Raw genomic sequence first — 57,280 nt, 5'->3', positions numbered from 1 at the left:
GAGTTCTTGTTCGGTCAGGGCGATGATGGCCGGGTCGAGGAGTTCGCGTAGTTCGACGCGACCGAGCAGTTCGGCGAGCAGACTCGAGTCGAGCGCCAGTGCGGCGGCGCGGCGTTCGGCCAGTGGGCTGTCGCCGTCGTAGAGGAACTGGCCGATGTAGGAGAACAGCAAGGCGCCGGCGAAGGGCGACGGGCTCGCGGTCTCGACTTCGATCAGCCGGATCTCACGGCGGGCGACCTTGGTGAGCAGTTCGCGCAGGGCAGGCAGGTCGTATACGTCGCGCAGGCATTCGCGGACGGTTTCCAGCAGGATCGGGAACTGCGGGAACTTGCGTGCCACATCGAGCAATTGGGCAGAGCGCTGCCGCTGCTGCCACAGGGGTGCGCGCTTGCCGGGGTCGCGGCGGGGCAGCAGCAGCGCCCTGGCGGCGCACTCGCGGAAGCGGGAGGCGAAAAGAGCTGAGCCGCCGACCTGTTCGGTGACGATGTCGTCGATCTCGTCGGGTTCGAAGGCGAACAGTTCGGCGCCGGGTGGCTGGTCGGTGGTGTCGGGCAGGCGCACCACGATGCCGTCGTCGGAGGCGGTCGGGGCGGCGTCGATGCCGAACTGTTCCTGCAGACGCGCGCCCACCGCCAGCGCCCACGGTGCGTGCACCGGGGTGCCGTACGGGGAGTGCAGGACCAGTCGCCAGTCGCCCAGTTCGTCGCGGAAACGCTCCACGACCAGCGTGCGGTCGGTCGGCAATTGACCTGTGGCACCGCGCTGTTCCTCGAGCAGGCCGACCAGATTGGCGGTCGCGTTCTGATCGAGTCCGGCCGTGCGGACCAGATGCTCGAGCCGTACGGCGGGTTTGCCCTGCTCGGCAGGCGAGTGCTCGGCCTGCGCCGACTTCTCCGGCGCGGCGGCCGACGCCATGTTCGCCACGATCCGCGTCAACTCGTTCGCCGGTACCTGACCGGCCGTGCGAACGAATTCACCCAGTGCGGCGCCCAATTCGGCCGGGCGCCCCAACCCGTCGCCATGCCAGAACGGCAACCGGCCCGGCAGCCCGAACGCCGGTGACACCAGCACCCGGTCGAAGGTGATCTCCTCGATCCGCCAACTGGTCGCACCGAGCGCGAACACATCACCGACGCGCGATTCGTAGACCATCTCCTCATCGAGTTCGCCCACTCGAGAAGCCTTCTCGCCAACCATGAACACCGCGAACATGCCACGGTCGGGGATCGCGCCACCGGAGGTCACCGCCAGGCGTTGCGCGCCGGGACGCCCGGTGAGGGTGCCGGCGTCGCGGTCCCACACCACCCGCGGCCGCAGTTCGGCGAACTCGTCGGACGGATAGCGCCCGGCCAGCAGGTCGAGCACCGATTCGTACGCCGAGCGGGGCAGCTGCGCGTAGCTGCCGGTGGAGCGGACGATATCGAACCAGGCGTCGACGTCGACGGGTTCGAGCGCGCACGCCGCCACGGTCTGCTGGGCGAGGATGTCGAGCGGGTGCGCGGGGATCTGGATCTTCTCGATCTGCCCCGCGAGCATGCGCTGGGCGGCGACCGTGCAGTGGATGACGTCGGTGCGGTGCTTGGGGAACAGCACGCCGCGCGAGACCTCACCGACCTGGTGCCCGGCGCGGCCGACCCGCTGCAAGCCACTGGCCACCGATGGCGGCGACTCCACCTGCACCACCAGATCCACCGCGCCCATGTCGATGCCGAGTTCGAGGCTGCTGGTGGCCACCACACACCGCAGGCGACCGGTCTTGAGGTCGTCCTCGATGAGGGCGCGCTGTTCCTTGCTGACCGACCCGTGATGGGCACGCGCCAACAGGTGCTCGGCGCCGTGGATCACCTCGGTGGACGGGCCGAGCTGGGCGGGCGGCTTGTGCTCGGTCTCCACCGGCTCGCCGAGGCGGGCGGCGTAGGTCTCGTTGAGTCGCGCGGTCAGCCGCTCGGCGAGTCGCCGTGAGTTCGCGAACACGATCGAGGACCGATGCTCGAGCACCAGGTCGACGATGGCCTCGTCGACATGCGGCCAGATCGACCCCGGCTGATCGGAGTCACTCCCGGGGTCGGTCATATCGGCCACCGGCACCCGTACCGACAGGTCGAAGGTCTTCGGCGCGGGTGGGCGCACGATGGTGATCGGCGCGTTGCCCACCAGGAACCGCCCGACCTCCTCCGGCGGGCGCACCGTCGCCGACAAGCCGATCCGCTGCGCGGGCCGCTCGGTGAGCTGATCCAGCCGCGCCAGCGACAACGCCAGGTGCGCGCCGCGCTTGGACCCGGCGATGGCGTGTACTTCGTCGACGATCACCGTGTTCACCTGGGCCAGCGTTTCGCGAGCCGCGGAGGTCAACAGCAGGAACAACGACTCCGGCGTGGTGATGAGGATGTCCGGCGGCGTGCGCAGCATCGCCCGTCGCTGGGCCGGGGGAGTGTCGCCGGAGCGCACTCCCACCGAGATGTCCGGCGGGTCGAGCCCCAACCTTTTCGCCGTTTGCGTCACCCCTACCAGCGGCGCCCGGAGATTGCGCTCCACATCCACAGCCAGCGCCTTCAACGGCGACACGTACAGCACCGACGTGCCCCTGGACGCGCCCGGTTCCGGTGGCTCACGCTGCGCCAGCTGGTCGATGGCCCACAGGAACGCCGACAAGGTCTTGCCCGATCCGGTCGGCGCGATCACCAGTGTGTTGTCTCCGGCGGCGATCGCGTCCCACGCGCCGAGCTGGGCCGACGTCGCGCCGGGGAAGGCGCCGTCGAACCACTGTGCCGTTGCGGGGGAGAACCGATCCATAGCACCAAGTGTGCACCGACCCACCGACAACCTCGCCGACATCATGCGCCCCGACCTGCGTGAACCCGCCGATGACCGGGACGGCATATCACCCGGGGTGTGGCGTGGATCGCACTCGTGGCTACCCTCGACTCTCGTGCAAACGGTGCTGAGAGTCGACCTTGTCGGCCATGGCCTTACCGAGGCGGTACGTAAGGCGCGTTTCCCTGTCGATGAACCCCTTGACGAGTCGGGGCGTGCCGCCGTGCGCGCCTGCGTGCCGCTCGATGACGCGCTGGTGCGGACGGGGCCCGAGCGCCGCGTCCGGGAGACGGCGGAGGAGTTGGGCCTGCTCGGCGAGCAGGACGTGCGATTACGGGATCTCGATGCCGGGTCGTGGCGAGGTAGTGAGATGAGCACCCTCGCTCAGGACCAACTGTTCGCCTGGCTCACCGATCCCGAATTCCGCGGGCACGGTGGGGAATCCGTCACCGACCTGGTCGATCGGGTGCGGTTCTGGTTGGCGGAGATCGCTTCGTCGGGGCGCGACACCGTGGCAGTGACACATCCGGCCGTGGTGCGAGCGGCGCTGCTGGTGGTGCTCGACGCACCCGCGAAGTCGTTCTGGCGCATAGATGTTCCACCCGCGAGCATCACCCGGTTGCACTACCGGGGCAACTGGACCTTGCGACTCGGCAACGGATAACGAAGAAGGCCCCAGAGTCGAAACTCTGGGGCCTTCTTCGTAGTAGCGGGAACAGGATTTGAACCTGCGACCTCTGGGTTATGAGCCCAGCGAGCTACCGAGCTGCTCCATCCCGCGTTGCAAATACCACTTTACACGGGGTGGGTCAGAAGACGAAATCGCCTGATGGGCGCGGTCGCGCGGCGCGCGCGGACGCGGCGGTTACGTCTGGCTCATCAGCCGAAATGGATGCCCTGCGCGAGCGGGAGTTCGGTGGAGTAGTTGACGGTGTTGGTGGCCCGGCGCATATAGGCCTTCCACGAGTCGGAGCCCGACTCCCGGCCGCCGCCGGTGTTCTTCTCCCCGCCGAACGCGCCGCCGATCTCCGCGCCCGAGGTGCCGATGTTGACATTGGCGATGCCGCAGTCGGACCCGGCCAGGAACTGTTCGGCCTCGCGCTGGTCGAGAGTGAAGATCGACGAGGAAAGGCCCTGCGTCACACCGTTGTTGAGGGCGATAGCGTCGTCGATTTCGTCGTAGGTGAGCACATACAGGATCGGCGCGAATGTTTCCTCGCGCACGAGTTCGGTCTGCGCCGGCATGCGAACGAGAGCGGGCCGCACGTAGTAGGCGTCGGGACCGAGCGTTTCGACTCGTTCACCGCCACAGATGATGTCGCCGCCCTCGGTGACCGCGCCGACCAGTGCCTTTTGCATCGCTGCGAAGGCACGCTCGTTGATCAGCGGCCCGACCAACACCGCATCGTCGAGCGGATTGCCCACGGGCAGTTGGCTGTACGCCGCCGCGAGCCGTTCGAGGAGTTGATCGGCGATCGAACGATGCGCGATCAACCGCCGCAGGCTCGTACACCGCTGGCCTGCCGTACCCGCCGCGGAGAAGACGATGGCGCGCACCGCCAGCTCCAGATCGGCACTCGGCGCCACGATCGCGGCGTTGTTGCCACCCAACTCGAGCAGGCAGCGCCCGAACCGCCCCGCCACCCGCGGGGCGACGGTGGCGCCCATGCGCACCGAACCGGTCGCGCTCACCAGGGCGACCCGGTGATCGTCCACCAACGCCGAGCCGACGGCGGCGTCACCTTGAATCAGTTGGTGCACTTCGGGATCCGCTCCTACATCGACCGCCGCGCGCCGCAGCAGCGTGTGACACGCCAACGCCGTCAACGGCGTGGTCTCCGACGGCTTCCACACCACGGTGTCGCCACACACCAGCGCGATCGCGGTATTCCACGCCCACACCGCGACAGGGAAATTGAACGCCGAGATCACCCCGACCACCCCGAGGGGATGCCACGTCTCCATGAGTCGGTGGCCGGGCCGCTCCGAAGGCATGGTGGCGCCGTAGAGTTGGCGTGAGAGCCCGATCGCGAACTCACAGACGTCGATCATCTCCTGCACTTCGCCCAGCGCCTCGGGGCCGATCTTGCCCGCCTCCAGCGTCACCAGCTCGGCGAGCTCGTCCTGGTGGGCCACCAGCAACTGGGCCAGCCTGCGCACCAGCGCCGCTCGCACCGGTGCGGGGACGGTGCGCCAGGTGTCGAAGGCGCTCGCGGCGCGGCCGATCGCGGCGTCCACGTCGGCGGGAGTATCGGTGGTCAGCGGCAACAGGACACCGCCGGAGATCGGCGTCCGCGCGAGCAGCGGGCCGGGTTGCGGCACAGCGGCGCCGAGGCCCTGCAGTAGCGCCCTGGCTCGCAGTGCGAGCTGCTCGGAGAAGTTCACGGTCTGCGTCATCGGTACTCTGCTCACCTTCTGCTGTTTGGTAGGACTCACGGAAAAGTTCGGGAGAATTCGGAGGGGAACGGAAAGAAGTTTTCCCCGCGCGAGCCTCGCGCTGAGTTAGCCTTCGCTGATGGCGGACACACCGGCTCGACCCCAGCTCGACGACATCGATCGACTATTGATCAAAGAACTGATGGCCGATGGACGCGCCACTTTGTCGAATCTGGCGGAGAAGGCCAGCCTCTCGGTCTCCGCGGTGCAATCGCGGGTGCGCAGGCTCGAAGCGCGCGGTGTGATCCGCGGGTACGCGGCGCAGGTGGACCCCGAGGCGCTCGGGCACTTGTTGTCGGCGTTCGTCGCGATCACTCCTCTCGATCCCTCCCAGCCCGATGACGCGCCCGCCCTGTTGCAACACATCCCCGGGATCGAGGGGTGTCACTCGGTAGCGGGTGAGGAGAGCTACGTGTTGCTGGTGCGGGTGGCCTCGCCTCGGCATCTGGAACATCTGCTGCAGGAGATCAGGGCCACGGCCAACGTGCACACCCGCAGCACCATCATCCTGCAGACATTCTATGACAGGTAGCGATCTGTCGTAATTTGATTCGCGATTCCGTAGAACTTCCGTAAATATTTGCGTATCGTCGGCTTCGTGACCATCGAACTGGAGCGCCCCGGCGCGGCGGTCATCCCCGCCAACCGGGTCCACGAAATCCTGTCCTCGCACATCCTCGCGGACGGCTTCGAACTCGTTCTCGACCTACACCGATCGCACGGCCGCACGCTCGTCGACGAACGCGACGGCACCGGCTATCTGGACATGTTCGGCTTCTTCGCCTCCAACGCCCTCGGGATGAATCATCCCGCGCTGGCCGGCGACGAACGTTTCCGCGCCGAACTGGCCACCGCCGCGCTGAACAAGCCGAGCAACTCCGACATCTACACCATAGAAATGGCCCGCTTCGTCGACACCTTCGCGCGGGTACTCGGCGATCCGCGCTTACCGCACCTGTTCTTTGTCGACGGTGGTGCGCTCGCGGTGGAGAACGCGTTGAAAGTTGCTTTCGACTGGAAGAGTCGGCACAACGAATCACACGGCCGCCCAGCGGAACTCGGCACCAAGGTATTGCACCTGACCGGCGCCTTCCACGGGCGAAGCGGCTACACGATGTCGCTCACCAATACCGACCCGGTCAAGACCGCGCGATTCCCGAAGTTCGACTGGCCCCGAATCGACACACCGCACACGTTCGCCGGTCCCGACATCGCCGCGCTCGAAGCGCGCGCCATGGCCCAGGCCGAGCGGGCCTTCGCCGACCATCCGCACGACATCGCCTGCTTCATCGCCGAGCCGATCCAGGGCGAAGGCGGTGACCGCCACCTGCGACCGGAATTCCTCGCCGCCGTGGCGCGGCTGTGCCATGCCAACGACGCGCTGTTCGTCCTCGACGAGGTGCAGACCGGCGTCGGCCTGACCGGAACCACCTGGGCCTTCCAACAATTGGGTGTCGAGCCCGATGTGGTGGCCTTCGGCAAGAAGACCCAGGTCTGCGGGATCATGGCAGGCGGGCGGGTCGACGAGGTGGTCGACAATGTCTTCCGGGTGAGTTCGCGACTCAACTCCACCTGGGGCGGCAACCTCACCGACATGGTCAGAGCTCGACGCATTCTCGAAGTGCTGGAACAGGATCGACTGATCGAGGGCGTGGCAGCGCTCGGTGCGTTCCTGCTCGACCAGCTCGGTCGGCTCACCGTCGCACACCCGAATCTGGTCAGCGAGGCGCGTGGGCGTGGGTTGATGTGTGCGATCACGCTGGCGACGCCGGAGCTGCGCGATCGGGTGGTGACCCAGCTGCGCGAACGTGAGCATGTGTTGCTGTTGGGCACGGGGGAGCGCGGTATTCGGTTCCGTCCGGCGTTGACGGTGACCGAGGACGAACTGCGTCAGGCCGTCGGTGCTCTCGACGCGGTACTCACGCGCGAACGCGGGTAACGCACCGGGCGATCACGCCGGCGAGACGGTCAATCCGAGTGCGCCCGCGACGAAGCGGTGGACCGAGGCGAGACCGGCGGCCAGTGCCTCGTCCTCGCCGGGGCGAGCCCACCCCGTGACAGTGGCGGTGTCGTCGGGCGCCGGCGTCACGCCGATCTCGGCGACCATCTCGGCGGTCGTCGGAACGCAGACCGCCCAGGAGAAATGGGATTCCTCGGCCCACTGGGCCGAGCGGGTGGCCACGTAGTCGGGGTCGGTGATGCCGCCGTCGGCCAGCGCGGGCCGATCGTCGATGCGCTCGTCGGCACGAAGGGCGCGCAGGTACCAGGACCCTGCGTTGATCTCGATCGGTTCCACACGAGCAGCCTAGTCGTGGGGGACAAGATCGATGCCCGCCGAGGGCGCCTGCGGGGAACCACGGCGCGCACGGTGGTGAGCTCCGACTGCGAACCGAGAGTCAGGCTGTGCGGAGTGCGCCGCCGAGGAGGGAGTGGACCGCCGTGCGGCCGATGTCGAGGGCACGGGTGAGCAGGTCGGTGTCGCGGGCAGCGCTGTCGATGGCGGGCGAACCGGCGGGCGGGTGGACCTGCAGGACCTGATCGCCCAGGCCATCGAGGTAGGTGTCCTCGATGGCCTGCTGACCGGGCCGCTTGCTCCACGCCCGGAAAGCGCCGGGCGCGACGGCCCGCATATAGCCGCCGCCGATCACCCGGTGCAGCAACGGCGCGGGCGGGCGGAGTTCATCGGTGCGGCGGGTGCGCAGGACCAAGGCGTGGGTGGTGCCCGCGGCCACGGCGGTGCGGATCGGGACGGTTTCGGTGAGCCCGCCGTCGAAGTAGCTGCCACCCGCGAGGGTGACCGGCGGCCCCGCCAGCAGCGGAAGGCCCGCCGAGGCCCGCAGCGCCGTCAGGAGGGTCTGTTTGTCGGTGATGTAGGGCCCGAGGTCCACCGACTGCCCGGTGCGGATATCGGTCGCGATCGGATGGAAGGTGGTGGGATTGGCCAGGATCGCGGGGAAATCCATCGGCTCGATGCCGTCGTACACCCGATGCACGAGGTAGCGCAGATCGAAGACGGGACGACCGCGCAAGATCCGCACCGGATCGACCACGCGACGCATGATCGCCGGATCGGTCCACGACCGCATCCCGGTCGCCGCGCGCCCGCACAGCAGCCACGCGCCGTTGATCGCTCCGGCCGACGTGCCGTAGACGGCGTCGAACACCGTCGACAGACCCAGCTCCTCGAGCGCTTGCACCATGCCGCTGGAGTACACACCGCGGCTGCCACCGCCCTCGATGACCAGGGCGAGCCGGTTGCCGTCGGCCCGAAGACCACTCTGTCGGCGAGTTCGGATGACCTCGGCCACCGTGGCCGGTCCCGGCGTCGAGAGCGGGCCCGGATCGGTGTGCGCAGTACTGGTCACCCGATCCACGATACGACAGAAGACAGGCACCCCTGCCGCGGAGACAGGTGATCTTCGTCCTGCGTTCACCCCGGCGAACGACAACGGGCGCCGGTCCAGAAGACCGGCGCCCGTGCGATGAACGTTCTGCTTACTTGATCTCCGCCAGGACCGTGCCCTGGGTGATCGCCGCGCCCGCCGCGACGGCCAGCCCGGTGACGACACCGGCCTTGTGCGCGTTGACGGGGTTCTCCATCTTCATGGCCTCGAGCACCACGATCAGGTCGCCGACCTCGACGGTCTGGCCCTCTTCGACCGCGACCTTCACGACGGTGCCCTGCATCGGCGCGGTCACCGCGTCACCCGAGGCGGCGCCGCCACCGGCGCCACCACGCTTGCGCGCCTTCGGCTTCTTGCGGATCACGCCGTTGCCGGCCGAACCGGCCGCACCGCCACCGAGGGTGAACTGACCGGGCAGCGACACCTCGACGCGACGCCCACCGACCTCGACGACAACCTTCTGCCGGGGCAGATCGTCGTCGTCATCGTCGGCCGCACCACCGGCGGTGTACGGCTCGACGGTGTTCTTCCACTCGTTTTCGATCCACTTGGTGTAGACGTCGAACTTCTGGCCGTCGCCGATGAACGCCGGATCCTCGATGACCGCGCGGTGGAACGGGATGACCGTCGCCAAGCCGTCGACCTCGAACTCGGCCAGCGCGCGGCGCGCACGCTGCAGCGCCTGCTCACGGTTCTCACCGGTGACGATCAGCTTGGCCAGCATCGAGTCGAACTGGCCACCGATGACGCTGCCCTGGACCACGCCGGAGTCGACGCGCACACCGGGGCCCGAGGGCTCGCGGTAGACGTTCACCGGGCCGGGAGCGGGCAGGAAGCCGCGACCGGCGTCCTCACCGTTGATCCGGAACTCGAACGAGTGCCCACGCGGGGTGGGGTCTTCGGTGATCGACAGTTCCTCGCCGTTGGCGATGCGGAACTGCTGGCGCACCAGGTCGATGCCCGCGGTCTCCTCGGTGACCGGGTGCTCCACCTGCAGACGGGTGTTCACCTCGAGGAACGACACGGTCTCGCCCTGCACCAGGTACTCCACGGTGCCCGCGCCGTAGTAGCCGGCCTCGCGGCAGATGCGCTTGGCCGACTCGTGGATGGCGGCGCGAACCTCGTCGGACAGGAACGGCGCGGGCGCCTCCTCGACGAGCTTCTGGAAGCGGCGCTGCAGCGAGCAGTCGCGGGTACCGGCGACGACCACGTTGCCGTGCTGGTCGGCGATGACCTGGGCTTCGACGTGGCGGGCCTTGTCGAGGTACTGCTCGACGAAGCACTCGCCGCGACCGAAGGCGGCGATGGCCTCACGGGTCGCCGACTCGAACAGCTCGGGGATCTCCTCGATGGTGTGGGCGACCTTCATGCCGCGGCCACCGCCACCGAAGGCGGCCTTGATGGCCACCGGGACGCCGTATTCCTTGGCGAACGCGACGACCTCGTCGGCGTTCTTGACCGGATCCTTGGTGCCGGCGGCCATCGGCGCCTTCGCCTTCTCGGCGATGTGGCGCGCGGTGACCTTGTCGCCGAGGTCGCGGATGGACTGCGGCGACGGGCCGATCCAGATCAGCCCGGCGTCGATCACGGCCTGGGCGAAATCGGCGTTCTCGGAGAGGAAACCGTAGCCGGGGTGGATCGCGTCGGCGCCGGCCTTGGCCGCGGCGTCGAGGATCTTGTCGAACACGAGGTACGACTCGGCAGAGGTCTGACCGCCGAGGGCGAACGCCTCGTCGGCGAGCTTCACGAAGGGAGCGTCGGCATCGGGCTCGGCGTACACCGCGACGCTGGTGATTCCCGCGTCCTTGGCAGCCCGGATCACGCGAACCGCGATCTCGCCGCGGTTAGCTACGAGTACCTTCGTGATCCGTGCGCTGGCATGGCTGGGCACTGAGCCTCCTGTGTGCAATCTTTGGTCGCGTCGGGGAACGGGTCGCCGGTTAGGCCCCGTGCCCGGTATCGACAACTTTCTTCTCGGGCGAGTGTAGGCAGTGTGCCAACCCTGCTCGAACTCGGCTAGCCCTACTGTCGAGTAGGTCGCAGGTCACACTACGCGGCGTCCAGTGATGTGAACATGTTTCAAATGATCTGATTCGCGACACCCGGTTCACTGCCGGTGGCGATCGGTACGCGCACCGAGTTGCCCCATTCGATCCACGATCCGTCGTAATTACGCACGGACCTGCGGCCGAGTAGGAATGTCAGGACGAACCAGGTGTGGCTGGATCGCTCGCCCACCCGGCTGTACACGACCAGGTCCTCGCTGGGCAGCGCGCCGTAGACCTCGTCGAGTTCGGCGCGCGAACGAAAACGCCCGTCGATCGCGGCGGCGTCGGTCCACGGGATGTTCACCGCGGTCGGCACATGTCCGCCGCGCTGTGTCGACGTCGGCGACCCGGAGGAGGCGGCGGAGCGCAGCCAGGCGGGCCCTCGCGTAGTCGCCGACACGTCCGCGGGGGACTCCTGGTCGAGCGGCTTGTCCTCGAGTTCGCCCGAGTACTCCTGCGCCGAGCGCACATCGACCAGGGGCTTGCCCAGCCTGGCGAGCACTTCCTCGCGGAACGCGCGCGCGGTCGAGTCGTCGCGCACCACCTCGGGGTAGTCGCTGGGTGCGGGGTAGGGCTGGTCGAAAGTGGTGTCGCGTTCCTCGGAGATCCAGGCGTCGCGGCCGCCGTCGAGCAGGCGCACGTCCTCGTGGCCGAACAGGGTGAAGATCCAGGCGGTGTGCGCGGCCTGGGCATTGCCGCGATCGCCGTAGATCACGATGGTGTCGTCGCGCTCGATACCCTTGGCTCGCATCAGTTCGGTGAAGCGCTTGCCGTCGACGTAATCGCGGGTCAGCGGGTCGCTCAGGTCGCCGCGCCAGTCGATTTTGACCGCGCCCGGGACATGGCCGATGTCGTAGAGCAGGATGTCATCGTTGGACTCGATGATTCGTAAACCACGCACGCCGATGTTTGCGGACAGCCATTCTGTGGTTACCAATCGTTGCGGGACTGCGTAGGAACCGAAGGCGGGGTGCGGATCCGGGGCAACGGGCACGGTGTGGTCCTTCACGCGAGTTGGGTGGGTGCGGCAGTGTGCGGGTCGCAGCCGATGGTAAGTGTGTGGTGGCACATCACGAATCGACACAATGGGCGAATAAAGCGCACGGATGTCCGATAAAGTCTCTGGAGAGGAGGGGTGAGCTATGTCCGATTCTTGGCCGCGACGGCGACTGCTCGCGATCCTACGTGGCGCCACCGAGCCCCTCGATGCCCAGGAACTGGCCCGGATCACCGGACAGCACGTCACCACCGTCCGTTTCCACCTCGACGTCCTCACCCGCGAATCCCTGGTACGCCAGTTCCAGCAGCCGCCACGCGGTCGCGGACGCCCGCGCATCGGCTATCGCGCGGTGCAGCGCTCGGTGGGATATCAGGAGCTCGCACAGGTGTTGGCCGACCATCTCGGCCCCGATCCGGTCACCCGATCCGCCGCCGCGATGGCCGCGGGGCGGGCGTGGGGTGCGCGGATGGACATCGGCGCCCAGCCGGTGGAAACCCTCGCCGATGCCAGGGACATCACGATGTCGCTGATGTCGGAGCTCGGGTTCGCGCCCGAGAAGGAGCCCGCAGGCGAGACGCCGGAGCACGTCCAGATCAACCTCACGGCCTGCCCGCTGCGCGAACTGGCCCGCTCGCACGCCGAAGTGGTGTGCGGGGTGCACATGGGGCTCATGCGGGAGGTGCTCGAACGCAACGGCGCCCGTGGCCGCGTGGACGTGCAGTTGCACCCCTTCGTCGAGCCAGAGCTCTGTACGGCCCGGCTCGACCTGACGATGACCGCGCCCGACCGCACCCCGGCCAAGGAGCCGGGGGATCAGCACGTGGTCGCGCCGTCAGCCCCGCGGATCCCGCCACAGCTGCGTGACACCGACACCGACGTCTTCGAGCAGCCTGCGCAACAGCGGTAATCCGATCCCGATCACGCTGGACGGGTCACCTTCGATCCGGTCGACGAACCAGCCGCCGAGCCCGTCCAAGGTGAACGCGCCGGCGACCTTCAGTGGTTCACCCGTCGCGATGTAGGTATCGAGCTCATCGGGCGTCGGCTTCGCGAAATGCACCGTGGTACTGCTGCATTCCGCCGACTCGGCGACGATCTCGCCGTCGCGCATCCGCAGCACGCAGTGCCCGGTGATCAGGTCGGCGCTGCGGCCCGCCATCGTGGCCCAGCGCTCGCGCGCCACCTCGGGGGTGTGCGGTTTGCCCTGTAGCTGCCCGTCGACGAGCAGCATCGAATCACAGCCGACCACGACGCAGTCGGCGCCGAGTTCGGGAATCGAGGCGGCGACGTCGGCCGCCTTGGCGCGAGCCAGGGCGACGACGACATCGTGGGAAGAGGTACCGGCGGGCAGTGCCGCCGATACCGCGTCCTCGTCCACGCCCGAGACCCGCACCACGGGATCGATGCCCGCGGTGCGCAGGATCCCGAGCCGAGCAGGCGACGCCGACGCGAGAACCAGCCTGGTCACCGTCAGCGCAGGTGCGAGAGCATCGGGTACACGTACGGCGAGAACGGGTTCGTGCCCCGATGCATCATCGTCGATGTGCCCCACGCGTCGGCCGGCTCGTTCGTGCCACCCGCGGGCGCCTGGGCCGCTGCCGCGCTCAGGACGGCGACCAAGGCCGCGATGTCCTGATCGGTGGGCGAACCCTTGAGAATGCGGAACATCGGCTTGCCCTCGGCATCCACGGGAGCCTGCGCCACCGTGTCCACCGACAGTTCGGCCTCTTCGACGAGTGGTTCGACGACGAGCTCGAGCTCGGCGACTGTCAACACGTCTTCTTCTGCCACAGTTGTCACAGTGCCAGATCCTTCCTGCACTTACTTCGCTTCACAGCGCGGTTGCCGCGATCATTCCCGGTGTGGCCGCGCCGATCAATAGTTGTCTTCCACAACAAGTGTGCGCGGCCTATCCGAGATATCGCGTTTTCAGAGCGGAATGTTGCCGTGTTTCTTCGGCGGCAAGGTCACCATTTTGCGCTCGAGCAGCCGCAGCGCCGACACGATCTGGCCACGGGTGTGCGACGGCGGGATGACCGCGTCGACGTAACCGCGCTCGGCGGCGACGTACGGGTTCACCAGAGTGTCCTCGTACTCGTTCTGCAGCTCGAGGCGCAGGGCATCGACGTCGTCGCCGTTCTTGGCGGCCTCGGCGAGCTGCTTGCGGTAGACGAACCCGACGGCGCCCGAGGCACCCATCACGGCGATCTGGGCGGTCGGCCACGCCAGGTTCACATCGGCACCCATGTGCTTGGAACCCATGACGTCGTAGGCGCCACCGTAAGCCTTGCGAGTGATGATCGTGATCTTGCCCACAGTGGCCTCGCCGTAGGCGTAGAGCAGCTTCGCGCCGCGGCGGATGATGCCGTTGTATTCCTGGCCGGTGCCGGGCAGGAAGCCGGGCACGTCGACCAGGGTGATGATCGGGATGTTGAAGGCGTCGCAGGTGCGCACGAAGCGCGCGGCCTTCTCCGAGGCGTCGATGTCGAGGCATCCGGCGAACTGGGTCGGCTGGTTGGCGACGATGCCGACGCTGCGGCCGTCCACCCGGCCGAAACCGCAGATGATGTTCATCGCGCGCTCGGCCTGCACCTCGAGGAACTCGTCGTCGTCGAGCAGACGGCGGATCACCTCGTGCATGTCGTAGGGCTGGTTCGGCGAGTCGGGGATGATCGTGTCGAGCTCGATGTCCTCGTCGGTGAGGGACTCCTCGATCGCCCCGTTGATCGGGTCCGACGGCGCGTGGCGCGGGGCCTCGGCGCGGTTGTTGCTCGGCAGGTAGCTGAGCAGGTCCTTGACGTAGTCGAGGGCGTCCTGCTCGCCGGAGGCGACGTAGTGGGCCACCCCGGACTTGACCATGTGGGTGTGCGCGCCGCCCAGGTCCTCCATGGAGACCTCTTCGCCGGTGACGGTCTTGATCACGTCGGGACCGGTGACGAACATCTGCGAGGTCTGATCGACCATCACCACGAAGTCGGTGAGCGCGGGGGAGTACACGTGACCACCGGCGGCGGCGCCCATGATCAGCGAGATCTGCGGGATCACGCCGGAGGCCTGCACGTTGCGGTGGAAGATCTCGCCGTAGAGCCCGAGGGAGACGACGCCCTCCTGGATCCGCGCGCCCGCGCCTTCGTTGATGCCGACCAGCGGACGACCGGTCTTGATCGCCAGGTCCATCACCTTGACGATCTTCTCGCCGTACACCTCACCGAGGGAGCCGCCGAACACGGTGACGTCCTGGGAGAAGATGCACACGTCGCGACCGTCGATGGTGCCGTAGCCGGTGACGACACCGTCGCCGAGCGGGCGATTGTTCTCCAAGCCGAAATTCACGCTGCGGTGCTTGGCCAGGGCGTCGAGTTCGACGAAGGAGCCTTCGTCGACCAGGGCCAGGATGCGCTCACGCGCGGTCATCTTGCCCTTGGCGTGCACCTTGTCGATCGCGGTCTCACCCATCGGGTGTTGCGCTTCTTCCAGCCGATTCCGCAGATCAGCCAGCTTCCCGGCGGTGGTGTGGATATCGGGGGTGCCCGCCGATTCCGATGCGGGCTGCTGCTGGACACTCGTCATGGGTTGCGAGTGTAACGAGTGACACCGTCGCGCACCACGGCAGTCTCGCTTACCGGCCAGTAGAGAAACCCCAGCTAGGTGTGGTCATGATCGTTCACAGAGAACTCCAGTAACGTGCCGAGAATGAACCGGGCCCCCTTGGATGTACAGCGTCTGCGCAGCTCGCCGGGAGTGTCGTTCTACGACTGGATCGAGGTAGTCGAGTCGACCGGATCGACCAACGCCGATCTGGTCGCCCGCGCCGCCGACCCGTCCGCCGACCGCCAGGCATTGCTCGCCGAAGAACAGGTGAGCGGTCGCGGCAGGCATGCCCGCGCCTGGGTGAGTCCACCCCGGGCCCAGATCTCGCTGTCGATCCTGGTGCGCCTGCCCGGCATCGATCCCTCCGCGCTCGGCTGGCTGCCGTTGCTCACCGGCATCGCGGTGGTCGACGCGCTGCGTGGCACGGCGGGGGTCTCGCCGGATCTGAAGTGGCCCAACGATGTGCTGCTCGACGGCCGCAAGCTCGCCGGCATCCTGGCCGAGGTGGCCGCGACCGGGATCGCGCCCGCGGTGGTGGTCGGCATCGGCATGAACGTAGACCTGGACCAGTCGGAACTGCCTGTGGAACACGCGACTTCGCTGACGCTGGCCGGTGTGCCCGACGCCGACCGCACCGCGGTGGCCGCGGGGATTCTCACCGAGTTCGCGCGCCGCTTCACCGCGTGGGAGCGATCGGGTTGGGACAGCGCCGAACTCGCGAGCGCCTATCGCGAGCGGTGCGCGACCATCGGTATCGACGTGCGTGCGGAACTGCCCGGCGGCAAGGTCGTCACCGGGGTCGCGACCGGTATCGACAGCACCGGTCGACTGCTCATCGGCGAGGAGGCGGTCTCCGCGGGCGATGTCTCGCACCTGCGCGGGCAGTACTGAGAACGGGCCCGAGAACCGGACCCGTCCCCAGTCGCGAATCAGTGCGCGGCGACACCGGCGCTCGCGCGCTCGGCCACCACGCGCTCACGCGCCAGCAACCGGTCACGCTGCTCCTCGAACCGCAGCACGTCTTTCTCCAGCTTGTCGAGGAACAGCGCGAGCTCGTCGCGCGCTGCCTCACCGCGGGCACCGAAGTCGTTGCGGTCGAAGATGTTCCACTGCTTGAGCACCGGCCGCACCACCTCGTCGAGGTGCTGGCGCAAGTCGTAGATGCCGTGCTTGGCCATCAGTACGCCGTTGCGTCGCCAGTTGGGCATGCCCGCACCCGGCATCTGGAAATTGGTGAGCACCTTGGTGATCGCGGGCATCGACTGGTCGGGTGCGAGGTCGAGCGCCGCCGCGCACAGGTTGCGGTAGAAGATCATGTGCAGGTTCTCGTCGGTGGCGACGCGGGCCAGCATCTTGTCGGCGATCGGGTCGTCGCACACCCGGCCCGTGTTGCGGTGGCTCACCCGGGTGGCCAACTCCTGGAACGTCACATAGGCGACGTTGACCAGGAATCCACCCCAGTTCGCCGGCGCGTGCGCACCCTGGGTCATGTGGACCATCCGCGCTTCTTCGAGCGCCACCGGGTCGACGCCGCGGGTGACGACGAGGTAATCGCGGATCACGATGCCGTGGCGATTCTCCTCGGCCGTCCAGCGGCCCACCCAGGTGCCCCACGCCCCGTCGAGAGAGAAGTTCTCGGCGATCTCGCGGTGATAGGACGGCAGGTTGTCCTCGGTGAGCAGATTCGTGATCATCGCCGCTTTGGCGACGTCGGTGAGTTTGGATTGTGATGGCTCCCAATCGCTTCCGCCCATCGCGGCGAAATTGCGACCTTCGTCCCACGGCACGTAGTCGTGCGGATTCCAGTCCTTGGCGATGGAGAGGTGCCGGTTGAGGTTCTGTTCGGCCACGGGTTCGAGAGCCGTGAGGATTTCGAGCTGAGTCAGATCTTTGGTCACGCGTGCCTCCACTGTCGGTGTCGAGCAAGCAGATAAGGGCAAAACCTGGCATCTAGCGTGTAATCCACAGTATCGCCTCGGCCGTGGCATCGAGAAATGCGGTGTGCCAGCGCGGTACTGTTCGGTCATGGGTTACCCGGAGGATGTCCTCGCGCCCGACGAGCAGCTGATCCTGCACCGCCACCCGCACTGGAAGATGCTGGTCTGGCCGATCGTCACTCTCATCGTCGCGACCGCGATCGCCGGTTTCCTCGGCGGCTTGGCCTGGCGCAACACCACCGGGCACGTGCGCACGGTGCTGCTGATCCTGCTCGGCCTGGTCTGGCTGGGAGCGATCGCCTGGCGGGTCGTCGCGCGCGTGATCGCCTGGAAGTCGACGCATTTCATCGTCACCGGCCGGCGGGTGCTGGTGCGCCAGGGCGTGCTCACCCACACCGGCATCGACATTCCGCTCAGCCGCATCTCCAGTGTGCAGTTCCGCCACGGTCTCGTGGACCGGGCGCTCGGCACCGGCACCTTGATCATCGGGTCCTCGTCGGAGGAGCCGCTCGAATACGACGACGTGCCCCAGGTGCAACAGGTCCACTCGCTGCTCTACCACCAGGTGTTCGAGGCGGGCCGCTCCGCCAACGAGCAGCACTGGGGCGGCGGTTACCGGTGAGGCGCGCACGCGCGGCAATACTCGGCCGCGCACGGCCGTAGGTTCACCCAGGGGCGCGGACGCGCACAGTCGCGCGTGGCCGTAGCGCCGGCGGGGGTTCGCATAACCTGTGCACATGACCGCAGTACTGCTGGCCGAAGACGACGAGGCGATCGCCGCACCCCTGTCGCGCGCACTGGGGCGTGAGGGCTACACCGTCACCGTCGAGCGTTTCGGTCCGGCGGTGTTGCGCCGCGCGCTCGAGGGCAACCACGACCTGCTGATACTCGACCTCGGCCTGCCCGGCATGGACGGGCTGGAGGTGTGCAGGCAGGTGCGCGCGAGCGGCGCGGACCTGGCGGTGCTGATGCTCACCGCCCGCACCGACGAGGTCGACTTCGTCGTCGGCCTCGACGCGGGCGCCGACGACTACGTCGGCAAACCGTTCCGGCTGGCCGAACTGCTCGCCCGCGTGCGAGCTCTGTTGCGGCGCAGCGGAATCGGTGACGACGCGGTGGAGGTCGGCGCGATCCGGCTCGAACCCGCGGCGCGGCGGGTGCTGGTCAACGGGACCGAGGTGAACCTGGCCAACAAGGAGTACGAGCTGCTCAAGGTTCTCATCGACCGGGCCGGTCAGGTGGTGTCGCGCGAGACCATCCTGCGTGAGGTCTGGGGTGATGCCGACCTGCGCGGCTCCAAGACCCTCGACATGCACATGTCCTGGTTGCGCCGCAAGATCGGCGACGAGGGCCCGATGGCGGAGCGGCGCATCGTCACCGTGCGCGGAGTCGGGTTCCGGCTCAATACCGACGGACCCACCTCGCACCGAGGCTGACCGACAGTGCGCCGCCGCATCCTGCGTTCGATTCTGACCGTGCTGACCATCACCACGGTGGTGCTCGGCGTGCCGCTGATCTACACGGCGTGGCTGTGGGTGGAGGACATCACCCGCAACGACCTGCAGAGTCGCCTGGAACGGGTCTCGGCCGAGGTGATCGCGCAGGAGCGCGTCGACGGGACCGTCCACGACGGCCTGGACGTGCGAGCGATGAGCGCGCTGGTCCCCGAGGGGGGCAAGCTCACGATCGTCTATCCGGCTCCGCACGACAATGCCGCGCGCACCGACATCGGCGTCGACGAGGTCGCGGATCCGCTGGTCGAGTCGTTGTCGATGGGCACGTCCGGTTCGCTGCGCCTCGAGGTGCCCGCCGGGCCGATGCACTCGCGGCAGGAGCAGGCGGTGGCCGCGGTGGCGCTGGCCGTGCTCGCTTCGCTCGGTGCGGCGTTCTCGGTCGCGGTGGTGACCGCGCGTCGGGTCGCCGACCCGCTGCGCGATGTCGCGGCCAGGGCCGCCCGGCTGGCGATGGGGGACTTCCGGCCGGATCCCCGCCGCCACGGCATCGCCGAGCTCGACCGGGTCTCCGATGTGCTCGATTCGGCCACCGTCGAGATCGCGGGCCGCCTCCAGCGCGAGCACGCGCTGGTGGCCGATGTTTCCCACCAGCTACGCAGCCGCCTGACCGCCGTTCGCTTGCGCCTGGACGAGTTGTCTACCCACGCCGACCCCGAGGTGGTGCACGAGGCGGAGGAGGCGATGGCTCAGGTCGACCGGCTCACCGACGCCATCGACGACCTGGTTCGTGCCTCGCGCGACGAGGACGCCACCGACCGCGACCCGGTTCCGGTGATGGCGGAGTTGCGCGGTGTCGTCACCGAGTGGACCCACCCGTTCCACGAGGCCGGGCGCGAACTGCTGTTGCTCGGCGACGAATCCCTGCAGGCCCCGATCACCGGTTCGCGGCTGCGTGAGGCCGTGGCGGTGCTGGTCGACAATGCCCTCATGCACGGTGCGGGGGCCTGCACGATCTCGGTGCGCACGGTTCCGACGATGAGTTCGCGCGACCCGCTGATCTGTGTGGAAGTGTCCGACGAGGGCGAGGGGGTGCGCGATGAACTCGCACCGCACATCTTCGATCGTGGTTTCTCCGCGGGCGGGTCGACCGGTGTCGGTCTCGCGCTCGCCCGCGCGCTGGTCGAGGCCGATGGTGGTCGGCTGGAGTTGCAGCGTCGCCGTCCGGCCCTGTTCGCGGTGTTCCTCGGTTCCAAGCCCAACCGCCCACAGAACGGCACGCTGACCGAGCCGCGCTGACTCAGCTGTGGCCGAGGTGCTCTTCTTCGACGAGTTCCTCGAACTCGGCGACGATGGCGTCCATCTCGTCGGGGAACACCCAGCGCCGCATCGCCCAGAACCGGAACGCCATCTGCAGCAGATTGCCGATCACGAAAGCGCTGACGAAGTCGGCGATGTTCTCGGCGAGGAAGCTCACATGAGGTTCTCGCAGATCGAGTACATAAATCGAGATCCAGAGCGGGATATTGCTCAGGATCACCCCGACGCCGCTCACCCCGAAGAACAGCAGCGCCTCGTGATGTTTCTCCCGGCCGCCCCGGTTCTTGAACGACCATTCTCGGTTGAGGATGTAGGACGCGATTACCGCCACCACTCCCGAGATGATCTTGGCGGTGATCGGTTTCTCCGAGAGAATCGTCCATTTCAGGAGGTAGAACAGGCCGCTGTCGATCACGAACGTCGTGGCTCCGACGATGGCGAACTTGATCAGCTCTTTATGCCTGATCGCGGTTTCGCGCAGGCGCGGGGGAAGGACGCTGACCACGTCGTCGACGATTGACACGAGTTCTGAGTGTACCGGTCGCGAACATTCGCATTCGACATGACAACATTGCACGACGTGAGTGCACGTTCATTCGATCCGTCAGCCATGCCCACCGTCACGATGGTCGGTGGGGGCCAGCTAGCGCGCATGACGCACCAGGCCGCGATCGCCCTGGGCCAGCGTCTACGGGTGCTCGCCGAGCGGCCCGACGACCCTGCTGCCCAGGTGACCCCCGACGTCGTGTTCGGCAGCCACAACGACCTGTCGGCGCTGCGCGAGGCCGCCCGCGGTTCGCACGCGCTGACCTTCGACCACGAGCACGTGCCGACCGAGCACCTCGACGTGCTCGTCGCCGAGGGCGTGAACGTGGCGCCGCCGCCGCAGGCGCTGATCTTCGCCCAGGACAAGCTGGCCATGCGGACGAAGCTGTCCTCGCTCGGTCTGCCGGTGCCCGCGTTCGTCGAGGTGAACTCGCCCGCGGATGCGGTGGCGTTCGGTGACGAGCAGGGCTGGCCGTTCGTGCTGAAGGCTGTGCGCGGCGGGTACGACGGCCGTGGCGTCTGGATGCCCGCCGATGCCGCCGAGGCCACCCGGCTGGTCACCGACCAGCTCGCGCACGGTGTGCAGTTGCTGGCCGAGTCGAAGGTCGACTTGAAGCGTGAGCTGTCGGCGATGGTCGCGCGTTCGCCGTTCGGGCAGGCCGCGACCTGGCCGGTCGTGGAGACCGTGCAGCGCAACGGTCAGTGCGCCGTGGTGATCGCCCCCGCCCAGGACCTGGACGAAGACCTGGGCGCGCGCGCCGAGACCATGGCACTGGAGCTGGCCGCCGGTCTCGGCGTGGTGGGCGTCATGGCGGTCGAGCTGTTCGAAACCCACGACGGCGAACTACTGGTGAACGAGCTCGCCATGCGCCCGCACAATTCCGGCCACTGGGGCATGGACGGTGCCCGCACCGGCCAGTTCGAGCAGCACCTGCGCGCGGTCCTCGACTACCCGCTCGGCGACACCAGCCCCCTCGCGCCGGTCACCGTGATGGCGAACATCCTCGGCGCTTCGCAAGCGCCCGAGATGTCGATGGACGAACGCCTGCACCACCTGTTCGCCCGCCTGCCGGAGGCCAAGGTTCATCTCTACGGCAAGGGCGAGCGCCCCGACCGCAAGATCGGCCACATCAACATCCTCGGCGACGACGTCACCGAGGTGCGCGAAAAGGCCGAGCGGGCCGCGCACTGGATGTCGCACGCCGTGTGGACCGATGGTTGGGACCCGCACGGAGAGTGATCGATTCTCCGCGACGACAATGCTTTTCGACCGCCTCAGCCGCCAACCCTAAGGAACCTACGTGAGCACCAACGGACCCCAGGTCGGCCTGATCATGGGCAGCGACTCCGACTGGCCCACCATGGAAGCCGCCGCGCAGGCACTGGCCGAATTCGGCATCCGCTTCGAGGTCGGCGTCGTCTCCGCCCACCGCACTCCCCAGCGCATGCTCGACTACGCGCGCGACGCGGCCGGTCGCGGCCTGCAGGTGATCATCGCGGGTGCCGGCGGCGCCGCCCATCTCCCGGGCATGGTCGCCTCGGCCACCCCCCTGCCGGTCATCGGTGTCCCGGTCCCCTTGAAGTACCTCGACGGCATGGACTCGCTGCTCTCGATCGTGCAGATGCCGGCGGGCGTTCCGGTCGCCACCGTCTCCATCGGCGGCGCCCGCAACGCGGGCCTGCTCGCCGTCCGCATCCTCGCCGCCGCCGACCCGGCACTGCGCACCCGCATGGAACAGTTCCAGGCCGGCCTCGAACAAATGGTCCTCGACAAGGACGAGGCCCTGCGCAACAAACTCCTCGGTTGAGACGACGTGCGCCCGTCAGCGACCTGGCGGGCCTCGCGCGGTACGGGCACGGCCTCGACCGACCCAGCACGTGCGAGTCCACCGCGCAGGCGGCGCCGCATTCGCCTGCCTGAATCGCGCCGCATGGCAGTGACTACGGTTGACGTCCGTGGCACACGATGATGCGGCGCAGTTTCGGCTTACGGTGGTTGATCAGGCGTTGCGGTTGTTCGCCGAGCGGGGGTACGAGGCGACGACGGTGGACGAGATCGCGGTGGCGGCGGGAATTTCGCGGCGGACGTTCTTTCGGCAGTTCCGGTCGAAAGAGGATGTGATCTTCGCCGATCACGAGTTCCAGCTCGCCTCGGCGCAGGAGTTTCTCGAGGGAGTCGACGGGGATCCGTGGGATGCGGTGTGCGAGGCCGTGATCGGGGTGTTCGAGCGGTTCACGCAGTGGCGCGATATCGCGGCGCGCCGGTATCAGGTGGTGCGGCGGGTGCCCGCGTTGCGTGAGCGCGAGATCGTCACGGTGTTCCGGTACGAGCGGCTGTTCACCGAGTTCCTGCGCGACCGGTTGCCGGAGGTGCCAGACCTTGCCCGGGTGCAGTACACGGCCGCTGTCACCGCCACCCACAACTACCTGCTGCGCCGGATGGTGCGCGGCGAGTCGGGGGCCGCGGTGGGCGATCTGCGCACCGAACTGGCCATGATCGCGCGCGGCCGACGCGCCGAGACCGAGCCCGACGAGCTGGTTCTCGCCGTGTTCCCCCGCGGCATGCCGCCACGCGAGGTGGCCGATCTACTCACCGCCCGCCTGGGTAGCCTGTGAGCGCCGCCCGGGTCCGCGCCCGAGATGGTGACACTGAGTGCCACCCGTATATCCGCATGTAGCGATAGAGTGCCGCGCGTATAATCCTCGGTAGATTGGCACTGCGTGCCGACGTACCACGCGCTGTGAGCATCGTCGCAGCGATCACGACCACGACCAGGAGTGTGCCCCCGATGGCTGGAAACCCCGATTTCGACCTGTTCAAGCTCGAGGACTTCCACGACGAGCTGCGCGGCGCCATCCGCGGCCTCGCGGAGAAGGAAATCGCTCCCTATGCCAAGGACGTCGACGGCAACGCCCGCTTCCCCGAGGAGGCGCTCACCGCGCTGAACGCCGCCGGCTTCAACGCCGTGCACGTGCCGGAGGCCTACGGCGGTCAGGGTGCCGACTCGGTCGCCACTTGTATCGTGATCGAGGAAGTGGCCCGCGTCTGCGGCTCCTCCTCGCTGATCCCCGCCGTGAACAAGCTCGGCACCATGGGCCTGATCCTCAACGGTTCCGAAGAGCTCAAGACCAAGGTCCTGGCCGACATCGTCAACGGTGAGATGGCCTCCTACGCGCTGTCCGAGCGTGAGGCGGGCTCCGACGCCGCCGCGATGCGCACCCGCGCCAAGGCCGACGGCGACGACTGGATCCTCAACGGCTCCAAGTGCTGGATCACCAACGGCGGCAAGTCTTCCTGGTACACCGTGATGGCCGTGACCGACGCCGACAAGGGCGCCAACGGCATCTCCTCGTTCCTGGTCCACAAGGACGACGAGGGCTTCGTGGTCGGCCCGCTCGAGCACAAGCTGGGCATCAAGGGTTCGCCCACCGCCGAGCTCTACTTCGAGAACTGCCGCATCCCCGGCGATCGCATCGTCGGCGAGCCCGGCACCGGTTTCAAGACCGCCCTGCAGACCCTCGACCACACCCGCCCGACCATCGGCGCGCAGGCCGTCGGCCTGGCCCAGGGTGCGCTCGACGCCGCGATCGCCTACACCAAGGACCGCAAGCAGTTCGGCAAGACCATCGCCAGCTTCCAGAACACCGAGTTCATGCTGGCCGACATGGCCATGAAGATCGAGGCCGCTCGCCTGATGGTCTACACCTCGGCCGCCCGCGCCGAGCGCGGCGAGAAGAACCTCGGCTTCATCTCCGCCGCCGCCAAGTGCTTCGCCTCCGACGTGGCCATGGAGGTCACCACCAACGCCGTCCAGCTCTTCGGCGGCGCCGGTTACACCACCGACTTCCCGGTCGAGCGCATGATGCGCGACGCGAAGATCACCCAGATCTACGAGGGCACCAACCAGATCCAGCGTCTGGTGATGGCTCGCAACATCCTGCGCTGATACCCCGAGCACCGGTTTCCGCGGCCCCTCGATTTCTCGGGGGGCCGCGCCCGTTCTCACATGGTCTCGACGGCACCGGGCCCGCCGATCGGGGGTAGGCAGGCACGCCGCGAATCACGGTGACCGACACCTCGACCGAGATCGAGGCGCTGACCGCGCGACGAGTCGGCGTCGAAACCATCGGCGCTTCCCCGAACGCGCCGATCCGGCAACGACAGCCCCACTGCGAATCAAATCAGCCGTGTCCGAGAAATCGGCGCAACCCGCGACGCGGCGTGGGCTCCGGCGCGCCGAGTCCGTGGAGCCGGCCTGCCCAGGCTGGGCGCTGTCTGTCGGATCGCTGTCGAACGACTGACGAGGGGAACGCGGTAGATGCGCCGAATTACGGGACGAGTTCGGCGTATTCGGGGTGGTCGGCGATGTACTTCTCGACGTACCAGCAGGTGGGGATGATCTGGTAGCCGTGTTCGCGGGAGTCGTCGAGGCCGTATTTCACGACCTCGCCGGCCACTCCTCGGCCCCGGAATTCGGGGAAGGTCATGGTGTGGTGGAAGTCGCGGACCTTGGTGTCTTCGCGTTCGGCGTAGTCGGCGTATCCCGCGAGGACATCGTCGTGGTAGATCTCGTAGCGGGTGTCGTCGACGTTGTGCTCGAGCCTGGTGGTCATACCTCGGATGCTAACCCGGTTACAGGACCGCGCCGGGGTTGAGGATGCCGTCGGGGTCGAGTGCGTCTTTGATACGGCGGGTCAGGGCCATGACCTCGGGGCCGACCTGGTCGGGGAGCCACGCCTTCTTCAACCGGCCGACACCGTGTTCGCCGGTGATGGTGCCGCCGAGGGTGATGGCCAGATCCATGATCTCGCCGAAGGCCCGGTGGGCGCGGGCGGTGTTGTCGGGGTCGGTGGGGTCGTGCACGATCAGCGGGTGGGTGTTGCCGTCGCCGGCGTGCGCGATGATCGACACGAGCACGTCGTGACGTTCGCCGATGGCGATGACCCCGGCGATCAGGTCGCCGAGGCGGGGCAGGGGCACGCCGACGTCCTCGAGCAGCAGCGGCCCGATCTTCTCCACCGCGGGGATGGCGAATCGTCGTGCGGCGGTGAAGGATTCACCTTCGGTGGGGTCTTCGGTATGGAAAACCTCTGTCGCCCCGGCCTTCTCGCACAGCTCCACCATCACTTGCGCTTCGTGCCCGGCGAACTCGCCCGGTGCGTCGGAGCGGGCGACGAGCAGGGCCGCGGCGGTGCGGTCCAACCCCATGCGCATCTCGTCCTCGACCGCGTTGATCGCGACGGTGTCCATGAATTCGAGCATGGCGGGGCGCAGTGTCGAGGTGATGGCAAGGATCGCGTCGGTCGCCGCGGTGAGCGAACCGAAACTCGCGACGACGGTCGACTGCGGCGGCTGCGCCGGGAGCAGCCGCAGGGTGAGTTCGGTGATCACGCCCAGCGTGCCCTCGCTCCCGACGAACAGTTTGGTCAGCGACAACCCGGCCGAATCCTTGAGGCGCGGCCCACCGAGTCGCACCACGGTGCCGTCGGCCAGCACCACTTCCATGCCGAGCACGTAGTCGGTGGTCACGCCGTACTTCACGCAGCAGAGCCCGCCCGCGTTGGTCGCCGCGTTGCCGCCGATCGAGCAGATCTCGAACGAGGACGGGTCCGGCGGGTACCACAGCCCATGTGCCGCGACGGCTCGCTTGACCTCGGCATTGAGCAGCCCTGGCTGCACCACCGCGATCCGGGTGAGGGCGTCGACACTGATCTCTCGCATCAGCTCGGTACTGAGCACGATCCCGCCGTCCACCGCGGTAGCGCCACCGGACAACCCCGTCCCGGCCCCGCGCGGTACGACCGGCACCTTGTGCGCGTGGGCCCACCGCAGCGTCGCGGCGACATCGGCGGTGCCGCGTGCCCGCACCACTGCCAGCGGCGTACCCGCATCGGGATCGCGCGCCCAATCGTGGCGATACCCCGCGAGCAGATCGGGGTCGACGAGGACCGCCCCGTCCGACAACGCCGAAATCAACGAACCGAGATCACCGCTGCGCTCGTCCACGTGTCCACGCTAACCCGCGCACCCCGTCCGCCGCGGGCAGTTCGACCTGGTCGGTTGATCACCAGGCCCTCACGGAGGCATCGCCCGAGAGGGAAAATACACAGAGGCCTGGTGATCACTTGACCAGATGTGATGTGGGCTCGACCAACGAGGTTTTCGCATCGTTGTGATCTGGCGCGGCGGGTTGGTGTATACGGCGTCCAATCGTTCACAATGGGTGTAGAGGGTGTGTTCGATGGTGAATCGCGTCGCCGCCCAACGTGTTTCGAGTTCTGCTCCACGGGTGCGTTTCGCACGCATCGATCATGCGACGTTGTTGCGCCGCACCATTTTTCGTAGGGAGGACCGGCGATGACGAAGGAACCGCAGAACCGCACCGAGATGGTGGGCGCCCTGTTGGCCGCGGAGTTCGCCGACGCGAGCATCGACACCGAGACGATGCGCGATGTCCACACCGGCGCACACCAGGAATGGCTGTCGGCGCTGGAATCGACGGGGGTGTTCGATGTCCGCGCGCTGGCCGAGATCGCGCGGTGCTGGGCCGCCGATCCCGCGCTGCTGCGTGATGCCCTCCTCGCCGAGGCCGACGAGATCACTCGCCGCCGCTGCCTCGCCGCGTGGGCCTCGTTCGATACCCGGCCGATCGCGGCGGTCGGGCGCTAGCTCCGCGGCCCGCGCGTTTGCCGGATGCTCACCCTGGCGTCATCTGCCGCTGGCAGGCTGGCCGCGTGGAGCATCAGGCGAGTGTCACCGAGTCGGTGGCCGACCGGTTCACCCTTTGGTGCGAGGCGGTCGTCGCCCGGCTGCCGTGGGGTCTCGACCGGTATGTGCCCGCGACGTTCCTCGGTTTCGCGCTGATCAACAGTTTCACCTTCGGTGTCGACCTGCTGTTGCTCACGGCGCTGCACGGTGGGCTGGGCCTGCCTATCTGGTTGTCGATCACGCTCGCCTACATCGCCGCGTTCGGGCTGAGCTTCGTACTCAACCGCACCTTCAACTTCCATTCCCACGCGCCGATGGGCAAGCAGGCCGCGGTGTATGCGGTCGTCGTGCTGGTGAACTATCTGGCGTTCATCCTCGGCGTCGGCTCGGGTCTCACCGCTCTCGGCCTGGATTACCACCTGGCCAGGCTGCTCGCGGGCGGCTGTGAGGCCGTCTACATGTACTGCGCGATGCGCTGGCTCGTCTTCCGCCGCGCACCGGCGGTGACCGCCGCGACGACCGCGGCGTGAGGGTCAGCCCCGGAGCACCTCGGTGCGGTCACCGTCGACCAGGACCACATCGTCGTCGGTGAGTGCCCAGTGCGGGATCTGTTCGGTCACGCAGTGGGCCAGCATCGCGGCCGAGTCGCCGTCCGGGTCGGTGGGCGAGTCCAGGTGCACGACCAGACGGCGATCCACCAATCCCAATCCGTCCCACTGCGGTTCGATCCCGGTGGTGGGCCGCACCTCGGCGGGGTCGTCCATGGTTTCGAGCCCGTGCAGGTCCGGTCCGAGCAGGCACGCGCCCGCGCTGTAGCCGGCGTAGACCAGCGCGTCCTCGCGCAACAACGCGCAGAGCACGGAATCGGCACCGCTGCGGGCGAATTGGGCGCGCAGGACGAAGGTGTTCCCGCCGCGCACCCAGACCATCGGGAACTCACGCAGGCGCCGTTCCAGCCGCTCCGGTCGGCCGACGTAGTCGCGCAGATCGAGGACTTCCGGCGAATAGCCCTGCTGCTGCAGCGGTTTCACATCGCTGGCCACTGCCGATGACCAGGCGTCGGGCCAGGCATCGCATGCGTTCGGGATCACCGCGACCCGCCCCGGCGTGCCGACGAGCCCGACGAGGCGATCAGCGAATCCACCGAACCGGTACGACGCCAGGAAAAGTCGCATCAGATGGTGAACGCCAGATTGCGCACGAGTCGCTCGCCCAACGCCGTGTCGCCCTCGACGACCACCTCGTCGGGGTGCTTCTCGACCGTCGTGCGCCCACCGCGCAGCCGCGCGAAAAGCCCTGAGTCCAGCCGGATCACGGTTGTCGGCTCGGCGGAGATCTCGTCGAGCACCGATCCGCGCCCACCGGCCACCGACAGATGCACCTGCCTGGTCACCGGCCCGATCAGATCGAGGGTGATCAGCGAACCATCCGGCGCTTTGGCGCCTTTCACCACCGCCCGACCGAGCCCGAGGGTCAGTTCGGTGAACGCGGCCTCCGCTCGGGCGCCGCCCTCGGGCACGCTGCGCCCGATCCCGTCGGCGAGGTCGAGTTCGTGCATCCAGCAGTCGAACAGTCGCACCCGCATGAACCGCCCGTAGGGCACCTGCCCGACCGGTGAGACGGTCGGCGTCTGCCAGGCGTCGTCGTCCATGGCGGCCAGGGCGGCCCGGCGCCGCTCGGTGGTCTCGTCGAACAGGGCGAGCAGACGCTTGCCGGAGAGCGGGCGCAACCGGTCGACCCAGATCTCGTTGAGCACCGCCACTTCGTTGCGCACGTGCGGCAGGGTTCGCACATCGGTCTTGGGGCGCAACGGGTCATGTGCAGGCGGGGTCTGGCCGAGCAGCCACGATTCGGTGCCGATCACGTGCGCGACCACGTCGAACAGAGTCCAGCCGGGCAGCGGAGACGGGCGGCGCCAGGCCTTCTCGTCGAGGTCGGTGACCAGCAGCGCGATGGCTTCCCACTGCTCGGCGAGCAGATCGGTGAGTTGTTCGCGCCTCGGCGTCTCGATCATCCCTGTGCTCCTTCTGCTTCGCTCTGGTCGAGCGCGGTGAGACCCGCGCGGATCGCCGCCGCGGTCGATGTCGGTTCGTGCGGACGACGCAACAGGAAGCCCTTGGCAAAGGTGAGTTTGTCACCGTGTTTGCGGGGGACCACGTGCAGGTGGACGTGGCCGACGGTCTGGAATGCCGCGGTGCCGTCGTTGAGGATGAGATTGGCTCCGTCGCTGGCGAGCCCGCTCACTCGCAGCGCGCGTGCCAGTCGGTGGCCGGTGCGAAAGATCCGGGCGCCGAGTTCGGGGTCGAGATCGTCGAGCTCGGTCGCATGCACCTTGGGAACGATCAGCGTGTGACCACGGGTGATGGGGCGGATGTCGAGAAACGCGCACACCGCGTCATCGGAGTAGATCATGGTCGCCGGTGCGGTACCCGCCACGATCAGACAGAAGGCGCAGTCGTTCACGGCCTCGACCCTACGGTGTGATCTGGGTCGCGCAACAGCCCGAACGGGTCCTCGGCATGATGCGCATCACGTCGCGCTCGACGCGACGGCAATTCGAGGTCGAGGTGATCGGCCCAGCTGGATGTGTGATCCCGTACGCCCCGACCTGCGGTGACGAATCCGGTGGCGGGCGCCGACCGGTGGTGACCGGTTCGGAAGGCTGTTGTCACGGCTGATGAGGGCTACGGTGTCCGGTTTGTGGTCGTCCGTCCAATTCTCGGTTGTGACGGGCATCTCCGCTAGGCTCACCGCGAGCCGAGTACAGTTGCCAGGATTTCAGTCGAACTTACTTGCAGGTAACTTTGGCTGCCCCGTTGTTCCCAGGCTCGAAGCCAGCACGAAAAGGAAGTCTGACTAGTGGAGACAACGCAAAACGTGGGCGAGGGTTCGCCGCGCGGAGCGCGTGTCGGAGTCGTTCGCGAGTCCGGCCCGGGTGAGCGGCGAGTCGCATTGGTGCCCAAGATCATCCCCACCCTGTCCAAGCAGGGTGTCGAGGTGATCGTGGAAGCCGGTGCGGGCCTCGGCGCGCTCATTCCCGACGCGGCCTATGTAGCGGCAGGCGCGACCATCGGTGACCCGTGGTCGGCCGAGGTCGTCGTCAAGGTCGCCCCGCCCAGCGACGCCGAGGTGGCCAAGCTGTCCTCCGGGCAGACCATGATCGGGTTCCTGGCGCCGCGCAATGCCGAGAACCAGATCGGCGCCTTGAAGTCCGCCGGTGTGCAGGCCTTCGCGGTCGAGGCGATTCCGCGTATCTCGCGCGCGCAGGTGATGGACGCCCTGTCCTCGCAGGCGAACGTGGCCGGGTACAAGGCCGTGCTGCTCGCCGCGTCGGAGTCGACCCGGTTCTTCCCCATGCTCACCACCGCCGCGGGCACCGTGAAGCCGGCCACCGTGCTGGTGCTCGGTGTCGGTGTCGCCGGTCTGCAGGCGCTGGCCACGGCCAAGCGTCTCGGTGGCCGGACCACCGGATACGACGTGCGTCCCGAGGTCGCCGATCAGGTGCGCTCGGTCGGTGCGCAGTGGCTGGATCTGGGAATCGACGCCGCCGGTGAAGGCGGGTACGCCCGTGAACTCACCGAGGACGAGAAGGCCCAGCAGCAGAAGGCGCTCGAAGACGCCATCAAGGGTTTCGACGTGGTGATCACCACCGCGCTGGTGCCGGGTCGTCCCGCGCCGCGCCTGGTCACCGCCGCTGCCGTCGAGGGCATGAAGCCCGGCAGCGTGATCGTCGACCTGGCCGGTGAGACCGGTGGCAACTGCGAACTCACCGAGCCCGGTGAGACCGTCGTCAAGCACGAGGTGACCATCGCCTCGCCGCTTAACCTGCCCGCCACGATGCCCGAGCACGCTTCCGAGCTGTACTCGAAGAACATTTCGGCGCTGCTGGAACTGATGCTGGTCGACGGCAAGCTCGCCCCTGATTTCGAGGATCAGGTCCTGGCGGATTCCTGCGTCACTCGTGAGGTGGAAGCCTGATGTACACCGAACTTCTCGCCAATATCGCGATCCTCGTTTTGTCCGGCTTCGTCGGCTTCGCGGTGATCTCCAAGGTCCCCAACACCCTGCACACCCCGCTGATGTCGGGCACCAACGCCATTCACGGCATCGTCGTGCTCGGCGCGCTGGTGGTACTGGGCAATGTGCAGGACCCGTCGCTGCTGGTGCAGGTGATCCTGTTCGTCGCGGTGGTGTTCGGCACGCTGAACGTCATCGGTGGCTTCGTGGTCACCGACCGCATGCTCGGCATGTTCAAGGGTAAGAAGAAGGCGGCCGAGTGATGCACGCAGTCGACAACATGACCTACCTGGTCAACGGCCTCTACATCGTGGCCTTCTCCATGTTCATCTACGGCCTGATGGGCCTGACCGGTCCGAAGACCGCGGTGCGCGGTAACCAGATCGCCGCTGCCGGTATGGCTCTGGCAGTGGTCGCGACCCTGATCTCGGTGCGTCACGCGCCGATGCTCAACTGGATCATCATCGGCGCGGGCCTGATCGTGGGTGTGGCGCTGGGTGTTCCGCCTGCGGTTCGCACCAAGATGACCGAGATGCCGCAGCTGGTCGCGGCGTTCAACGGCGTCGGTGGTGGCACCGTCGCGTTGATCGCGTGGGCCGAATTCGTCGACAGCGCGGGCTTTTCCGAGCTGCACGAAGATCCGACGATCCACATCATCATCGGTTCGCTGTTCGCCGCGGTGATCGGCTCGATCTCCTTCTGGGGCTCGATCATCGCCTTCGCGAAGCTCCAGGAGATCCTGTCGGGCAAGCCGATCGGCATCGGCCGCCTGCAGCAGCCGCTGAACCTGCTGCTGCTCCTCGGCGCGATCGTGTGCGCCGTGGTGATCGGCCTGGGCGCCGACAACGGTGGCGTCTCGCAGCTGTGGATGATCGCGCTGCTCGTGCTCGCCGGTGTGCTCGGCCTGATGGTCGTGCTGCCCATCGGCGGCGCGGACATGCCGGTTGTCATCTCGCTGCTCAACGCCCTCACCGGTCTGTCGGCCGCGGCCGCCGGTCTGGCGCTGAACAACACCGCGATGATCGTCGCGGGCATGATCGTCGGCGCCTCGGGCACCATCCTGACCAACCTGATGGCCAAGGCCATGAACCGTTCCATTCCGGCGATCGTGGCCGGTGGCTTCGGTGGCGGTGGCGCGGTGGCCGGTTCGGGTGACGGCGAGGCCAAGACCGCGAAGTCGACCTCGGCCGCCGACGCCGCGATCCAGATGGCCTACGCCAACCAGGTGATCGTGGTCCCCGGCTACGGCATGGCCGTGGCGCAGGCCCAGCACGCGGTCAAGGAGATGGCGCTGCTGCTCGAAGGCAAGGGTGTCGAGGTCAAGTACGCGATCCACCCGGTCGCCGGTCGTATGCCCGGTCACATGAACGTGCTGCTGGCCGAGGCCGAGGTGTCCTACGACGCGATGAAGGAAATGGACGACATCAACGGTGAGTTCAACCGCACCGATGTGGTCCTGGTCATCGGCGCCAACGACGTCACCAACCCGGCCGCCCGCGACGACAAGTCCAGCCCGATCTACGGCATGCCGGTGCTCAACGTCGACCAGGCCAAGAGCGTCATCGTGCTCAAGCGTTCGATGAACTCCGGCTTCGCCGGCATCGACAACCCGCTGTTCTATGCAGATCACACGTCGATGCTGTTCGGCGACGCGAAGAAGTCCGTCGGTGCGGTCACCGAGGAACTGAAGGCGCTGTAAGACACGCTACGACGGCAAGAGGCCCCACTGTTCTCCGCAACGGTGGGGCCTCTTGTCGTTTCGCCGATCGCCCCCGGCCGAAGCGATGGTCTGACGGACGACCGGCGTGTGGGCCGGGGGCGATCGGGTGTAGGTTGCACCCGATGATCCGGGCCGAGGCACACGTGGCAGTCGGCCGTCGGCTGGCGGCGGCCGACGGGGAGGAACGCGCTCGACTCGCGGTCGCCGCAGAGTTCTATCCGGCGAAGCTGGCTCAGTACGCGCGTGCCGAACTCACTTTCCTCGGCTGGGAAATCGATCGCGGCGTCCTGCATCCGCGAACCGGAAGTCCCTGGTGGCGGGCGATCAACGATCGGCTGCTCACCGACAAGATGGAGGCGAGCCTCGGCGCGAGTGCGTCGATGTCGCTGTCACCCTCGGCGCGGTGCTGGCAGCGGTTCTTGGCCGCGCCGTCCGGGGCGAGCTGGTATCTGGCCCACAATCACAGCATCGTGTCCGGTTATCTCGAGCACGAGCGGTTGGCGCGCGCGGAGTCGGCGGCCGAGCGACTGATGATGAACGTGACGTTGGCGCGCGTGCTCTTCGCGCACCTGCTCGTCCAACGGCCGCTGCTGGCGGCCGGGGTGTGGGGGCCTGCGCTGCGCCCCATTGCCGACCCGAGGGGCAGCTCGGTCGGATTCTTCCTCGACCTCCACAATGTGTTCCCGCGGCGCTACCCACTGGTGGGGGTGTCGATCGCGACGATGGTGGCGGGGGAGGGGCGGATGGCCCGGCTGCTGGACTACGGCTTGATCCTGCCGAAATTGCCTGTGCTCTACCACGCTTCGGCACAGCTGCTCGGCGAACCGAGGCTGCGCGCCCTGGTCGGCGACGGCATGCCGTGTTACGCGAATCTGCGTCAGGACCTGACCGCCGTCCGGATCCCGATGACCGGGCGACTGGTCGCCGCGCTGGCCGGCCCGATCGGACGCTGATCACCGGGCTGTGAGACTCGCCATCAGACAGTCATGTCTGGGGCCTGCACAGGTGGGTATGCCCTCAGCTGAACAGAGCCGACAACGAGAGGAGTTCGATCTCGTGGAGGAGATTTTGCGGCCGATCATCGTGGTACTCGGTACGGCCGCGATCACGGTCTCGGCGGGCCTGCTGGTCGACCGTCTGCTGCGCTACGCAGCGCGCCGCAGGCCGAGCGTGCATCTGCCATCGCTGCGGCGACTGCAACTGCCGCTACAGGTTCTGCTCGGCACCGTCACCCTGCACGCGGTCTACCCGTTGGCCGAGCTCGACCTTCGCCAGGACGCGGTGATCCAGAACTTCCTGGCGACAGCGGCCATCATCGCGGCGGTGTGGTTGGTCATCCGGGCCACCGATGTGGTCGCCGAAAGTCTGCTGCGTCGCTATGCCCAACGCGCCAGAGAGATTTCGCGGGTACGGCAGTTGCGCACCCAGCTGGGACTGGTGCGTCGCATCGTCACCTCGGTGCTGGTGGTCACCACCGCCGCCGTGGCCATCATGTTGCTGTTCCCGAGCCTGCGGACGCTGGGCACCTCGATGCTGGCCTCGGCAGGCGTGATCGGCATCATCGTCGGCGTTGCGGCCCAGTCGACGCTGAGCAACCTCATGGCCGGACTGCAGATCGCCTTCGGCGACTCGGTCAAGATCGGCGATACCGTTGTCGTGGAAGGGGAGTGGGGAGTCGTCGAGGAGATCACCCTGTCCTTCCTGACAGTGCGGATCTGGGACGACCGCAGGCTCACCATGCCGGTGTCCTACTTCAACAGCAAGCCCTATGAGAACTGGTCGCGCGGCGGCTCGCAGGTCACCGGCACAGTGCTGCTGCACCTCGACCACAGCACCCCGGTGCCGTTGTTGCGCGAACATCTGCACACCTACCTGCGCGACTGCCCGGAATGGGACGGTCGCAACTGGAATCTACTGGTCACCGACAGCACACCGACCGACATCGTCGTGCGTGCCACCATGTCGGCCGCCGATGCCGACGACGCGTGGGCCCTGCGCTGCGCGGTCCGCGAGGAGCTGCTGGGCTGGATCGGTCGCCACTACGCGCACGCGTTGCCGAAGATCCCGACCTCGATCTCGCACTCCGTCGAGGAGGCTCGCCCAGGTGACGAGCGCGTAGGCGATCAGGACCTGCGGGTCAGCGCGAAATAGGTCGAGCCGCCGCGATCACCCGCCCGCCGTGCCACCGGCGAACAGGGTGATCGTGGTGACCCTGATGTCGGCGGCATGCGGACACATCAGCCGGCCGCCGACGGTGATCACTTGAAGCGCTCTGCCAACAGGTCGAGGGTGGTCATGGCCTGGCGGTAGTCCGGACGCTTGCTGGCCGCGGGCAGCTCGTAGAGCTGACCCTTCTGGAAGGCGGGCAGCATGGCCATCGCCGGATCCTGCTTCAGCGCGTCGATGTCGCGGCCGCCGTCGAGCGTGATCACGAACAACACCGGAGCGTCGACGACGGTGCTCAGCAGTTCGGGGCTGAAGGTCACCCAGTCACCGGCCGCGGCCCGGGGCGGGTTGCCCGCCTTGGCTTCGATCTTGTCGTCGATGGTGATGCCGACGTCGGAGAGCAGGGTGGCCAACGGGGTGTTGGGGGCGAGCAGGATGGGCTTGGCATCGGCTTGGGACTGCCACACGGCCGCCGCGCCCTGCGGCAGCTTCAGACCGGACTTCACCTTCGCGACCTTGTCGTTGTAGGCGGCGATCATGCCGTCCACCTTGTCGGGGCGGTTCACGATGTTGGCCACCGACTTCAACTGGTCCTGCCAGTTGGCGGCATCGGAGGCCACCAGTGCGGTGGGCGCGACAGCGGCGAGCTTGTCGTAGTTCTTGATCGTCTGCTGTCCCGGCCAACCCGGCCCACCGCCGATGATCAGGTCCGGCTGCTGGGCGGCGATGAACTCCAGGTTCAGGTCGTCACCGGAGGGCACCGCCGCGGTGCCCTGTTCCTTGGCGTCCGCGGCCCAGGACGGGGGAAACTCGCCGGGCTCTAGGGTGAGTCCCAGGATGCGTGGATCCGCGGCCTTCACCTTGGCGTCGAGGTCGAAGAGGTATCCGGCGAGAGCGCCGTTGAGGACCACGATGCGCTGCGGGTCGGCGGGCACAGTGACCAGGCCCTTGGCGGTTTCCACCTGGCGCGTGCCGGTGTCGGCCGTCGGGTCGGAGGTGGAGCTGCCGCAGCCCGCTGCCGTCGCGGCCACCGCGACGATCAGGAGTGCGACGGCAGCGCGCATGCGTGCCGTCATTCGGTGAACTGACATGAAAGGTGTTCCTCTTTCTTCTGTGGGGAGGTTCAGGTCCGGATCGCCGGATCCACATCGAGTAGCGCGGCGACCTCGATCCAGCCGGTCGGCATCGCGATGTCGTTGTGTGAGTACGGAAGTCGTCGCACCACCAGCTGTGCGCCCGCGGCCTTCCACCCGGTCAGCTGGGCGTGCACGCGTTCGGGCTCGTCGCCGGCGTCGGCGCAGTACAGGGCCATCGGGCCGGCGTAGCTCGGCGACTGCGATCGGGTGACCATGCGCAGTAGCTCGGTCGCGGCGTTGCGCACCACCACCGCCAATTCCGGTGCGTACTCGGCGATTTCGGGGAGCAGCGCGTCCATCCCGGAGGGTTCGGCCAGGGTCGCGGCGGCCCGATCGGTCAGGTTCGACAGCGGGTGCGAGTCGAGCAGGCCCACGTAGCCGACCTGCTCGCCCTCGGCTTCCAGGATGGCCGCCATCGCGTGGGCCAGATTGCCGCCCAGCGAGTAGCCGAGCAGATGGTAGGGACCCTGCGGTTGGATGCGGCGGACGGCGGCCAGGTAGTACCGCGCCAGATCGTCGAGCGTGCGCGTGTGCAGACCCGGCTCGGTGAGCTGGGGCATCTGCAGGCCGATGATCGGTCGCTCGGCGCGCAGCAGTCGGGCCAGCGGAGCGTATTTCCATGCGGTGCCGCCGATTTGATGGATACAGAACAGCGGTGGGACCGAGCCCTCGGTGCGCAGTTCCAGCACCGGATCGAGGCGGCGGCCCAAACTGGCCAGACCGTCCGCCGGTCGAGGCGCGTGGGGATCGACCGCGCCGATTCGCGCCGCGAGCCCACGCGGTGTGGGAGCGGTGAAGACGTCGTCGAGGACCACCGGCAGATCCGCGCGGGTCAAACGGCCGACCAGACGCACGGCGAGGAGGGAGTGCCCGCCTTTGTCGAAGAAGTCGTCGTCGGCGCCGATGTCGGCGATCGACAGGACCGCTGACATGGCCTCACGGATGGTGTCGAGGGGACCACCGTCCTGGGCGGTGAAGGATCCTGCCCGGGTCTCGGCCTCGGCGCTGACCGCGCTGTGCGTGCTGAGTGTGCTGACCACGCTGGGCGTACCGGGTGTGCCGACCGTGCTGGGTGCTCCGACTGTGCTGACCGCAGCGGGTTCGGAAGCGGTGCCCGAGCGGGTTTCGGCGGCTGTGACGGCCGCGGACTCCGGTGCGGGCAGCTCTCGGCGGGCGATCTTCTCGGTCGCGGTGCGCGGAATGTGATCCAGCACCACGAAGGCGGCGGGAATCATGTACGCGGGCAGTGCCGTTCGCAGCTGCTCACGCACCGCGCCGGTGTCGAGCACGACCGCGGACTCGGCCATGAGATAGGCGACCAGGCGCTGATCGCCCGGAGTGTCCTCGCGCAGCAACACCACCGCGTGGGCCACCCCGGCACACGTGAGCAGAGCCGATTCGATATCGCCCAGTTCGATGCGTTGGCCGCGCAACTTCACCTGGCTGTCGGTGCGGCCGACGTAGTCGAGTTCCCCGTGCGGGTTCAGTCTCACCAGATCGCCGGTGCGGTACATCCTTTCGCCGTTCCCACCCGGGTCGGCCACGAAGGCGGCAGCGCTCAGATCAGGACGGGCCAGATAGCCGCGTGCCAGCCGGACACCGGTCATGTAGAGCTCGCCGATGGTTCCCTGGGGGACCGGTCGCAGCTGGTCGTCGAGGATGCGGACGGCATCGGCGGGTGCGCCGACCGGGACCGAACCGGTGTCGGCGTCGACGGTCTCGTGGAAGGTGAAACCGATCGCGGCCTCGGTGGGACCGTAGAAGTTGTAGACGGCGGTGCCGGTGAGCGCGCGCATGCGGTGTGCCGTCGCGGGCGGCAGCACCTCACCGCCGGTGAGGACACAGCGCAGATCCGCGCACCCCGACAGGTCGGCCTCGTCGGCGAGCACGGTGAGCATGGAGGTCGTCATCCACATCGTGGTCACCCGCTCTGTGCTCATGAGCCGCGCTTGGTAGTAGGGGTCGCGGTGACCGCCCGGTCGGGTCAGCACGATCCGGGCGCCGACGTGCAGCGGCAGGAACATCTCCATGAGCGAGGCGTCGAAGATCGGCGGGGTGCGGAACAGCATCGTGTCGCCCGGACCGAATCGGCATTCGCGGTGCAGCCACTCGAAGGTGGAGATGATCGCGGCGTGCGACAGGCTCACGCCCTTGGGCACTCCCGTGGAGCCGGAGGTGAACAGCAGACAGGCGGTGTTGGCGGGGCGCAGCGGCGCGAGCCGGTCGGCATCGGTGAGCGTCGCGTCGGTGAATCCGTTGCGGTCGGCCCCGTCGAGAGAGTGCAGAACCAGTGTGGGAGAGGCGGTGTCGAGGATTTGCTCGATGCGCTGGGCGGGTTGTTCCGGATCCACCGGCAGGTACACGCCGCCGGCTCGGCAGATGGCGTGCGCCGTGACGACCGAATCGATGGAGCGTGGGATCGCCACGGCCACCACGGTTTCGGGACCCACGCCGCGCGAGATGAGCCACCGGGCCAAGCGATTGGTCCTGGAATCGAATTCCCGGAAGTCGATCGTGACGCCTTCGGCGGTGATAGCCGGGCCTGCCGGGTCGACGGGGATGCCCCACTCCGCCAGGGTCGCTCCGCTCGGGTCCTCCCGCGTCGCCGCAGGTTCGACGCTCGGCGTGGTGCCGGCCACCGCGGCGGCAATGGTCGGCGAAACCGATGTGGTGTGCGCGCCACCAGTGGTCGACGCAGCAGCGCTCGGCGAATCGGCAGTGGTCGGCGCGGCGTCGGCGGCCAGGGCGGTGGCAGTGGTCGGCGCGGCAGCAGGAGGCGGCGTGAGTGGCTCGAGAAGGGCCTCGGGACGGGGTTGTGCCGTGGTGGTGATGGCAGTCAGCGTCTCGACGATCCGAGCGGAGATCCGGGTGAGTGTGGTGTCGTGGACGGCGGCGCGGTCGTACCAGATCACCAGTTCTAGCCGGTCGCCCGGCGGGGCGATCAAGGTCATCGGATAGTGCGTGGTGCCGTGATTGTGGAAGTCCCCGCGTCGCAATTCGTGTGACTCCGGTTGTCCGGCGCCGGAATTCGGGAAGTTCTCGAAGGCGACCAGGGTGTCGAAGAGGGTTCCGATCCCCGCGATCCGTTCGATCTCGGCCAGCCCCGCGTGGTCGAACTCCTGCATGGCGAACTGGTTGTCCTGCAACTGCGCCAACTGCTCGAGCAGCGGGCGATCCGGGTCGAAGGCGCAGCGCACCGGCACCGTGTTGGCGAACAGGCCGACCATGCCCGCCACGCCCGGTAGTTCCGCGGGCCGCCCGGAGACGGTCGCGCCGAACACGACGTCGGTGCGTCCGGTGAGTGCGGCGAGCACCAGCGCCCAGGTGCCCTGGACCAGGGTGTTCATCGTCAGGCCGCGTCGGCGGCCGAGTTCGGCCAGCGCCGTGGCGAGCGATTCGGGGAGCGGCACCTGCCACTGCCGGAACTCCCGCTCGCGGGAAGTGCTGGTGCCCACCAGCGTCGGCTCGGTGAATCCGGCCAGTCGCCGCGACCAGGCCGTGCGGACGGCCTCGCGATCACGGCTGCCGATCCAGGCCAGATAGTCGCTGTACGGTGCCGGCGAGGGTAGTTCGTCACCGTGGTAGGTGGCCAGCACCTCGCGCAACACGATCGGGGTCGACCAGCCGTCGATCACCAGGTGATGGGTGTTGAGCACCAACCGGTGCGCCGCCCCGGGCATACGGATCAGCGTGGCGCGCAACATCGGCGACCGGTCCACCGCGAATCGGTGCCGGGTCGCTTCGGCTTCCAACCGATCGGCGGCGGCCTGCGCGGCGCGCAGCGGTAACGCGGACAGATCGACCTCACGCCACGGCATTCCCACCGACCGGGGGACCGCCTGGACCGGCTGATCCAAGCCCTCGTAGTGGAAGGCCGCGGCCATGGTGGGGTGCCTGCCCACGACCGTGTCGAAGGCCGCCGACAACCGTGGACCGTCGAGTGGCCCGTGCAGGTCGACTCGGGCGCTCAGGGTGTAGACATCGTCGGATCCGTCACGAATCGCGTGGAACAGCAACCCTTCCTGCAACGGTGACAGCGGCAACAGTTCGGCCAGCGGGCCGTGCGTGGTCTCCAGCGCGTCGATGTCGTCCTGGGCGACGGACAAGCCGGGGCAGTCCGACGGGGTGAGGCCGCCGGGGAACAGCATCGCGTGCGCGGCGAACGCCTCCAGCGCGCGTGCGAAGTGCTGCTGGATCCGCGCGACCTGGTCCGCGCCGAGAATCCGGCTCGCCGCGGTCCATTCCACGGCGAGCCGGGGAGCACCGGGGTGAGCGGCAGTGGGTTCGTGCACGAAGACGTTGAGCGACAGCACTTCCGTGAGCGCTTTCTCCGGTGGTTCCGTCACCGCGAACGCGTCGTGTTCGGGCAGGCTCCAGCCGAGGGCGCCACCGCCGCCGCCGAAGCGCCCGAGGTAGTTGAGCAGCACCTCCGGAGCGCGCCGCCCGGTGAATCGCGGCGCGGTCTGCGGATCGAGCCTGCGCAGTACGCCGTACCCCACGCCATTGCCGGGGACGGCCCGTTTGGCCTCCTTGACCGCGCGCAACAGCCGTCCGGCTGCCGCGCCACCGGCCATGGCATCGGCGAGCCCGTCGGGATGGTCGATCCCGGTCGCGGGTGTCCACACCGGGAACTCGCTGGTGAACCAGCCGATGGTGCCCGCGAAATCGGTATCGGCGCGCAGAGCTTCGCGCCCGTGTCCCTCGACCGTCACGGGCCGCCCCGACTCGAGCGCCTCGCCAGAATCCTGCCGCCAGGCATTGAGCGCCAGCATGAGCGCCGCGAGCAACACCTCGTCGGTCTTCGCTCGATACGCGGCGGGCAGCGTGGTGAGCAGCGCCTCGGAGATCTCCGGGGCGGCGAAAGTCCGTGTTCGGGACGCGCTCTCGACGAGGTCTATCGCATGGTCGAGCGCCCGTTGTCCGAGTGCCGCTGCCGTGTCGTCTCCGAGTGCGCGCTCCCAGTGCGCCGACTCCGAGCGATGATCGCCCGCAGCGCCGGACTCCGCGAGCAGAGTGGCGTACCGCCGCCACGAACTACCCTTGGCTGGTAGCCGCGCCGGACGCCCGTCCCGCGCCGCCACACACGCCTCATAGAGCTCGGGCACCAGAATTCGCCACGAAACACCGTCCACCACGGTGTGATTGGCCACGAGAACGAGTCGGTCGGCCACGCCCGGTGCGGTACGCACGAGCGCGGCGCGGATCTCGACACCAGCGGCGGGATCCAACTCCGCCGCCAAACCGGTCGCCACCGATTCGATCAGCGCGGTCTCGTTCTGCACCGCCGCACCCGTCATCTCGGCAAGATTGTGGACAGTGACCGCCGAACCCGTTGTGCTGCTGCCGGAGTGAGACGCACCGGGATGGACAGGGGAGCCGGTCACCGTGGAAGGAGCACCGGCTGTCGCACCCCCGGACGAGTCGGCGGCGACCGCACTGTTCGGACGCGGTTCGGTGAACGCCATCTCGCGAACCAGGTCCGCGGCCCGTACGGTACCCACGCCCGCGACCACCAGCCGGGGACCGGTGTCCGGTTCGTCGAGGACCAGGCGCAGGGCATCGTGGCGGTCGAGCAGGGTCTGCAGGCCGGTGGTCAGGTGATCGAGGGTGAGGTTCTCGTGCAGGGTCAGGGCGGTCCACTGGGCGTACCCGGCGATAGCGGTGCGATGGCGATTCGCTTCGAGCAGCGCGGCGACCATGGGTGGGATCGGGACGGGGCCGGTCGCCTCGTCGGGGGCCGGGGCGTCGGCCCGCTGCTCCACCGGCTGTGCCGTGGCGGCGATGGTGGCCAGGTCACGCTGGGCCAACAGGGTTTTCGGCTGAACCTCCAAGCCGAGTGCGCGCAGGCGGCTGCTCACGCCGATGGCGGTGATGCTGTCGCCGCCGAGTCCGAAGAAGTCGTCGGTGGCGTTGACCTGGGGCACCCCGAGGACGTCGGCGACCACACCGCAGAGCGCGCGCTCCTGCTCGGTGCGGGGCGGGCGGCCGGTCGAGGCCGGTGCGGGCGCGGGCAGGGCCGCGCGATCGAGTTTGCCGTTGACGGTGGTCGGCAGGGCGTCGAGCACCACGAGTGCTGAGGGCACCAGGTGGTCGGGCACCATCGTGGTCAACCGATGGCGCAGTTGGTCGGTGTCGAGGGTGCGGCCCGCCTCGGCGACCAGGTAACCCACCAATCGGGTGTTGTCGCCGGACTTGCGCAGGGTGGCGGCCGCGGCGGCCACGCCGGGCAGGGCGCCGAGTGATGCCTCCACCTCGCCCAGTTCCACGCGATAGCCGCGCACCTTGATCTGCTGGTCGGCGCGCCCGAGGTAGTCGTAGCCGTGGCCGGGTAACCATCGTGCCCGGTCTCCGGTGCGGTACATGCGCTCACCCGGCGCGAACGGATCGGCGACGAACCGCTCGGCCGTCACCGCGATCCGTCCGAGGTAGCCGCGCGCCAATTGCGGTCCGGACAAATACAATTCGCCGATCTCGCCGTCCGGCACCGGTCGCAGCGCGCCGTCGAGCAGATAGGCGCGGGTTCCGGCGAGCGGACCGCCCACATGGGGCAGCGCGCCGGTCACCGGCGCGCTGAGCGCGTCGACGGTGGCCTCCGTCGGGCCGTACATGTTGCGGGCCGCCACCTTCGAGGCGACGATGACCGACCACAGCGCGGGCGGGGTCGCCTCACCACCGAGCAGCAGCAGCTCCGGGCGGTGCGCGCTGCCGAGGAGCCCGTTGTCGATCAGGGCGGTCGCCATCGACGGGGTGGTGTCGACGACATCGATGCGATCAGCGCCGAACGCGGCGATCTGCGCGGCAGCGTCCTTCTGGATGTCGGTGTCGTACAGATGGATTCGATGCCCGCACCACAGCCACAACAACTGGTCGAGCGCGGCGTCGAACGCGAAGGAATAGGTGTGCGCCACATGCAGTTGGCGTTCGCCTACCCGCTCGGCGGTCTCGGCGTAGACGGTCGATCGGTGATGGTGCAGCAGCTGGGCCATCGCACCGCAGGTGATCTGCACGCCCTTGGGCTTTCCGGTGGACCCCGAGGTGTACACGACGTAGGCCAGATGCGCGGCCGAGCGCGGTGCGGCGAGTTCGGCCGCAACCAGCGGACCGGCGGGGAGCCCGGCGATGGCTTCCCGAATGTCGCTGTCCGACAGTCGGATCAATGCATCCGATCTACGCGCGCGCTCCGCGTCCGCAGTCGGAGTCGGCGCTGCCGACTGATCCGCGGGCACCCCGTCCGCAGGCTCGTCGGTGACCTCGACCGGCGAGGTAGGCCAGTCGGCGGAGGTCTCGTCAGCGCCGGGGAGCAGCGACTCGGATCGTTCGGCGAACACCGTGCGCGCCACCGCGTCGTCGGTGAGGATCAGCACCGGTGCGGCGTCGTCGACGATATCGGCGAGGCGCTGCGCGGGATGTCCGATGTCGAGCATCAGGAACGCCGCACCCGCATGTCGCACCGCGAGCAGGGCGACCACCAGGTCCACCGTGCGCGGGAGCGCGATGCCCACGATGTCCTCGGGGCCGACGCCTCGGCCGCGCAGGTATCGCGCCAGCCGGTGCGTTCGCGCTCCCAGTTCGGCGGCGGTGAGCCGGTCGGTACCGCCGACGAGCACGATGTCGTCGGGCTGTCGCGCGACCATGCGGTCGAAGACCTCGACCGCGTCCTCCGGATGACCGGGCAGCTCGGCCCCGGCCCGTTCGACGGCGATGCGCGCGCCGATCTCGGCCGGGTACAGGGTGATCGCGCCGATCGGCTTGTCCGCCGCGTCGACCAGTTCGGTGATCAGCGCGACCAGCGCGTCCATTCGCCGTCGCACAGTGACGGCATCCAGAGAGCGCGCGTCGACCTCGAAGCCGAGCTGGATCCGGTCCTGTGACAGCGGGGTGACGGTCAGGCCCAGATCCTCCGGCGGGCCGCCGGCCACATTGCGCAGAGTGCCGGTGGCGCCGTCGAAATCGAGGGCGAAGTCGAACGCCTTGAGATTGATGCCGATGCCGTGCAGCAGCGCCCCGGTCTGCGTGCCGCCGAATTCGCGGGCCAGGTCCTCACCGCGGAATCGCTGGTGGGCGCGCATCTCCCGCAGGGCATCGGCCACTCGCTTGCCGAGCTCACCGAGGCGATCGGAGCTCGACACCGAAACCCGCAGTGGCAGCACGTTCACCGCCATGGACGGTGTGGTGAGGGCGGTCTTGCCGACTCGCGCCATCACCGGCAGCGCGATGACCACATCGGTCTCCCCGAGCAATCGGTGCACGAATCCCACGTATCCGGCGACGAGCACGTCGGCCCAGGTGATGCCGACCGCCGTGGCCGCCGCCTTGACGCGCGCCACCAGGTCGGCGTCGAGAACGGCGCGGATCTCGTGGGTCTGCTCGACCACGCCCTCGGGTGCGCGGCCGCGACCGTCGAGCGGTGGCAGCGGGGTGAGCCGGTCTCGCCAGTAGTCGCGGTCGTGCTGATGTGCCTGGCTCCCACGGTATTCGAGGTCTTCGGCCACGAGGGTTTCGATGGAGCCCCACCGCAGGCGCGGCACGTCAGCACCGCGCCGCAGCGCGGTGTAGTGGGCGGCGACCCGGCGCGAGACCATGGCCGCGCTGTAGCCGTCGATGATCAGGTGGTGGTAGAGCTGGATGCACCACACGTCGTTGTCGGTGAGGCGCAGCAGCGTGTAGGTGTAGAGCTGCCGGTCGACCATGGCCCGGCAATACGTGGCCGAGCGTTCGCGTTCGGCAGCGACGAGCCGATGCGCGGCCGCGACCGGGTCGGTCTCGCCGAGCAGATCGACGAGCGGCCGCAGATCGGGTTCCCGCTCGGTGATCCGCTGACGCGGTCCCTCGGGGGTGTCGTCGAATCGCAGTCGCATGGTGCCGGTTTCGGCGATGGTGTGGCGAATCGCGGTGTCCAGCAACGTCACATCGAGGGGCTCGGTCCCGGAGATCTCGAGCACCTCGCCGACCATGTAGCTGAGCGAGTCGGGGTCGAGGCGCTGAGCGTTCCAGATGCCCAGTTGTGCTCCGGTGAGCGGCAATCCGGGATTCTCGGCGCTCACGTCGTCCCGGTCCACCGATCCCACAGCAACTCCTCCATCAACGTTCTCGACCCCCTCCCTTCCGCGGCCCGGGCTCACGAAGGCCCAGCAGGAGGGAGGGGGGTTAGGTTAGCCTAAGTTCTATCTCGATAGTGGATTGTGGCCCGCGTCACCGAGCCGGTGCGGTTCAGGCGCCCGCTTCGATCCGGGCCGGGTCCAATTGGCGCAGCAGATCTTCGGTGCCGGTGACCGCACCGCAGCGCCGGGCCACGTAGTTCAGCGCCATCACATGCTCGTCGCGGCTGAAATCCGCGGTCGCGTCGTGGACCAGGAACGGGCGCACGTCACCCATGAACGCCTCGGCGGCGCTGAGCATGCAGCCCATGTGGGTGTAGACGCCGGTGACCAGGAGTTGATCGCGCTGGTAGTAGCCGAGCAATTCGCGCAGGTCGGTGCGCTGGAACGCCGAGTAACGCCACTTGGTGACCTGGATGTCCTGCGGTTCGGGCGCGATGGCGTTGATCACCTGCGTGTCGGCCCCCTCGGCCATTCCGCTGCCCCAGAAATCGGCGAGGATGCCGCGCCGGGACGGGTGCTGGTTGCCGGGCTGCATCGTGTAGATCACCGGGATGTCGAGTTCGTGACAGCGGTCGCGCAGCCGGGCGATGTTCGCGATCAACGTGCGGGCGGGATCACGATGCTGGTCGTAGGCGTCGAGGAAGTACTGCTGCATGTCGTGGATCAGCAACGCGCAGCGGCCGGGTTCTGCGGTCCAGTCGACCTTGTCGGTGGTGAACTCGTCGACACCCGGCATCGGGTAGGGCGCGATCGGGGGGATAGGCATAGCGGTCTCTCGTTCGGGTGGAAAGTCGGGGTCAGCCGACGGTGACGGGCAGATCCGCGATACCGAGCGGACCGAGGATGCGCTGGAATTTGCCGGTGGTCTCGGCCAGTTCGGCGGCCGGATCGGACGCGGCGACGATCCCGCCGCCCGCGTGCGCGAGCAGGGTGGTGCCCTCGGCGGACAGTTCGGCGCAGCGGATGCTCACCATCCACTCGCCGTTGCCGTCGGCATCGCACCAGCCGACCGCGCCCGCGTAGAAGCCGCGTTCACCTTCGAGTTCGGCGATCAGGCGCGCCGCGGCGCCGGTCGGCGTGCCGCAGATCGCGGGGGTGGGGTGCAGCGCCACCGCGAGTTCCAGTGCCGACGGGCCGGCCAGCGGGACGGTGGCCGAGACGGGGGTACCGAGGTGCCACATCGCCGGCGTCGCGGTGAGCTGCGGTGCGGGCGTGTCGACTTCGGCGCACCGGTCGCTCAGTACGGCGGCGACCTGGTCGACGACATAGCGGTGCTCGGCGTGGTCCTTGGCCGAGGTCAGCAGGGTGTCGGCGGCGACGCGGTCCGCCGCGACATCGTCGAGAACGCGGCGGGCCGAGCCGGCCAGCGGATGGCTCAGCACCTCGGTGCCGGTGCGGCGAACCAGGATCTCCGGACTGGAGCCGACGAGATGGCGACCGCAATAACGCCCACCGGCGGCGGAGAGGTCGACCAGGAAACCGTTCGACAGCGGGTCGGAGGCGACCATCAGATCCAGGATGTCCAGTGCCCGCACGGGATCGGCCGCGACAGCACGAATTGCCCTGGCTAGCACGACTTTACGCACCGGATGCGCCGAATTGCCGAGCAGCTCGACCGCTGTGGCGACGCGGCGCTGGTGTTCCTCGGGTGTTGGCACCGTTTCGTCGAGCTCGAACCGGGGCGCGGTGACATGGGGCCGGGGCAGGTGCGGTGAGTCGGTGACGGTCACCGAGTCCGGCGCCCACAGCGCTGTCGGCGCGCCGGGGGTGAAGGGCAGCGCGCCGACGATGTGGCTGATCCGCCCGCTGCGCAGCGCGGTCACCGCGTCGTGCGCCGAACGGAAGACCGTCCCGCCCGCGGACGCGGAGACGCTCCGCTGTGGACGGGACAGCACGAACGCGGGGCCTGAACTGTCGGTACTCATGGTGATCACCCTTTCGGTCACATGTCTAGCGTTGCGCCACCGTCGACCCGCAGGTCGTGCATGGTGATGTGGCGGGCGCCATCGGAGGCCAGGAAGTGGACGGCCGCGGCGATGTCGGCGGGCGCGGCGATGCGGCGCAACGGGATTCCGAGTCGGTAGGTGGCGGGATCGCCGTCGAGCAGCGCGGTCTCGGCGGCGTCGTCGAGCGGTGTGCCGCCGAACATGTCGCGCAGCATGGCCGTATCGGTGGAACCGGGGGACACCAGATTCACCCGCACGCCCAGCGGGGCCACCTGCAGGGCGAGCGATCGCGTGAACGCGGTAGCGGCGGCTTTGGCGGCGCCGTAGGCGGCCATGCCGACCCGGGGTGTGGCCGCGGCATTGGAGGAGACCACGACGATCGATCCGCTTCCCGCGGCGGCCATCTCGGTGGCGGCGCGCTGGGTGACCAGCATGGTTCCGGTGGCGTTCACCGACAGGCAGCGCGTCCAGTCCGCCGGGCCGAGGCCGAGCGCGGTACCGCCGACCATGACGCCCGCGGCGTGCGCCAGCACCTCGACGGTGCCGTGCTCGGCGGTGAGCCGGTCGAAGGCCGCGTGCACGGCATCGGCGTCGGTGATGTCGACGGTCACGCCGTGTACTGCGGCGCCGGAGCTGAATGTTGTTGTGGTACTACTACTTCCATCGACACGGCGACGCGTGGCATCATCGATCGGGTCGTCGTGCGCGCGCTCGGCCGCGCTCACCATCGTCGCGGCGAGGGCGGCGGCGGTCTCGTGCACCGTCGGATCGAGGTCCCACAGCGAGACCACGCGATCCTCGGCCGCGAACCGTGCGGCGATCGCGGCTCCGATCCCCCCGGCCGCGCCGGTGACGACGACGATCCGCCCACTGGAATCACCATTAGACATGAGGTTAGCCTAACCTGAATCTGTCGTCGGTTGGTTAGCTTCCCTCATAACTTCTGGCGGCGACACCGCAATGCCCGCTGGAAAGAGGTGCTCGACTTGACCGAACCCGTACTCCCCGGCTTCACCCCGTGGCCCGCTGACCAGGCGCAACGCTATCGAAGTCAGAACCTGTGGGCCGGTGAGACATTCGGCGACGTCCTCGCTGCCCGCGCCACCGCCGCCCCGGATCACATCGCCGTCCTCGACACCGTCGGCCGATGGTCCTACGCCGAACTCCACCACCGGTCGCGCTCGCTTGCCGCGGGGCTGGCGCGGCTCGGGATCGCGCCGGGCGACCGAGTGCTGGTGCAGCTGCCCAACCGGGCCGAATTCGTCGAGGTGATCTTCGCGCTGTTCGAACTCGGCGCGCTGCCGGTGTTCTGCCTGCCCGCGCACCGCGCCGCCGAGCTGGTGCCGATCGCGAAGGCGGCCGCCCCGGTCGCCGTCATCACCTGTGGAACCCATCAGCGCTTCGACTACGCGGCGCTGGCGGCGACGGTGCGGGCCGAGGTGTCGAGCCTGCGGCACGTGCTGCTCGTGCTCGACGAGGGACAGGAACTGCCCGCCGACGCGCACGACATCGCCGAATTCCGGGACGAGCCCATCGCCTTGCCGGGTCCGTCGGCTGCCGATGTCGCCTTCCTGCAGTTGTCGGGCGGCAGCACCGGCGTCCCGAAGCTCATCGCCCGCACCCATGACGACTACCTCTACAGCGTGCGCCGCAGCGCCGAGATCTGCGAACTCGACAGCGACACGGTCTATCTCGCGACCCTGCCGGTCGCGCACAACTTCCCGATGAGCTCGCCGGGGATCCTCGGGGCCCTGTGGGCCGGGGGAGCGGTGGCGATGACGCCCGACCCCACTCCGGCGACGGCCTTCCCCCTCATCGAGCGGTTCGGCGTCACCATCACCGGCCTGGTGCCGCCCTTGGCTCGGCTGTGGACCGAGCGCGCCGAAGCGGGCCGGACGCCTGATCTGTCCAGTCTGCGGGTGCTCCAGGTCGGAGGCGCCCGCTGCCAGGACGAACTGGCCCGTCGGATCGGGCCCGCACTCGGTGTCACCCTGCAACAGGTGTTCGGGATGGCCGAGGGCCTGGTCTGCTACACCCGGCTCGACGATCCGATCGAGGTGGTGGTGAGCACCCAGGGGCGGCCGATGTCGGAGTTCGACCAGATCGCGGTGGTCGACGACAACGGCGTGGAGGTGGCGCCGGGCGCGCCGGGCCATCTGATCACCCAGGGCCCGTACACGATTCGCGGCTACTACGACAATCCCGAGGCCGACGCCCGCAGCTTCACCGCCGCGGGCTGGTACCGCACCGGCGACATCGTCTCGGTGCGGCCCGACGGCAACCTGGTGGTCGCGGGCCGGGCCGGTGACTGGGTCAACCGCGGTGGGGAGAAGGTGTCGGCCGAGGAGCTCGAGGCGCACCTGCTCGAGCACCCCGATGTCCGTGACGCCGTGATCGTCGGCACCCCCGATCCCGTTCTCGGCCAGCGCATCTGCGCGTTCGTTCAGCCCGCCGATCCGCAGCGGCGGCCGACGCTGATCAGCGTGCGCAAGTTCGTGCGCGAGCGCGGTGTCGCGGCGTGGAAGATGCCCGACACGGTCGTCGTGGTCGACGAGTTCCCGGCTACCGGGGTAGGCAAGACCAGCCGTAAGGAGCTGCGCCAGGCGCTGGCCGACGGCGCGCACGGTGGCGCGCCGAGCCCGGCCTAGCACGGAAACCGTTCGACCGGGGGTGACACAGTTGCGTGGTCACCCCCGGCAGTCATCGGGCCGGTCGATGATCCGGCGAGCTCAGGCCAGCAGCTCGATCCAGGCTCCGAGCACGGGATCGCCCGCGAGCGTGGGGAAGTCGATATCCGCATGTCCAGCCGACCGCCATTTCTCCACCAGCGACATGATGCGCACCGAATCGAGCCCGGCATCGAGCAGATCGGTCTGCGCGGTCAGCTCTGCCGGGTCGATACCCAAGACGGTGGCCACATCACCGATCACCTGTTCGTCGGTCATGTCTCAATCCTCTCGATCGAAGTCGGCGACGCCGCGCTTCCAGTACCCGGCGATGAGCGAGTCCTTGGGCCCGATACCCAGGTCGTTGCGAATGAACTTGCGAATTCCGCGTAGGCAGTTCGCTTCCCCGGCCACCCACGCGTAGACGCGCCGCCCGGCGGCAACTATCACCTCGCGGACGGCCTGCTCGAGGACGTCGCTGGTGCCCGGCGCGACATCGCCGCGGTGCAGCCAGCGCACCCGGATTCCGGCGGGCGGGTCGAGTGCGATCTCCTGCTCCGGCCCGCTCACCTCGATGAACGCCCAGCCGGTGGTGTGGCGTGGCATCCGCTCGAGCCAGCGGGAGATGGCGGGCAACGCGGTGATGTCACCGGCGAGCAGGTAGTCGTCGTAGGTCTCCGGGATGACGACGCCGCCGGGCGGACCGGCGATGTGCACCTTGGTGCCGGGCGTGACCGAGGCGGCCCAATCGGAGGCGAGTCCGCCCGGATGGATGACGAAATCGATGTCGAGTTCGCCGTCTTCGATGCTGTGGCGGCGCACGGTGTACTCGCGCGAGACCGGTCGTGGGTTACCCCACTCGAGCATCGTGCCCTCGAGCTTGGGCAGCCGAAGCACGCCGTCTTCGCCCGGGAAAATCAGGCGCACATGCTCATCCGGCACATAGCTGTGGAACTGCGCGATATCCGGGCCGCCGAAGGTGATCCGCAGCAGTGCCGAGCCGACGGGGACGACCCGCAACACCTCCACCTCCTGCAGGCCGATCGGATACGGCACCTTGGCGCCGTGGTCTCCGGCGAGCACCTCGGCGATGGTCTCGGCGTAGGCGGTGCGATCCTTCATCGTTGTTCCTTTCTGCGCAGCGGCCCGGCGGCGAGCGCCATCAGGCCGGTGAGGACCAGGACCGCGGTGCCGTAGAGCACGAGCGCGCGTCCGGGAGCGAACATCTGGCCGGCGACACCGGCCACCATGGAGCCGACCGCGGTACCGGCGACCGACTGCACCATCAGCAGACCCGACATGCGCCCGCGCATGTGGTCGGGCGCCGCCTGCTGCAACATCGCGTAGCGCAGCACCATGTTCACGGCTCTGGCCAGGCCGAACCCGGCGAGCCCGAGGAACACCAGCGCCGCGTGCGACCACAGCCCGGCCGCGATCACGCCGATCGGCATCAGCGCCAGCGAGATCAGCAGTGCCAGGCCGGTATTGGCGCGACGCATCCAGCCACTGGTGAGGGTGCCGAGTACCGCACCCGCACCGGGCGCCGCGTAGAGCAGGCCGAGCGTGCCCGGTCCCGCGTCGAGTTCGACATCGGCGAAGGCGGGCAGCAGCACCAGCGGTCCGCTGACGAGCATGCCGATCAGCCCGGTCGCCAGGATGAGCCGGATGGATTCGTGACGCACCGCGAAGGTGATGCCCGCGGCCAGCTCGCGCACCGGGTTCTCCAGATCCCGTTTCGGTGGCGGCGAGGGTCCGATCGCGGTGATCAGCCCGACAGTCGCGGTGGTGGCCAGGGCGCAAAGGAAATAGGCCGAGGCCACACCGGTTTTCGCGACGAGCAGACCGGCGATCGCCGGGGTGATCATGGTGCCGAGGTCGGTGGTCAGCGAGACCAGTGCGCCCGCGGCCGCCACCTTCTCGCGGCCGACCAGCGCCGGAACCATGGCCATCAGCGCCGAACCGCTCACCCCGCCCGCCAGGCCGTCGATGACGGCGGCGAGATAGATCGCGGACAGGAACGGATCCGGCAGCACGGCGTTCACCCCGAGCAGCAGGAATCCGATACCCGCGGCACTGCGCGACCACTGGATCACCGTGCGGCGGTCGTACCTGTCGGCGACCACACCGCCCGCGAGACTGCCGACGAACAGGGCCGCCGCGGTCGTGGTGGCGACCCCGGCGACCTGCACACTCGACCCGGTCAGCTGATAGACCTGCAGCGGCAGGGCCACCATGAGCAGCCCGATGCCGAGCACCGACACCAGTCGCGCCGCGAACGCGCACCGGAAGGGGCGCGAGGCCCGCAGCGGGCTGAGGTCGATGAGCAGTCCGCCGGTAGCGGTCACTTGAAGCGTTCCACGAGCAGCTCGAGGGTGGCCATGACCGTGCGGTAGTCGGGCCGCGAGCTGGTGGCGGGCAGTTCGAAGACCGTGTTCGCCGTGAACGAGGGCAGCGTGGCGTACATCGGGTCGGCGCGCAGCTCCGCGAGCGAACGGCCGCCGCTGAGCGGGATGGTGAACAGCACCGGCGCGTTGATCACGGTGTTGATCAGTTCCGGGCTGAAGCTGATGAAGTCGGCGCTCTGCTCCTTGGCGGGGTTGCCCGCCTTGGCTTCCACCTGCGTGTCCAGCGTGAATCCGACCTCTGCGAGCAGGGCGGGCAGGGCGGCGGTGGGCACGAAGACGGTCGGCTTCTGGCTCTTGATCGACTGCATCACCATGGTCGCACCGGCGGGCGCGTTGATCTTGGCCTTGGCGTCGGTCAACTTGGCCTGGTAGTTCGAGATCAAGGTGTCGACGTTGGCGGGCTTGTCGACGGTTTCGGCGATGAACCGCAGCTGGTCCTGCCAGTAGGTGGTCTCGGTCGGCATCAGCACCGTCGGGGCGATGGCGCTGAGCTGGTCGTAGGCATTGACCGACTGCTGGCCCGGGTAACCCTGGCCGCCGCCGATGATCAGGTCGGGGCGCTGGGCGGCGATGAACTCGAGGTTGATGCTCTCGCCGGACGGAACAGCCTGGGTGCCCTGCGTCTTCGCGTCCTCGGCCCAGCCGGTGGGGAACTCGCCCGGCTTGTTCGGGACACCGAGCAGGCGCGGATCCGCCGCGACGACGGTGGCATCGAGGTCGTAGAGGTAGCCGGCCAGGTTGCCGTTGAGCACGACGATGCGCTGGGGGTCGGCGGGCACCTGGATGGGGCCCTTCGCCGACGGCACCTCGCGCGGTCCCGCGTCGGCGGTGTCGGAGGACGAGTTACCGCACGCGGCGAGCACCGCGACGAGCGCGAGAATCAGAAGGGTGAGGGCAGCGCGGAGACCGCCCGAAGACCTGGTGGTGAACATGGACGCGAAATTCCTCATTTCTTTCGATGGCCGCACGGGTGCGAAAGATCCTCAGTGCACCTGCGCGGCGTTCTCCGCCAGCGGAATCACCAGTGGCGTACCGGTTTCCGGGTCGTCGATGATTCGGCAGCGCAGCGAGAACACCTCGTTCACCAACTCCGTGGTGACGATCTCGGCGGGCTCCCCGGACGCGACGACCCGCCCGTCGCACATGGCGATCAGGTGGTCGGCGTAGCGGAAGGCGTGGTTGAGGTCGTGCAGTACCGCCACGACCGTGCGTCCCGAATCGCGATTGAGCGAGCGGCACAGATCCAGCAGCTGGATCTGATAGGCGATATCGAGATAGGTGGTCGGCTCGTCGAGCAGGATGATGGGCGTCTGCTGGGCGAGCACCATCGAGATCCACACGCGCTGGCGCTGACCACCCGAGAGTTCCTCGACCGGGCGCGCCGACAGATCGGCGACGCCGGTGGCCGCCATCGCCGCCGCCACCGCCTCCTCGTCGGCGCGCGACCACTGTCGCAGCAGCGTCTGATGCGGATAGCGGCCGCGCGCAACGAGATCGGCCACATGGATGCCGTCCGGCGCGGTCGAGGTCTGGGGCAGCAGGCCGATCTGGCGGGCCAGTTCCTTGGCCGGATAGTCGGTCACCGGCTTGTCGTCGAGCAGTACGGTCCCCGCTTCGGGGGTGAGCAGCCGGGCCAGCGCGCGCAGCAGCGTCGACTTACCGCAGGCGTTGGGGCCGATGATCACGGTGAACTTCCCGTCCGGGATGTCCACGCAGAGTTGGTCACTGATCGTGGTGCCCTTGTAGCCGAGCCGGACCTGGTCGGCGCGCAACCGCGCGGGGTGAGAGTCGTTCATATCGCTTTCCCTATTTCCGTCGCGCTTCGACGACGAGCAGATACGCCAGGTACAGGCCGCCGATCGAGCTGGTGACGATGCCGACCGGGATGGTGGTCGGGGCGAAAACGTGCTGGGCGATCCAGTCGCAGGTGATCAGCAAGGTCGCGCCCATCACCGCGGCGGGGACCAGCGCGATCGATGGGGTGCGGGTGAGTCGGCGCGCCAGGTGCGGTGCGGCCAGTGCGACGAAGGCGATCGGCCCGGCGACGGCCGTTGCCAGCGAGGTGAATCCGACGCTGAGCGCGATCAGCCAGCCGGTCGCCTTGCTCGCGTCGAGCCCGAGCGCGCGTGCGGTGTCGTCACCGAGTTCGAGGATCTGCAGGCGGGGCGCGGCCGGGATCAGTGCCACCGCGAGCACGGCCAAGATGATCATCGTCGGCGCGACCTGTGGCCACGACAGCCCGTTGAGCGAACCCGCGCCCCAGGCCGCCGCCGACATCGCCGCGTCCAGGTCGGCTCGCATGATCAGCCAGGTGTTCACCGAGGCGAGCATGGCGCTCACGCCGATCCCGACGATGATCAGCCGGAAGCCGGTGACGTTGTGCCGGAAGGCCAGTAGGTGGATTACGAGCGCCGCGCCGAGACCACCGATCATGGCTCCCGCCGCGGTCTGGAAGTTCCCACCGCCCAGCGTCAGGATCACCAGCAGCGCACCGGTGTAGGCGCCGGTGCTGAATCCGATGATGTCGGGGCTGCCCAGCGGATTCCTGGTGACCGACTGCAGGATCGCGCCGCTGACGCCGAGTGCCGCGCCGAGGGCCAACGCCATGAGGATGCGCGGCAACCGCCAGTCCCACACCACCAGTCGGTCGAAACGTTCGTCGCCGACGACCAGTGCGCGCAGCACGCGCGGCGCGGGAATCGGGAAATCGCCGCTGCCCAGTGCGAGTACGGCGGTGGCGACGGCGATGGCCAGCAGAATCGCGCACACCACGACGGTGCGTACCCCGATCCTGGTGGTGAGACCCAGGCGTCGCGGTCGCACGAGGAACATGGTGCGTCCGAAGTCGATTTTCGTGCTCATGCGGTGTCCATTCGGCGTGCGCGGGCGCCCCGTGCGGTGGCGCGGGCTGCCTGCTCCGGGTGCTGACCGCTCATGCCGGGGCTCCCACTCGCGAACGGCGTGCCAGCCAGATCAGCATCGGCGCGCCGAGGAACGCCGTGACCAGCCCGGCGGGCACCTCGTCGGGACGAATGATGATGCGGCCCAGGATGTCCGCGGTGAGGACCAGCAGCGGCGCGAGCACCAGCGAGTATCCGAAGATCCAGCGCTGATCGGGACCGACCAGCCAGCGGGCGATGTGCGGCACCGCGAGACCGACGAACGCGATCGGGCCGACGGCCGCGGTCGCGGTGCCGCACAGCAGCACCAGCGCCAGTGCGGTGAGCAGGCGCGTGCGGGTGACGTGCACGCCCAGCGATCGGGCCAGATCGTCGCCGAGGGCAACGGCATTGAGCGAACGCGCGCAGACCGCGGCGATCAGCAGCCCGACCACGATGAACGGTGCGGCGCCCGCGATGATGTCGAATCCGCGGCCGGTGAGCGAACCCGCGTCCCAGCGCCGCATCTCGTCGAAAGCCTTGGGGTCGAGCAGGATCAGACCCCGGGTGAGTCCGGTCAGCACCGCGGTGGCGGCGACTCCGGCCAGGGTCAGGCGGATCGGATCGGTGCCGGTGTGGCCCGCGGTGCCGAGCCGGTAAACGACCACCGAGACCAGCGCGGCGCCGACGAAGCCGAACCAGACATAGGAAGTGATCTCGTCTACCCCGAGCAACGCCACCGCGACCGTGATGGCGAAGGCCGCGCCCGCGTTGACGCCGAGCAGGCCCGGGTCGGCGAGCGGGTTACGGGTCAGGCCCTGCATCAGGCAGCCCGCGACACCGAGGGCCAGTCCGGCGAGCAGGCCGAGGACTGTTCGCGGCAGCCGGTATTCGGTGACGGTGACATGGTCGGGTGTGGTCGCCGGTCCGGTCAGCGCCAGCCAGACCTCGCCCAGCGGAATCGATTTCGTGCCGACCAGCAGGCTCAGCGAACAGGCCGCGATCAGCAACACGACTGTCAGCAACCAGCCGCACCAGCGCGGACTTCTCATCAGGGGAATCTCTCCTACGTCGAACCAAGCCTTTGAGAGGTTAGCCTAAGAAACCTATATGTAGGTGAGGCTTGCCTGATTCAAAGTTAGGCAAGGCAAGGTCTTGATAGGTGAGCCTAACCTGTCTAGAGTGCCATCTGTTCAAGATCGGTGCGAATCGGTCACAACAGTTGATGAGGACACCACGATGCGAAAAATGCTTGCGGCCACTGCGCTGGCCACGGCCGCGCTGGCCGTTGCCGGCGGATCGGCCAATGCGGACACCTTCATTCCGCTCCCCGACGGTGAGAAGGCCGGTCCCGGTGTGACGATCAAGCGGGTGGGCGAAAGCGCCCTGATCTCGCCGTCGATGGCTGCCAACGGCGCCGGTCGCGTGGCGTGGGTCAGTGGAACCGTGCTGGCAGAGGTCGCCGAGACCCCGAAGGGTGACCCCCGGCCGTTCGTCGGCGGCAACAACGCACCGGGCACCAACAACTCCTCGACCCACGGCTCCTCGCGGATCAGCACCGGCTACATCGTCGGCTGCCAGGTGAGCATCGCCGACGACGCGATCTCGGCGGGCGTCTCCGGTGGCATCTCCACCAGCGGCGTGAACGCGGGTGGCTCCATCGGCGTCAAGCTCGGCCCGGGCGAGGTGAAATTCGTTGGCGTCGAGGGCTTCGACATCATCGAGAAGGGCAACTACCACGTCAGCTACTCCGACGTCGAGCTGCAGATCCAGGGGTGCGCCGGCTACGCGCAGGCCCGGTCCTACACCGTCGTGGAGATCATCGGCGACCACTACTCCAAGACCTCCCTCTACGGTGCGCCGTTCAGCATCGGCTGACCTGGTCGCCTCTTTCGACGAATAGGAACCTCTCCATGACCATCTTCACGAAGGCGACCGCTCGCCTGGCCTGCGTGGCCGCGGCCGCGACTGTCGCGCTCGGTCTGTTC

50 protein-coding genes and 1 tRNA gene (2 of these 51 running past the window's edge) are annotated in these 57,280 nt (G+C 68.3%); 22 read left to right on the top strand and 29 right to left on the bottom strand.

The window, feature by feature from the left end; all coding sequences use genetic code 11:
• A protein-coding gene (locus ACFWUR_RS24870) for a DEAD/DEAH box helicase (RefSeq protein WP_378909958.1) crosses the window boundary here: on the bottom strand, nt 1-2,793 show its 5' portion. It extends 2,358 nt beyond the left edge of the window; 2,793 of the gene's 5,151 nt are visible here — the first part of the coding sequence; it begins with the start codon at nt 2,791-2,793; the stop codon falls past the left edge of the window.
• A 10-nt stretch (nt 2,794-2,803) separates the two neighbouring features.
• Between ACFWUR_RS24870 and ACFWUR_RS24865 the strand changes: the two genes are divergently transcribed.
• Entirely contained in the window at nt 2,804-3,478 is a 675-nt protein-coding gene (locus ACFWUR_RS24865) for a histidine phosphatase family protein (RefSeq protein ID WP_378909957.1), read from the top strand.
• Between the two features lie 43 nt (nt 3,479-3,521).
• Here ACFWUR_RS24865 and ACFWUR_RS24860 read toward each other — a convergent pair.
• Together ACFWUR_RS24860 and ACFWUR_RS24855 are read right to left on the bottom strand one after the other, a co-directional pair.
• Nucleotides 3,522-3,595, bottom strand: a tRNA-Met gene (locus ACFWUR_RS24860).
• A 98-nt stretch (nt 3,596-3,693) separates the two neighbouring features.
• Complete coding sequence (locus ACFWUR_RS24855) at nt 3,694-5,211, bottom strand: aldehyde dehydrogenase family protein (protein WP_378909956.1); 1,518 nt, start codon at nt 5,209-5,211, stop codon at nt 3,694-3,696.
• Nucleotides 5,212-5,329: 118 nt separating this feature from the next.
• On the opposite strand from ACFWUR_RS24855, the gene ACFWUR_RS24850 reads away from it, so the two are divergent.
• Nucleotides 5,330-5,782, top strand: a complete 453-nt coding sequence (locus tag ACFWUR_RS24850) for an Lrp/AsnC family transcriptional regulator (protein ID WP_056818059.1) — start codon at nt 5,330-5,332, stop codon at nt 5,780-5,782.
• 66 nt (nt 5,783-5,848) lie between these two features.
• Nucleotides 5,849-7,189, top strand: coding sequence for an L-lysine 6-transaminase (gene lat, locus ACFWUR_RS24845; RefSeq protein WP_378909955.1), 1,341 nt, complete (start codon nt 5,849-5,851; stop codon nt 7,187-7,189).
• A 12-nt stretch (nt 7,190-7,201) separates the two neighbouring features.
• Here lat and ACFWUR_RS24840 read toward each other — a convergent pair whose 3' ends face one another.
• The 4 genes from ACFWUR_RS24840 to ACFWUR_RS24825 form a co-directional block, all read right to left on the bottom strand.
• On the bottom strand, nt 7,202-7,546 hold the full coding sequence (locus ACFWUR_RS24840; protein ID WP_378909954.1) for a hypothetical protein: 345 nt from the start codon (nt 7,544-7,546) through the stop codon (nt 7,202-7,204).
• Nucleotides 7,547-7,646: 100 nt separating this feature from the next.
• The gene (locus ACFWUR_RS24835) at nt 7,647-8,615 is read right to left on the bottom strand and encodes a patatin family protein (RefSeq protein WP_378909953.1); all 969 of its coding nucleotides are present in this window, start codon (nt 8,613-8,615) and stop codon (nt 7,647-7,649) included.
• 130 nt (nt 8,616-8,745) lie between these two features.
• Nucleotides 8,746-10,545: an acetyl/propionyl/methylcrotonyl-CoA carboxylase subunit alpha gene (locus ACFWUR_RS24830; protein ID WP_378909951.1), complete on the bottom strand. Its 1,800-nt coding sequence runs from the start codon at nt 10,543-10,545 to the stop codon at nt 8,746-8,748.
• Nucleotides 10,546-10,733: 188 nt separating this feature from the next.
• Nucleotides 10,734-11,696, bottom strand: coding sequence for a sulfurtransferase (locus ACFWUR_RS24825; protein WP_378909998.1), 963 nt, complete (start codon nt 11,694-11,696; stop codon nt 10,734-10,736).
• A 148-nt stretch (nt 11,697-11,844) separates the two neighbouring features.
• Here ACFWUR_RS24825 and ACFWUR_RS24820 point away from each other — a divergent pair, with 148 nt between their 5' ends.
• Complete coding sequence (locus ACFWUR_RS24820) at nt 11,845-12,609, top strand: helix-turn-helix transcriptional regulator (protein ID WP_378909950.1); 765 nt, start codon at nt 11,845-11,847, stop codon at nt 12,607-12,609.
• Here ACFWUR_RS24820 and ACFWUR_RS24815 read toward each other — a convergent pair.
• The 3 genes from ACFWUR_RS24815 to ACFWUR_RS24805 all read right to left on the bottom strand — a co-directional run bounded on the left by ACFWUR_RS24815 (nt 12,535) and on the right by ACFWUR_RS24805 (nt 15,272).
• The gene (locus ACFWUR_RS24815) at nt 12,535-13,170 is read right to left on the bottom strand and encodes a Maf family protein (protein WP_378909948.1); all 636 of its coding nucleotides are present in this window, start codon (nt 13,168-13,170) and stop codon (nt 12,535-12,537) included. The two genes, ACFWUR_RS24820 and ACFWUR_RS24815, sit on opposite strands and share 75 nt — an antisense overlap.
• A gap of 2 nt (nt 13,171-13,172) precedes the next feature.
• Nucleotides 13,173-13,502, bottom strand: a complete 330-nt coding sequence (locus tag ACFWUR_RS24810; protein WP_378909947.1) for an acyl-CoA carboxylase epsilon subunit — start codon at nt 13,500-13,502, stop codon at nt 13,173-13,175.
• Between the two features lie 129 nt (nt 13,503-13,631).
• Nucleotides 13,632-15,272 (bottom strand): acyl-CoA carboxylase subunit beta, encoded by a 1,641-nt coding sequence (locus ACFWUR_RS24805; protein WP_378909946.1) that lies wholly within the window; start codon nt 15,270-15,272, stop codon nt 13,632-13,634.
• 123 nt (nt 15,273-15,395) lie between these two features.
• On the opposite strand from ACFWUR_RS24805, the gene ACFWUR_RS24800 reads away from it, so the two are divergent.
• Nucleotides 15,396-16,184 (top strand): biotin--[acetyl-CoA-carboxylase] ligase, encoded by a 789-nt coding sequence (locus ACFWUR_RS24800; RefSeq protein ID WP_378909944.1) that lies wholly within the window; start codon nt 15,396-15,398, stop codon nt 16,182-16,184.
• 38 nt (nt 16,185-16,222) lie between these two features.
• On the opposite strand, the gene ACFWUR_RS24795 is transcribed toward ACFWUR_RS24800, so the two are convergent.
• Nucleotides 16,223-17,191: an acyl-ACP desaturase gene (locus ACFWUR_RS24795; protein WP_378909943.1), complete on the bottom strand. Its 969-nt coding sequence runs from the start codon at nt 17,189-17,191 to the stop codon at nt 16,223-16,225.
• Nucleotides 17,192-17,318: 127 nt separating this feature from the next.
• Between ACFWUR_RS24795 and ACFWUR_RS24790 the strand changes: the two genes are divergently transcribed.
• The 3 genes from ACFWUR_RS24790 (at nt 17,319) to ACFWUR_RS24780 (ending at nt 19,980) form a co-directional block, all read left to right on the top strand.
• Nucleotides 17,319-17,852 (top strand): PH domain-containing protein, encoded by a 534-nt coding sequence (locus ACFWUR_RS24790; RefSeq protein ID WP_378909942.1) that lies wholly within the window; start codon nt 17,319-17,321, stop codon nt 17,850-17,852.
• A 115-nt stretch (nt 17,853-17,967) separates the two neighbouring features.
• On the top strand, nt 17,968-18,666 hold the full coding sequence (locus ACFWUR_RS24785; RefSeq protein WP_378909941.1) for a response regulator transcription factor: 699 nt from the start codon (nt 17,968-17,970) through the stop codon (nt 18,664-18,666).
• Between the two features lie 6 nt (nt 18,667-18,672).
• Complete coding sequence (locus tag ACFWUR_RS24780) at nt 18,673-19,980, top strand: sensor histidine kinase (RefSeq protein ID WP_378909940.1); 1,308 nt, start codon at nt 18,673-18,675, stop codon at nt 19,978-19,980.
• 1 nt (nt 19,981) lies between these two features.
• Here ACFWUR_RS24780 and ACFWUR_RS24775 read toward each other — a convergent pair whose 3' ends face one another.
• Nucleotides 19,982-20,524, bottom strand: a complete 543-nt coding sequence (locus ACFWUR_RS24775) for a GtrA family protein (RefSeq protein ID WP_378909939.1) — start codon at nt 20,522-20,524, stop codon at nt 19,982-19,984.
• Nucleotides 20,525-20,563: 39 nt separating this feature from the next.
• Between ACFWUR_RS24775 and ACFWUR_RS24770 the strand changes: the two genes are divergently transcribed.
• The 4 genes from ACFWUR_RS24770 to ACFWUR_RS24755 all read left to right on the top strand — a co-directional run bounded on the left by ACFWUR_RS24770 (nt 20,564) and on the right by ACFWUR_RS24755 (nt 24,494).
• Nucleotides 20,564-21,787, top strand: a complete 1,224-nt coding sequence (locus tag ACFWUR_RS24770) for a 5-(carboxyamino)imidazole ribonucleotide synthase (RefSeq protein ID WP_378909938.1) — start codon at nt 20,564-20,566, stop codon at nt 21,785-21,787.
• Nucleotides 21,788-21,848: 61 nt separating this feature from the next.
• A complete protein-coding gene (gene purE, locus ACFWUR_RS24765; protein ID WP_378909937.1) occupies nt 21,849-22,355 on the top strand; it encodes a 5-(carboxyamino)imidazole ribonucleotide mutase in 507 nt (168 codons plus the stop codon).
• A 148-nt stretch (nt 22,356-22,503) separates the two neighbouring features.
• The gene (locus tag ACFWUR_RS24760) at nt 22,504-23,163 is read left to right on the top strand and encodes a TetR family transcriptional regulator (RefSeq protein ID WP_378909935.1); all 660 of its coding nucleotides are present in this window, start codon (nt 22,504-22,506) and stop codon (nt 23,161-23,163) included.
• 173 nt (nt 23,164-23,336) lie between these two features.
• The gene (locus ACFWUR_RS24755) at nt 23,337-24,494 is read left to right on the top strand and encodes an acyl-CoA dehydrogenase (protein WP_378909934.1); all 1,158 of its coding nucleotides are present in this window, start codon (nt 23,337-23,339) and stop codon (nt 24,492-24,494) included.
• 382 nt (nt 24,495-24,876) lie between these two features.
• Here ACFWUR_RS24755 and ACFWUR_RS24750 read toward each other — a convergent pair whose 3' ends face one another.
• Together ACFWUR_RS24750 and ACFWUR_RS24745 are read right to left on the bottom strand one after the other, a co-directional pair.
• Nucleotides 24,877-25,161: a GNAT family N-acetyltransferase gene (locus ACFWUR_RS24750; RefSeq protein ID WP_378909933.1), complete on the bottom strand. Its 285-nt coding sequence runs from the start codon at nt 25,159-25,161 to the stop codon at nt 24,877-24,879.
• Between the two features lie 19 nt (nt 25,162-25,180).
• On the bottom strand, nt 25,181-26,554 hold the full coding sequence (locus ACFWUR_RS24745; RefSeq protein WP_378909932.1) for an FAD-binding oxidoreductase: 1,374 nt from the start codon (nt 26,552-26,554) through the stop codon (nt 25,181-25,183).
• A 351-nt stretch (nt 26,555-26,905) separates the two neighbouring features.
• Between ACFWUR_RS24745 and ACFWUR_RS24740 the strand changes: the two genes are divergently transcribed.
• Entirely contained in the window at nt 26,906-27,217 is a 312-nt protein-coding gene (locus ACFWUR_RS24740) for a hypothetical protein (protein ID WP_378909931.1), read from the top strand.
• 65 nt (nt 27,218-27,282) lie between these two features.
• Nucleotides 27,283-27,786 carry a GtrA family protein gene (locus tag ACFWUR_RS24735; RefSeq protein ID WP_378909930.1) on the top strand — a complete coding sequence of 168 codons (504 nt, stop codon included), beginning with the start codon at nt 27,283-27,285 and terminating at the stop codon, nt 27,784-27,786.
• A gap of 3 nt (nt 27,787-27,789) precedes the next feature.
• Here the strand turns inward: ACFWUR_RS24735 and ACFWUR_RS24730 are convergent, their stop codons facing one another.
• From ACFWUR_RS24730 to ACFWUR_RS24720, 3 genes are read right to left on the bottom strand one after another with little or no spacing between them, the layout of a single operon-like run.
• Nucleotides 27,790-28,431, bottom strand: coding sequence for a Type 1 glutamine amidotransferase-like domain-containing protein (locus ACFWUR_RS24730; RefSeq protein WP_378909929.1), 642 nt, complete (start codon nt 28,429-28,431; stop codon nt 27,790-27,792).
• A complete protein-coding gene (locus ACFWUR_RS24725) occupies nt 28,431-29,270 on the bottom strand; it encodes a maleylpyruvate isomerase N-terminal domain-containing protein (protein ID WP_378909927.1) in 840 nt (279 codons plus the stop codon). The genes ACFWUR_RS24730 and ACFWUR_RS24725 overlap by 1 nt, the downstream gene beginning before the upstream one ends.
• Complete coding sequence (locus ACFWUR_RS24720) at nt 29,267-29,719, bottom strand: HIT family protein (RefSeq protein ID WP_378909926.1); 453 nt, start codon at nt 29,717-29,719, stop codon at nt 29,267-29,269. The genes ACFWUR_RS24725 and ACFWUR_RS24720 overlap by 4 nt, the downstream gene beginning before the upstream one ends.
• Before the next feature lie 396 nt (nt 29,720-30,115).
• Here ACFWUR_RS24720 and ACFWUR_RS24715 point away from each other — a divergent pair, with 396 nt between their 5' ends.
• From ACFWUR_RS24715 to ACFWUR_RS24695, 5 genes are all read left to right on the top strand, one after another.
• Nucleotides 30,116-31,234 carry a Re/Si-specific NAD(P)(+) transhydrogenase subunit alpha gene (locus tag ACFWUR_RS24715; RefSeq protein ID WP_378909924.1) on the top strand — a complete coding sequence of 373 codons (1,119 nt, stop codon included), beginning with the start codon at nt 30,116-30,118 and terminating at the stop codon, nt 31,232-31,234.
• On the top strand, nt 31,234-31,536 hold the full coding sequence (locus ACFWUR_RS24710; RefSeq protein ID WP_378909923.1) for an NAD(P) transhydrogenase subunit alpha: 303 nt from the start codon (nt 31,234-31,236) through the stop codon (nt 31,534-31,536). The genes ACFWUR_RS24715 and ACFWUR_RS24710 overlap by 1 nt, the downstream gene beginning before the upstream one ends.
• Before the next feature lie 17 nt (nt 31,537-31,553).
• Complete coding sequence (locus ACFWUR_RS24705; RefSeq protein WP_378909996.1) at nt 31,554-32,972, top strand: NAD(P)(+) transhydrogenase (Re/Si-specific) subunit beta; 1,419 nt, start codon at nt 31,554-31,556, stop codon at nt 32,970-32,972.
• A 143-nt stretch (nt 32,973-33,115) separates the two neighbouring features.
• Nucleotides 33,116-33,946 (top strand): hypothetical protein, encoded by an 831-nt coding sequence (locus tag ACFWUR_RS24700; RefSeq protein ID WP_378909922.1) that lies wholly within the window; start codon nt 33,116-33,118, stop codon nt 33,944-33,946.
• A 103-nt stretch (nt 33,947-34,049) separates the two neighbouring features.
• Complete coding sequence (locus ACFWUR_RS24695) at nt 34,050-35,144, top strand: mechanosensitive ion channel family protein (protein ID WP_378909921.1); 1,095 nt, start codon at nt 34,050-34,052, stop codon at nt 35,142-35,144.
• A gap of 107 nt (nt 35,145-35,251) precedes the next feature.
• Here the strand turns inward: ACFWUR_RS24695 and ACFWUR_RS24690 are convergent, their stop codons facing one another.
• The 5 genes from ACFWUR_RS24690 to ACFWUR_RS24670 all read right to left on the bottom strand — a co-directional run bounded on the left by ACFWUR_RS24690 (nt 35,252) and on the right by ACFWUR_RS24670 (nt 48,232).
• Complete coding sequence (locus tag ACFWUR_RS24690) at nt 35,252-36,250, bottom strand: ABC transporter substrate-binding protein (RefSeq protein WP_378909919.1); 999 nt, start codon at nt 36,248-36,250, stop codon at nt 35,252-35,254.
• Nucleotides 36,251-36,282: 32 nt separating this feature from the next.
• On the bottom strand, nt 36,283-45,363 hold the full coding sequence (locus ACFWUR_RS24685) for an amino acid adenylation domain-containing protein (RefSeq protein ID WP_378909918.1): 9,081 nt from the start codon (nt 45,361-45,363) through the stop codon (nt 36,283-36,285).
• Between the two features lie 142 nt (nt 45,364-45,505).
• Nucleotides 45,506-46,162 (bottom strand): isochorismatase family protein, encoded by a 657-nt coding sequence (locus ACFWUR_RS24680; protein ID WP_378909916.1) that lies wholly within the window; start codon nt 46,160-46,162, stop codon nt 45,506-45,508.
• Between the two features lie 31 nt (nt 46,163-46,193).
• Nucleotides 46,194-47,321, bottom strand: a complete 1,128-nt coding sequence (locus tag ACFWUR_RS24675; RefSeq protein WP_378909915.1) for an isochorismate synthase MenF — start codon at nt 47,319-47,321, stop codon at nt 46,194-46,196.
• A 17-nt stretch (nt 47,322-47,338) separates the two neighbouring features.
• A complete protein-coding gene (locus ACFWUR_RS24670; RefSeq protein ID WP_378909913.1) occupies nt 47,339-48,232 on the bottom strand; it encodes an SDR family oxidoreductase in 894 nt (297 codons plus the stop codon).
• 87 nt (nt 48,233-48,319) lie between these two features.
• Between ACFWUR_RS24670 and ACFWUR_RS24665 the strand changes: the two genes are divergently transcribed.
• The gene (locus ACFWUR_RS24665) at nt 48,320-49,990 is read left to right on the top strand and encodes a (2,3-dihydroxybenzoyl)adenylate synthase (protein WP_378909912.1); all 1,671 of its coding nucleotides are present in this window, start codon (nt 48,320-48,322) and stop codon (nt 49,988-49,990) included.
• An 81-nt stretch (nt 49,991-50,071) separates the two neighbouring features.
• Here the strand turns inward: ACFWUR_RS24665 and ACFWUR_RS24660 are convergent, their stop codons facing one another.
• The 7 genes from ACFWUR_RS24660 to ACFWUR_RS24630 form a co-directional block, all read right to left on the bottom strand.
• Entirely contained in the window at nt 50,072-50,287 is a 216-nt protein-coding gene (locus ACFWUR_RS24660; RefSeq protein WP_378909910.1) for a phosphopantetheine-binding protein, read from the bottom strand.
• 3 nt (nt 50,288-50,290) lie between these two features.
• Nucleotides 50,291-51,130, bottom strand: a complete 840-nt coding sequence (locus ACFWUR_RS24655; protein ID WP_378909909.1) for a siderophore-interacting protein — start codon at nt 51,128-51,130, stop codon at nt 50,291-50,293.
• Nucleotides 51,127-52,353 (bottom strand): enterobactin transporter EntS, encoded by a 1,227-nt coding sequence (entS, locus tag ACFWUR_RS24650; protein WP_378909907.1) that lies wholly within the window; start codon nt 52,351-52,353, stop codon nt 51,127-51,129. The genes ACFWUR_RS24655 and entS overlap by 4 nt, the downstream gene beginning before the upstream one ends.
• Nucleotides 52,350-53,345 (bottom strand): ABC transporter substrate-binding protein, encoded by a 996-nt coding sequence (locus ACFWUR_RS24645; RefSeq protein ID WP_378909906.1) that lies wholly within the window; start codon nt 53,343-53,345, stop codon nt 52,350-52,352. The genes entS and ACFWUR_RS24645 overlap by 4 nt, the downstream gene beginning before the upstream one ends.
• 51 nt (nt 53,346-53,396) lie before the next feature.
• On the bottom strand, nt 53,397-54,209 hold the full coding sequence (locus ACFWUR_RS24640; protein WP_378909904.1) for an ABC transporter ATP-binding protein: 813 nt from the start codon (nt 54,207-54,209) through the stop codon (nt 53,397-53,399).
• Between the two features lie 10 nt (nt 54,210-54,219).
• Nucleotides 54,220-55,275 (bottom strand): FecCD family ABC transporter permease, encoded by a 1,056-nt coding sequence (locus tag ACFWUR_RS24635; protein WP_378909903.1) that lies wholly within the window; start codon nt 55,273-55,275, stop codon nt 54,220-54,222.
• A 70-nt stretch (nt 55,276-55,345) separates the two neighbouring features.
• The gene (locus tag ACFWUR_RS24630) at nt 55,346-56,344 is read right to left on the bottom strand and encodes an iron chelate uptake ABC transporter family permease subunit (protein ID WP_378909901.1); all 999 of its coding nucleotides are present in this window, start codon (nt 56,342-56,344) and stop codon (nt 55,346-55,348) included.
• A gap of 196 nt (nt 56,345-56,540) precedes the next feature.
• On the opposite strand from ACFWUR_RS24630, the gene ACFWUR_RS24625 reads away from it, so the two are divergent.
• Nucleotides 56,541-57,170, top strand: coding sequence for an MspA family porin (locus ACFWUR_RS24625; RefSeq protein WP_378909900.1), 630 nt, complete (start codon nt 56,541-56,543; stop codon nt 57,168-57,170).
• A 35-nt stretch (nt 57,171-57,205) separates the two neighbouring features.
• On the top strand, nt 57,206-57,280 hold the beginning of the coding sequence (locus tag ACFWUR_RS24620; protein ID WP_378909898.1) for an MspA family porin. Its footprint extends 591 nt past the window's final position; 75 of the gene's 666 nt are visible here — the first part of the coding sequence; the start codon lies at nt 57,206-57,208; the stop codon falls past the right edge of the window.

The sequence above is a fragment of the Nocardia sp. NPDC058633 genome, assembly GCF_042717045.1.
Classification (GTDB): Bacteria; Actinomycetota; Actinomycetes; order Mycobacteriales; family Mycobacteriaceae; genus Nocardia.
This window is presented reverse-complemented; position numbering and strand designations above follow the sequence as displayed.

Excerpts from the sequence above, each read along its gene's own strand:
- ACFWUR_RS24690 (WP_378909919.1), bottom strand. The coding sequence starts at position 36,250 with ATGTCAGTTCACCGAATGACGGCACGCATGCGCGCTGCCGTCGCACTC.
- ACFWUR_RS24725 (WP_378909927.1), bottom strand. The coding sequence starts at position 29,270 with ATGATCGAGACGCCGAGGCGCGAACAACTCACCGATCTGCTCGCCGAG.
- ACFWUR_RS24820 (WP_378909950.1), top strand. The coding sequence starts at position 11,845 with ATGTCCGATTCTTGGCCGCGACGGCGACTGCTCGCGATCCTACGTGGC.
- ACFWUR_RS24730 (WP_378909929.1), bottom strand. The coding sequence starts at position 28,431 with ATGCGACTTTTCCTGGCGTCGTACCGGTTCGGTGGATTCGCTGATCGC.
- ACFWUR_RS24800 (WP_378909944.1), top strand. The coding sequence starts at position 15,396 with ATGAACCGGGCCCCCTTGGATGTACAGCGTCTGCGCAGCTCGCCGGGA.
- ACFWUR_RS24805 (WP_378909946.1), bottom strand. The coding sequence starts at position 15,272 with ATGACGAGTGTCCAGCAGCAGCCCGCATCGGAATCGGCGGGCACCCCC.
- ACFWUR_RS24700 (WP_378909922.1), top strand. The coding sequence starts at position 33,116 with ATGATCCGGGCCGAGGCACACGTGGCAGTCGGCCGTCGGCTGGCGGCG.
- ACFWUR_RS24785 (WP_378909941.1), top strand. The coding sequence starts at position 17,968 with ATGACCGCAGTACTGCTGGCCGAAGACGACGAGGCGATCGCCGCACCC.
- ACFWUR_RS24770 (WP_378909938.1), top strand. The coding sequence starts at position 20,564 with ATGACAACATTGCACGACGTGAGTGCACGTTCATTCGATCCGTCAGCC.
- ACFWUR_RS24750 (WP_378909933.1), bottom strand. The coding sequence starts at position 25,161 with ATGACCACCAGGCTCGAGCACAACGTCGACGACACCCGCTACGAGATC.
- ACFWUR_RS24645 (WP_378909906.1), bottom strand. The coding sequence starts at position 53,345 with ATGTTCACCACCAGGTCTTCGGGCGGTCTCCGCGCTGCCCTCACCCTT.
- ACFWUR_RS24710 (WP_378909923.1), top strand. The coding sequence starts at position 31,234 with ATGTACACCGAACTTCTCGCCAATATCGCGATCCTCGTTTTGTCCGGC.
- ACFWUR_RS24850 (WP_056818059.1), top strand. The coding sequence starts at position 5,330 with ATGGCGGACACACCGGCTCGACCCCAGCTCGACGACATCGATCGACTA.
- ACFWUR_RS24635 (WP_378909903.1), bottom strand. The coding sequence starts at position 55,275 with ATGAGCACGAAAATCGACTTCGGACGCACCATGTTCCTCGTGCGACCG.
- ACFWUR_RS24625 (WP_378909900.1), top strand. The coding sequence starts at position 56,541 with ATGCTTGCGGCCACTGCGCTGGCCACGGCCGCGCTGGCCGTTGCCGGC.
- ACFWUR_RS24740 (WP_378909931.1), top strand. The coding sequence starts at position 26,906 with ATGACGAAGGAACCGCAGAACCGCACCGAGATGGTGGGCGCCCTGTTG.
- ACFWUR_RS24655 (WP_378909909.1), bottom strand. The coding sequence starts at position 51,130 with ATGAAGGATCGCACCGCCTACGCCGAGACCATCGCCGAGGTGCTCGCC.
- ACFWUR_RS24670 (WP_378909913.1), bottom strand. The coding sequence starts at position 48,232 with ATGTCTAATGGTGATTCCAGTGGGCGGATCGTCGTCGTCACCGGCGCG.
- ACFWUR_RS24640 (WP_378909904.1), bottom strand. The coding sequence starts at position 54,209 with ATGAACGACTCTCACCCCGCGCGGTTGCGCGCCGACCAGGTCCGGCTC.
- ACFWUR_RS24675 (WP_378909915.1), bottom strand. The coding sequence starts at position 47,321 with ATGAGTACCGACAGTTCAGGCCCCGCGTTCGTGCTGTCCCGTCCACAG.
- ACFWUR_RS24630 (WP_378909901.1), bottom strand. The coding sequence starts at position 56,344 with ATGAGAAGTCCGCGCTGGTGCGGCTGGTTGCTGACAGTCGTGTTGCTG.
- ACFWUR_RS24790 (WP_378909942.1), top strand. The coding sequence starts at position 17,319 with ATGGGTTACCCGGAGGATGTCCTCGCGCCCGACGAGCAGCTGATCCTG.
- ACFWUR_RS24855 (WP_378909956.1), bottom strand. The coding sequence starts at position 5,211 with ATGACGCAGACCGTGAACTTCTCCGAGCAGCTCGCACTGCGAGCCAGG.
- ACFWUR_RS24705 (WP_378909996.1), top strand. The coding sequence starts at position 31,554 with ATGACCTACCTGGTCAACGGCCTCTACATCGTGGCCTTCTCCATGTTC.
- ACFWUR_RS24755 (WP_378909934.1), top strand. The coding sequence starts at position 23,337 with ATGGCTGGAAACCCCGATTTCGACCTGTTCAAGCTCGAGGACTTCCAC.
- ACFWUR_RS24680 (WP_378909916.1), bottom strand. The coding sequence starts at position 46,162 with ATGCCTATCCCCCCGATCGCGCCCTACCCGATGCCGGGTGTCGACGAG.
- ACFWUR_RS24660 (WP_378909910.1), bottom strand. The coding sequence starts at position 50,287 with ATGACCGACGAACAGGTGATCGGTGATGTGGCCACCGTCTTGGGTATC.